Source organism: Catenovulum sp. 2E275 (assembly GCF_025515275.1).
In the GTDB taxonomy this organism is placed as follows: domain Bacteria; phylum Pseudomonadota; class Gammaproteobacteria; order Enterobacterales; family Alteromonadaceae; genus Catenovulum.
The window spans coordinates 115,344-173,014 of the sequence record NZ_JAOPFU010000003.1 but is presented as its reverse complement, the minus strand read 5'-3'; the positions used below and the strand labels follow the sequence as shown (position 1 = coordinate 173,014).

The following is a 57,671-nucleotide window of genomic DNA, read 5'->3' as shown; positions in this document are numbered from 1 at the left end:
CTTGTCCGGCTTCAACTAATCGCTTAGTTGAATATAAATTGGTATTACGAGATAAAATAGCGATTTTCATTAAAGTCCCCAACAAGGTTGTCTGATATAACAGCTCACGCTGTCATAAACTGCCGCTTTATCCTTTTATATAAGATAAGCGGTCAAAATTTCGCGTATCATTGCAGTAAATTTAAAATATACAATCTTTTTTTGAAGTTTTTTATGCACTTGGCTTTAGCCACATAAAAACACTTTAGTTTAGCTTAATTATTAAGTTATATGCCTTACGTTAATGCTTAGCTAAACCGTGCAACACTTCGGCCATAATTTCAACTGCTTGAGTTAAAATTTCATCACTTTGACAATAAGATAAACGTAAACATTGGTGTTTATGTGACCAATCATCCGGTAATGCAAAAAAGAAAGGATAACCGTCCATCACTAATACCCCTTTTTGTTTTAAGATCTGGTATAGCTCAGTTGAACTAATATTTAAATTTTCAAACCATAACCAAACAAAAAATGCACCTTGAGGTTGATGTATCCGGTACTGAATACCGCTAAATTTAGCTTGAATTTGGCTGATGAGATGATCGCGTTTTTGCTGGTAAAAAGGTTTAATATGTTGCTCACATAACAAATCTAACTGGTTATTTTGCAAAAGTTTAGTCAATAACGCAGGTCCTAAATTACCGTTTGCCAAACTCATAATGGTATTCACTTTCACCAAACTGTTGATGATATCTTCATTGGCGATAACAATCCCAGTGCGTACAGCCGGTAAACCTAATTTAGATAAACTGAATACATTAATATGGTTTTCATCCCAAGGATGCATTAACGGCTGGTAACAAATATCCGGAAATGGTGCGCCGTAAGCACAATCTATGATAAGAGGAATACGATGGTTGCGGGCTAACTCAGATAATTGAGCCAGCTCTTGATCGCTAATCATATTACCGGTTGGGTTTGTTGGTCTGGAAACACACATAGCTGCGGTTTGAGCGGTAATATTTAGCTTTTCAAAATCAATTTTATATTTAAATTCACGCTCGCCAATTAACTCAATTTGGGGTTTGCAGCCTTTAAAATAGCCTTCGCCCAGTGCTTGATCGCTATAGCCTAAATACTCCGGCACCACTGGAAATAAAAAATGCTTATGCGCATCCGGATGATGCCCCGCCAACATGTTAATTAAAATAAAAAATGCAGACTGACTGCCATTGGTTATCGCAATATTTTTGCGGCTAATTGGCCAGTCATAATTTTGATTGAAATACTCAACCAATAAATCCAACAATATTTCTGAACCTTGCGGCGACTGATAAATACCAACTAATTGGTTAAGGGCTTTTGGGTCGTCTGCTATTTGATGCAAATAATCAGCAATTAATTGTTCAAATGCCTCAATTTTAGCCGGATTACCTCCGCCTAAAAATAATAAATCGGGATTCACATTAAGCGCCTGACCTAAATCGGCCATTAAGTCAAAAATGCCTGAATCCAGCGTGAGCTGCTGGCCAAATTGCGAAAGTTTTGTCTGATTTGTCATGCTGAACCGGTAATTTTCATCTTTTATTTGGAATAACCCGACCATTTAATGTTATCATTAGCCTTTAATGCACTCGCAGTTTACAGCGGATAAATTTTCCGGCTAATGCACTTACTAATCGCATTAAATTAAACGGGTATTTCTTGCCTGTCTGTACAAGTTAAACCATAAATCAAAGCCGCACTACTAAAAAGTGGTGTTTTTGCTATTGGTTGTTTGAATTTACAGCAACTGTCTGATTTGTTTGAGTATAGTTGCAAATTAGCATCAGTGATACAAGCCTCACTGTCGCAAATGGGAGAATAAGGTGAACGCAAAAATCGCCATTATTATGGGCTCAAAAAGTGATTGGGCCACTATGAAAAACGCAGCCGATGTATTAGACAAATTAGACGTTGCGTATCATGTTGAAGTTGTTTCTGCTCACAGAACACCAGATAAATTAATGAGTTTTTCATCACAAGCTGTTGAAAACGGTTATCAGGTGATTATTGCTGGTGCTGGTGGCGCTGCGCATTTACCGGGTATGGTTGCCTCAAAAACTCGTTTACCGGTTTTAGGTGTTCCAGTACAGAGCAAAGCGTTAAGCGGCGTTGACAGCTTATATTCAATTGTTCAAATGCCAAAAGGTGTTGCGGTAGGTACTTTAGCCATTGGTGATGCTGGTGCATTTAACGCAGGTTTATATGCAGCCCAAATCTTAGCGATTCAGGATGCTGAACTGGCCACTCGTATTGATAATTTCCGCACAGAACAAACTGAAACTGTTTTAGCAAACCCGGATCCAAGAGAAGAAGTTTAAAAATGTCTGGTTATTTTAATAAAACTTTGTGGGTATTAGGTGCAGGTCAGCTTGGTAATATGCTCCAGCACGCTGGTTACCCTTTAGGTGTAGATGTAAAACCTATTGATATAGATGCAGAATCAGCACCGGTTTTAGACAAGGATGACGTAGTAACCGCTGAGCGTGAAGAGTGGCCTAAAACGCCTGTGACTAACGCGCTTTCTGCTCATAATAATTTTGCTAATCAAGACTTTTTTGCCACGATAGCAGACCGCTTTTTACAAAAAAGTTTATTGGATAAACTTGGCTTAGCTACTGCGCCTTGGCAGCTAGTAAAAGCGGATGATAGCGAAGCTCAAATTCACCAAAATCTAGGTGAAAGAGTATTACTTAAACGCCGTAAAGGTGGTTATGACGGTCGTGGTCAACACTGGTTAAAACAAGCTGAAAACAGTGAAATTCCAGCAGACTGGCATGAAAATGCCATTGCAGAACAAGCCATTAATTTTGATGAAGAAGTGTCTTTAATTGGGGTACGTGATCAACAAGGTCAATGCTATTTTTACCCATTAACACTGAACTTGCATCAAAACGGTATTTTAACCGCGTCAATTAGTCCGCTAGACAGATTAAAACCATTACAAGCCACCGCAGAAGCTATGCTCACAAAACTGATGGATGCGGTTGAATATGTTGGAGTCATGGCAATGGAATGTTTTCATGTTGAAGGCAAACTATTAATTAATGAAATTGCCCCACGAGTTCACAACAGTGGTCACTGGACTCAGGCTGGTAGTAATATCAGCCAGTTTGAAAGCCATGTGAGATGTGTAACTGGTTTACCTATGATCCAACCTAGCGTACGCAATACCAATTTTATGATTAATTTAATTGGTTGCGAGTTAGATAAAGACTGGTTGGCAGTAGAAGGTTCTGAATTATTCTGGTATCAAAAATCAGTTCGTCCAGGGCGCAAAGTCGGTCATATTAACTTTAGTAAAACGGGTGAAAAAAATATTCAGTCTGCTCTTGAGCAAATCGAGCCTTTATTACCTGAGCAATACCAAGAAACAATTGCGTGGTTAAAAGCTGAGTTACTAAGCCCTAGTGCATAATTTACTTGATAGTTAAATCGTTAAATTAAACCAAATAGCGATTAAAATTAAAAAAAACGGCGATTAACTTAAAATAAGTTCATCGCCGTTTTTATTTTTAGCTTGCTGTTTATCAATAAGCGAATTAAACGCTTAAAATAATTAAAGTATGCGCCGCTAATCTAAATCAATCGTGGCATCGCTTAAAAAGCCACTTCTTGGACCTTGATTAGATTTAAGCTTAATTTTTAATCTTAAATCATTAGGTGAATCCGCATGCGCTAAAGCCTCAGTTAAGCTAATTTGTTTAGCCTCATATAAATCAAATAAAGCCTGATCAAAAGTTTGCATGCCAAGTTCACGTGATTTTTCCATTACCTCTTTTAATCCACCTAAATCATTACGTGCAATCATATCTGAAATTAATGGCGAATTAAGCATAATCTCAATTGCCGCCGCTCGGCCTTTACCATCTTCTGTTGGCACTAATTGCTGGGCAACAATGGCTCTTAAATTGAGTGAAAGATCAAACAGCATTTTATTTTTCATGCTTTTAGGGACTAAATTTAAAATTCTGTCGATTGCCTGATTTGCATTATTAGCATGTAAAGTCGCGACACAAAGATGCCCCGTTTCGGCAAAAGATAACGCATATTCCATAATTTCAGCTGAGCGTATCTCACCAACCATAATGACATCCGGCGCTTGACGTAACGAACTTTTAAGAGCAGCATCAAATGATTCGGTATCTACCCCAACCTCTCTTTGCGTTATGATGCATTGCTCATGTTGGTGAATAAATTCAATTGGGTCTTCAATGGTTAAAATATGGCCTTTACTGTTTCGGTTTCTGTGGCCAATTAATGCCGCTAATGCGGTTGATTTACCAGTACCGGTAGCCCCTACATATAAAAATAACCCACGTTTAGCCATGATGACATCTTTTAATACTTGCGGGAGTTGTAACGCTTCCACACTCGGAATTTCAGTATTAATTTTACGAATAATCATGCCAAAATGTTCGCGTTGCACAAATGCATTACATCGAAACCGGCCTGTTGGGGTCGCTAATGCAAAGTTACATTCTTTAGTGGCTAAAAACTCAGTTTGCTGAGCTTGGGTCATTGTATCCAGCGTATACTGTTTACTTTGCTCTGAGGTTAATACTTGTTCATCAAGCGGGCGCAACTCACCATTAATTTTGGCGCTGACCGCACAGCCTTTGGTTATAAATAAGTCAGATGCATCTAACTCAATCATTTTGCTTAAATAAGCGTCAATTAACATAGCCAACCTTAAAATTGCTGATTAGTTGCTTTAGCTGCAGCAACTTGTTTAGTGATAATGCCACGGTTAACTAAATCCATTAACGCCTGATCCATAGTTTGCATGCCATGACTCATTCCGGTTTGAATAGAAGAGTACATTTGAGCTACTTTATCTTCCCGAATTAAGTTACGGATCGCCGGAGTACCAACCATAATTTCATGTGCTGCAATACGCCCGCCGCCATTTTTCTTCAACAATACCTGAGAAATTACAGCTTGTAGCGATTCAGATAACATAGAACGAACCATAGGTTTTTCGGCTGCCGGAAATACATCAACAATTCGGTCAATCGTTTTTGGCGCGGATGTAGTATGCAATGTACCAAATACTAAGTGGCCAGTTTCTGCCGCTGTCATGGCAAGGCGAATGGTTTCTAAATCACGCATTTCACCAACTAAAATCACATCGGGATCTTCACGCAGCGCTGAGCGTAAAGCATTATTAAAAGATTTGGTATCGCGGTTAACTTCTCTTTGATTGATTAACGAGCTTTTGTTTTGATGGACAAATTCGATAGGATCTTCAATGGTTAAAATATGGAAATGTTTATTTTGATTAATATAATCAACCATAGCAGCCAGTGTGGTACTTTTACCCGAACCAGTCGGCCCGGTGACTAAAACTAACCCTCTGGGCTTATCCGCTAAGTTTCTAAAAATAGGTGGTGCCTGGATATCTTCAAGCGATAAAACTTCCGAGGGAATGGTTCTAAAAACAGCCGCCGCACCACGGTTTTGAACAAAAGCATTAACCCTGAAACGGGCTAAATCTGGCACTTCAAATGAAAAGTCTGACTCTAAGTTTTCTTCGTATTCTTTACGCTGCTTATCATTCATAATGTCGTAGATAAGCTGATGAACCTGCTTATGATCAAGTGGCGGAATATTAATTTTTCTTACCTCCCCATCAACTCGTATCATGGGGGGGACATTAGCAGATAAATGTAAATCAGATGCATTGTGATCTACACAAAAAGATAGTAATTCAGTAATATCCATAAATAACTCTTTAATTTATTTGAATAAAAGATATGATTTTTCTCACATTATATATATTTGTACTATCTCAGTAATTAAAACTCAAAATAAGCTCAAATACCTCCAATTAAGATAGCAGATATAAAAAAATATTCATTGTAAATAAGCTATTTAGCTCTGGGATGATGTTGCTGATGGAGCTGCTGTAACCTTTCTTTGGCAACATGGGTATAAATTTGTGTTGTAGACAAATCACTATGCCCTAACAAACTTTGTACTACCCGTAAATCCGCACCATGGTTGACCAAATGAGTGGCAAATGCGTGCCTTAACGTATGCGGCGATAAATCAGAAGTAATATTAACCCGAATCGCATAAGCTTTTATCCTGTGCCAAAACGTTTGCCGGGTCATTTGCTGACCTCTTTTACTTAAAAATAATACCGGACTTTGTTGGCTATTAAGCTGAGGCCTTGAAAACTTTAAATAAACCTGAATAAATTCACGCGCAACTTCGCCAAGCGGCACTAACCGCTCTTTATTACCTTTACCGATAACTCTGACCAAACCGTGATTTAAGTTTATTTGTTCATATTGAAGCGAGACCAGTTCACTGACTCTCAAACCGGTTGCGTATAACAGCTCCAGCATTGCCTTATCGCGCAGCTCTAAATAATCTTCAAGATTAGGCGCGTCTAACAAAGCATCGACTTCTTGTTCAGATAATACTTTTGGTAAAGACTTACCCCGTTTAGGCGATTCAATTAATCGAGTGGGATCTTGCGCAATTAATTTTTCTAAAATTAAAAAATGATAAAACTTACGCAAACAGCTTAATTTACGCGCCACGCTGGGTTTACCTACATTTTGCGCATTTAACTGCGCTAAAAAGCCGCGAATATGATCAGGCTGAGCGGTTTCTAGTTCAAGCTGGAGTGACGCTAAATAATGTGCAAACTGGCTAAGATCAGTTTGATAGGCCGATTGCGTATTTTGACTTAGCCCTTTTTCCAGCCATAAATGCTGAATAAAATCATCAATAAGAGGAAATTGTTTGGCGACCTGATGTTTGATGCCATTTTTTTTCATGTGTTAATAACCACCGCTTAGTATCAACTTTTTGCCCTAGCCGCCACTGCCCCGAATAGCCGCCAATTCCGGTTGCCGCTACAATCCGATGACACGGAATAATAATCGGAATTGGATTATGCCTGCACGCACCACCAATTGCACGGGCACTTGAGTTTATTTTTTTCGCCAACTCACCATACGTTAAACTGTCACCATAAGGGATGGCCTGTAATTGCTGCCAAACTTTTTGCTGAAACTCAGTACCGGCTAAATTAACCGGTAAATCAAATTGAGCAATATCACCGCTAAAATAAGCGCTGATTTGAGCAGTGATTTCATTGGTTAACGAATTTGAATGACCAATTTGATAAGGCAAGCTATCGGCATATAAATCAATCTGAGTTAATGCCTGTGGCGTATTAAATACCGCAATTTTACCAATTGGTGTTGGCACTATGGCCTGAGCAGTCGGTTTCATTTATATCTCCCTGTTATCATTATTATTGCAAGCCGTATGACTATAAATTTATCCATTTAATTTTGCTTAAGTTTATCTATTTTTTGTTACAATAGTCGCAGTTTTAATCATTAGGTTATGATAATGAAAATTGGATTATTTTACGGTTCAACCACTTGCTATACAGAAATGTCGGCAGAAAAAATTCAACAATTTATTGGTGAAGACATTGTTGATATCTTCAATATTAAAGATACGCCAATTAGCGAATGTTTGCAGTATGATTTTATTATTTTTGGTATCTCAACCTGGGATTTTGGTGAGTTACAAGAAGACTGGGAATCAAACTGGGATCAAGTAGCACAGCTTAATTTAACTGACAAAACAATCGCGATTTATGGACAAGGTGATCAGGAAGATTATGGCGACTGGTTTCAAGATGCAATCGGCATGCTTCACGATGCTATAGCTCATAATCAATGCAACCGAATTGGCTTTTGGCCTAATCAAGGATACGAATTTAATGCCTCTAAAGCGCTAACCACAGATAAAAGTCAGTTTGTTGGATTAAGTTTAGATGACGAAAAACAATTTGAGCTAAGTGACGAAAGAATTCAGAGCTGGTGTTTGCAAATAATGGAAGAATACGCTGAGCTGGTTTAATCAACCAGCTCAATTACCGAAGTATTAATCAACTCGATTTTTAAGCTCAGTATAGATAGCTGAGCCAGTAAAACCATTTGATTCAGCCCAACCTAAATCATTTACTTCATCTAAAGTTGATTTAGCTACCTTACTGATAATATAAGTCCCCACATCATCTGCACTATTCTCTAAAGCAAGTTGAATGAGTGACTTATCATTACAACGCAAATCTTTATAAATACTACGTAGCTTTAAATTTCCTGAGCGTAACGCAAGCCTTAAGCCATGTTTGTCGTTGCCGATCACACTTTTACAGATTGCCACACCAATATCATTAGCATAAACAAAACTCGAATTCATCCCTGCGGCTAAAATAACGCCTGCGATTAATAACTTCTTTTTCATATCACTTCTCTTTTACTACTGCATTAAATTTTAAATTTACGGGTTGAACTTAATAACTGTGCCGATAAGTTAGCTACTTCTTGACTCGATTCAGAGGTTTGCTGTGCGGCTTGCGCATTACGCTCAGTTATTTCAACAATTGACATTAATTTTTGATTAATCTCTTCACTAACTGTACTTTGCTCATTAGCTGAATGAGATATTTCATAACTCTTTTGATTTGCTGTATTAATTGCATTTGCAATATTTAATAAAGCCGCAGAGCTTTGTTTAGCCAAATCAACAACTTCTACAGCTTGCTCTCTACTACTTTGCATAACACCTACTGCCTGTTGCGTGCCAGTTTGCAAATTCTCGATCATGTTTTGAATTTCACTAGTAGATTCTTGTGTTCTACTGGCTAGCGTTCTAACTTCATCAGCAACAACAGCAAAACCACGGCCATGTTCGCCAGCGCGAGCTGCCTCAATAGCGGCATTTAAAGCAAGTAAGTTAGTTTGCTCAGCGATACTTCTAATAACATCTAAAATACCACCAATAGCATCAGTATGATTACTAAGCTTATCAATTACAGCTGAAGCCGATTCGATTTTCTGAGCAAGTTTTTCAATAGTTTCTGCATTATAATCAGATATATTTCTAACGTTTTCGGCTTCAGATGTCACAATTTGGATTTGTTCAGAAGACTCTTGAGCTGATTTAGCAACTAATTCAGAGGCAGAGCTCATTTGCATTGTGGCTGAAGCTATTTGGTCAACTTCAATTTTTTGACGTTGAATTTCAGAAGCGCTGACACTGGTAATATTAGACATTTCTTCTGCTGCTGATGCCGTTTGAGTTGAGCTTGATGCAATTTCATTAATTACATTTCTGAGTCCTTCAACAACCTGATTACAACTTTTAGCTAACTGACCTAACTCATCTTGACTAGAATCATCTAAACGAGTGCTTAAATCTCCAATTGCAATTTTAGCCAGTGCAGAATTAATTTGCTCTAAAGGTCGAGTGATACTACGCAGCACAGCAAAAGCGATAATAAAAGCGACGAATAATGAAATAGCAATCACAACATAAGTTTTATAGTTAACAGTTGAAATACTCTGTTGAACTTCTTTTTCAGCATTACTAACAAAAGCTTCAGAGGCTTTAGATAACGCTTTTAAGCTTTCTGTAAGATTAATTAAATACTCATCAGCTTTCACTAAACTTTGTTTTGCTAATTCCTCTTGGTTTAGCTTATTTTTAGCTGCATTTAATAAACCACTTTGTCCCTTAAAAGATGTAATTATAGAGTCAGTTGCATCACTAAACTCTTCAATATAATCAACGGCTGATTCATTTTCAGATAAGTTCTGATTTAATTGATTGGCACTTTGCTGTAAATTCTTTAAATAAATATCAACGGCTGAATTATAAGTAGAAAACATAGTCATTGATTTTAAGTTTTCTACATCATACAAATAATTAATTACGACATCTAAATTTGTTTCAGCCGATTTAATAATACTGCTAGCTTCGTTATTTACACCAATATCAGCTAAATCTATTAATTGAGAATATGCAGTATCTGCAGCATCTTCAATTTCAAAAGATTGGCTCTTTAACTGTTTCTCAGCTTCAATTGATGCAGCTCTTTGATTAAAAACATTATTTATCTGCTGTTGGTATAATGAAGCCAAATCACTAATATTTTTATGTCCGTCAACCTCTAGTTGCTTTAATTTATTTAAATAAAATTCAAAGCTTTCATTCTCCTGCATTAAATTAGCTTTTATTTTATTTAAAGTGTCTAAGTCATTACTGTAATAACCAGATAAACCAAATTTACTCATAGCTAAAGTAATCCCTTGCAATTCAGTGCTTGTTTGCTGCCTAGGGTAAGCCACATGAGTAATTTCTTTTGTAGAATCAGATATTGTTGATACGCTCATTAAAGCTGATACACCGATAAAAATCAGTAGTGCAGTAATAATAGCGAAGCCAAGTATTATTTTGTTTGCGATAGTGAACTTCATATAATTTATAATTCTTTGTTGGTTAAATTACAGCTGCCTAATGAAACTTAATCACTGACGAGATTGCTTGACGCGGAAAAACATTATGTCAACATAAAGTTAACATGTAAAGAGACTTTCATAATGAGACATTATACACATATTTAAAAAAAATTATTACTATCAAAAGTACTAAGTAACTGTAATCACGTAACTAATTTATACATATATTTTGTTCCTCGAAACGACTAAGCTCAAAAGAAAATTAAAAAATTATATTTATCTTACTTGACCAACAGAATATTATCAGCTTAATATACAACTATATTTTTATACAGTGTATTTTTAACCAGTATTTCGCGCCACTCAGGAGGCATGGATATGTTAACTCAGCTATATATTAAAGATTTTGCTATTGTCAATGGATTAGATATTGAAATAGACCCGGGAATGACCACTATTACCGGTGAAACCGGCGCAGGTAAATCAATTTCAATTGATGCACTAAGTTTATGTTTAGGTAGCCGAGCAGAGACCAGCATGGTTAGGCCAAATTCCGATAAAACCGAAATTTGTGCAACCTTTAATGTCGCGAATATTCCAGAAGCAATAAACTGGTTAACCGAGCAGGATTTATTGACCCAAGATCAAACAGATTGCATGATCCGCCGAGTGATTACAGCCGAAGGCCGTTCACGCGCTTATATTAACGGAGCGCCAGTCCCTGCCCAGCTATTAAAATCTTTAGCACCGCTTTTAGTTAATATTCATGGCCAACATGCACACCAGCTTTTATTAAAACCAGAGCATCAGCTCACTTTATTAGACCAATTTGCCGAACATAAACATTTATTAGCTCAAACCACGTTAGCCTATCAGGGCTGGAATAAACTAAAAAAAGAGCTTAAAAAACTAGAGGAAGAACAGGCAAATCGCGAAGCTAGATTTCAATTACTTGAATATCAGGTGACCGAACTGGATGAATTTGCTATCAATCAAGGTGAATTTGAACAAATAGAACAAGAACATAAAAAGTTATCTAACTCAGTTGCATTAGTCACTGATAGTCAGCAGTGTTATAGCTTGCTTTATGATAATAATGAACAAACCATTATGGATATGGTGCAATTTATTGAAACTAAATTAACAGATTTATCTAAATATGATCCGGCTCTAAACAGCATTATTCAAATGCTCAACGAAGCAGGTATTCAATTAAAAGAAGCCAGCTACGAGCTTAGGGATTATATTGACAGTCAGGAGCCTGATCCTGAAAAACTACAACAACTTGAAGAAAGGTTAACGACAGCATTAGAACTTGCCCGCAAACACAAAGTTGCACCAGAAGAGTTATATTTAGAACACCAAAAACTCGCTGAAGAACTGAGTCAAATTAAACAGTCAGACGAGCAAAGTGAACAATTAAAAACCGAAGTAGTTGAAGCCGAAAAACATTATTGGCAAGCTGCTGATGCATTAAGTGAAAGCAGAAATGAAGCTGCACAAACTTTATCGGCTGCAATTACCGACAGTATGCAAACGCTGAATATGAAACAAGGGCAATTCTTAGTTAAATTAAATCAGATACAAACGCCGGCTAAAACTGGCTCAGATGAAATTGAATTTTTAGTTAGCGCAAATCCCGGCCAGCCATTACAAGCTATGCATAAAGTTGCATCAGGCGGTGAGTTATCCCGAATTAGCCTAGCACTACAGGTATTAACATCATCCAAAAGCTCAGTTCCAACCTTGATTTTTGACGAGGTAGACGTTGGCATTAGCGGTCCAACTGCCGCAATAGTTGGCCAAATGCTGAGAAAAATAGGTGAATCAACTCAAGTTATTTGTGTTACTCACTTACCACAAGTTGCAGCTTGCGGGCATCAACAAATGCAAGTGAGTAAAGAAAATGATGGTCAGTCTACAACAACTCAAATGGTAAAATTATCACAACAAGAAAGAATCTACGAACTTGCCAGATTATTAGGTGGCGATGTCATAACCTCTAATACGCTGGAAAATGCAAAAGATTTATTAGTCAGTTAACCTGCACTATTGATAGTTTTTGATATTTATCTATAGACCCTGAATATAGTAAACCTCAATTCGGTTTAATGAATATGTTTCAAACGGCCTTTTTTCGCGGGTACTGCGTTAAATTCATTTGCAATACGACCCCATGGATGGGGGGAGATAGAGCGACGTCGGAACTAAAGCCGAGACTAGCTATTGACGCGTGAATTTGCCTTGTCCGCACAAAAAAATTCTCGTTAGAAAAATGTGGAATGATAAGGTTAAATAATTCAATTAGTTAGAATACACCTTAACCCGAGTTGAGGTTAGTAAATAAAAATCATAATAAATACGGAAATAATAAAAAAGAAAACAAAAACAGATAAATATCCGTTATTTCTTTTGTTGAGCGGCTTGTCATCAAGCTGCTCAATTTGAGCCCGCTTGATTAACTTTAAATTATGTCTAAATAACCGTAAATAAGTCAGTATTAAGCGCAAAAAATGCTATGCAGCGTATCAATTATTTTGCTGACATTTGGGTCTTTTAAGTGATAAAAAATGGTCTGGGCTTCACGTCTTGTCGCCACTATACCTTGCCTTCTGAGCCAAGCTAAATTTTGCGATAAGCTGGATTGTGAAATTGAAATTTTATCATTTAGTTCAGAAACAGACATTTCTCCAGCTTGCAGTAAACATAAAATCATTAAACGATATTTATTACTTAATGCTTTTAATAATGCTTCTGCTTGATCTGCATTTCGTTCAAGTTGTTCAAATGAAAAGTGATTGTCTGTTTCTGCCATATTTAAAATTGATACTGTTAATTTGATTAATTAGTCACTTAGCCTACTGCAAGCTTTTAAACCTACTGACAAAACATAATTCAGATATTTCATCTGTCTATTTTTTGCGGTCTAAGTTTGTAATATTAACATACTTTGCAGTGAACATACCGACTATCATAGCTAAAATAAAAACCAGAATTTTAGCCGTATCTCCGGTTAAATTAACTAAGGCTGGTCCGGGGCAAATTCCAGCTAATCCCCAGCCAATTCCAAAAAAGATAGCACCCAAAATCAAATTTTTATCAACCAAAGTATTAGAAGGCAGTGAAAATGTCTCACCTAATAAAGGTTTGTTCAGTTTTTTAATATATAAAAACCAAACTGGAATAAAAACGCATAAAGCCCCTGCCATTACAAATGCTAAGCTGGGATCCCAGTTACCACTAATATCTAAAAAATGGATAACTTTTTCTGGATTTGCCATTTGCGACACAATTAAGCCAAGTCCAAAAATTAAGCCAGAGCTAAAAGCAATTATTATTTGTAACCATAATCTCATTGTTCTCTCCTATAACCATTTGATAATCAAAACAGTTAAAATCGCAGTTAGCATAAAAACACAAGTGGCGATAATTGAGCGTTGGGAAAATCGCCCGATTCCACAAATACCATGTCCACTGGTACAGCCTGAACCTAACCGACTCCCCAAACCAACAAAAAAACCAGCCAGAGCTAATACAGGCCAACTTGAAGTTATTTTCTCCGGTAATTGCGCATTAAAAAAGACAGCAATAAACGGGCTTAAAACCAGTCCTGCAATAAAAAAGATCCGCCAAAGCCGCTCATCAATGCTATTTAACTGATTTTTAAAGTTAATCAAAGCATGATAAAAAATACCGGAAATACCGGCTATTTTTCCATTAACAGATAATAGAATGACAGCAGCAATGCCTATTAATCCGCCACCAATTAAAGATTCAACTAGGGTTAATTCAGTCATTGTATTTATTACCTTTAATCTAGTGTTTAAATTAATTTAATTTTGTAATTACTGAGATGAACCGGCAATTTAAAAAATAGGTTATTATTTTTATCCGCTTGCGGTAATTCACCAGCTTTAATATTGACCTGTAATGACGGATATAAAAGTTTCGGCGCCGCTAAGGTTTTATCCCGCTCGGTTCGTAATTTAACAAAATCATCCAAACTCATCGCCGAATTTACATGAATATTTGATTGTTTACTTTCAGCGACATTTGTTTGGTATTTTAAATCCCGTCCGTTTGGCTGATAGTCATGACAAAGCCAGATTTGAGTATCATCGGGTAGAGCATGAATTTTTTTAATACTCTTAAATAATGTGTTTGAATCCCCACCGGGGAAATCACATCTTGCAGTACCGGCATCTGGCATAAATAAAGTATCACCAACAAAAATATGGTTTTCAATTAAATAACTAATCCCATCCGGTGTATGACCTGGCGTTTCAATTACATTAAAATAAAATGTACCAAGTTCCAGCTTATCACCTGCTTTGAGTAAACAATCAAACTCACTACCTGTTGTCGACAACTCATTTTGAGCCATTGAAAATATAGCTGAAAAAGTTAACTGTACTTGAGTTATGCCCGCTCCAATTGCAATTTTTGGCTGATGTTCAACTAATAACGGATGATTTTTTAAATAGAATGCAGCGCTTAAGTGATCAGCATGAGCATGAGTTTCTAATAACCACTTAACTTTTAATTGGTGCTGCTTAATATATTCAACCTGCTGCTCCGCAAACTCCGTTGATAGCTTGCCCGATGCACTATCAAAATCTAATGCAGAATCAATCACAGCGGCTTCTAAACTCATTTTGTCATAAACAAGATAACTTATTGTAGAGCTCGTTTGCTGATAAAAAGCCTCAATATGTAGCTGACTCATTTTTATTCTCCTAACAAATTACATTTGAATATTATAAATTACTAATATACGATATGTAAAGTAATTAAATTTTAAACAAAAGAGCTTGCTAAATTATGTTTGTCATTATCATTTCAGCCGTAATGATTGGTTTGAGTTTGGGCTTATTAGGTTCTGGTGGCGCGATATTAACTGTGCCCGCTTTAATCTATGGCGTTGGCATGAATGAAAAAAGTGCAATTGCCAGTGCGTTATTTATTGTTGCCAGTATTAGCTTATTCAGTTCAGTTAATAATATTATCACTCAAAAAATCGCCTGGAAAAATATTTCAGGCTTTGCCATTCCGGGACTTTTTGCCAGTTATTTAGGCGCTTTAGCAGGCAGTTATATCGCGGGTTATATCCAGTTATTTATTTTTGCTATGGTTATTTTATTTGCTGCATTTCATACACTTAAATTAAATAATCATGCAATTCAAAAACAAAGCTCGTTACCGAAAATAATCATGACTGGTTTTTTAGTCGGTTTTTTAACGGGTTTAGTTGGTGTCGGTGGTGGTTTTTTAATTGTGCCAGCTTTAATAATTCTCTTGAATTTACCCCTTCGACAAGCTGTCGCCAGTAGCTTAATTATCATTAGTTTAAATTCATTGGTTGCGTTTGGCCGCTATGCAATTACTTTTAATCGTGATGCTATCGAGTTTAATTGGCTGGTGATTATTATATTTATTTTACTCGGCACTTGCGGCAGTTATTTAGGCCAGTTTTTTGCAAATAAACTCAACCCCAAATGGCTGCAACAAGGTTTTGCTTATTTATTAATTTGTTTGTCCATTTTTACTTTTTATCAATCTATTAAACTAATTTAAACCTGAGTTCAGGTGAACTAGATAAGGAACTGATATGTTATTAACCAGCCAAGCCTATGTTGAACAAACTAAAAAACAAATCCAAGTTATATCTGTAGCTGAATTAGTTACACGCCAGTCTCAGTTTTTTGTAGTGGATATTCGAGAAGCAAACGAAGTTGCGTTAGGGAAAATACCTGGGGCGATTGCTATTTCTCGTGGGGTGCTTGAGATGAAAATAACAGCCGAGTTAGAAAAACATCAGCAAAACATCCAAAACCAATGTGAGTTATCCGCCCAACCAATTGTGCTTTATTGTCAGTCTGGTGCGCGCTCTGCATTTGCTGCTAATTCATTAACGAATATGGGGTTTAGTTGTGTTTATTCACTTGATGGTGGTATTAAAGCTTGGCAAGTACAAAATTTGCCTATGCAAAAAGTATAAAAACAAAAAAGAGAGCTTATCGCTCTCTTTTTAGATTTAGATTTGAAATCCAGCTTACATAAGTGGATCTTGGTCTGCACCTTCTTTTTCAACCACAGCCGGAATTAAATCTTCACGACTAATGCCCAGTTTTAACGCAAATACACTGGCAACAAAAATTGAAGAGTAAGTACCAATCCCGATACCAAACAATAACGCCGTCGCAAACGCATGGATTAAAGCACCGCCTTTAAAGAACAAAGCAAGCAATACTAAAACCGTAGTAAACGAAGTAATTGTTGTTCGGCTTAAAGTTTGAGTAAGTGAAATATCAATAATTTCAGCTGGCGTACCTTGTCTTAATTTAACAAAGTTCTCACGAATTCGGTCAAATACAACAATGGTATCGTTTAATGAATAACCGATTACCGCTAAAACTGCTGCTAAAACTGTTAAGTCGAACTCAATACCTAATACTGAAAACAAGCCAATGGTGATGATAACGTCATGCGCAAGTGCTAATACTGAGCCTAATGCAAATCGCCATTCAAATCGGAACGCGACATAAATTAAGATACAGATTAAAGCCACTAGCATGGCTAAACCGCCCTGCTCTTTAAGCTCTTCACCAACACTTGGACCAACAAATTCAATTCGGCGCATTTCTGCTTGACCAAGTTGATCATTAGAAATTAGCTCTAAAATTTGATGGCTTAAATCTTCAGCCTTAACATTTTCTCTTGGCGCCAGACGAATTAAAACTTCGGAACTATTACCAAAATGTTGAACAACTGCATCGGCAAATCCGTTTTGTTCTAGTTCCTGACGAATATCAGACAAATTAGCGGCTTTATCATAGCCAACTTCCAATAACGTACCGCCAGTAAAATCTAAACCAAACTTTAAACCATTGATTGAAATTGATGCAATCGAAGCAATCAGCATAAGCGCTGAAAAAACGACCGAAAACTTGCCCCACTTCATAAAAGGCACTGTATTTTTAAGTTGTAACCACATAATAATCGCCTTTTAAATTGAAAGTTTTTTAACTTTTTTACCGCCAACTGACGCATTAACAATTGCGCGAGTCACAACAATAGCAGTAAACATTGAAGTTAAAATACCAATCGCTAAAGTAACCGCAAAGCCTTTTACCGGACCAGAACCAATCGCAAATAAAATAACAGCTGCAATAAAGGTTGTGATATTCGCATCAGCAATGGTTGAAAACGCACTGTCATAGCCTTGGTGAATAGCTTGCTGAGGCCCTCTGCCATCCAGAATTTCTTCGCGGATACGCTCAAATATCAGGACGTTAGCATCAACAGCCATACCAACAGTTAATACAATCCCCGCCATCCCAGGTAAAGTTAATGTTGCGCCCGGAATTAACGACATAACACCAATAATTAACACTAGATTACAAGCCAGCGCGATATTGGCAACAATACCAAATCCACGGTAATACAAGATCATAAAGACGAGAACTAAACAAAAGCCCCATAAAATGGCTGTCATCCCTAAATCGATATTTTCCTGACCTAAACTTGGACCAACAGTACGCTCTTCAACAATTTGAATCGGCGCAATTAATGCACCGGCGCGTAATAATAAAGCCAAGTTTTGCGCTTCGGCTGCGCTGTCGATGCCGGTAATTCTGAAACTACGGGCTAAACGCGCTTGAATGGTAGCAACGTTAATAACTTCTTTAATCGCTTCAAATTCAACACTGCCATCCGGCTTTTTACGACCTGTCGGCTTATATTCAACAAATAAAGTCGCCATTGGTTTACCAATATTATCTTTGGTAAAGTGCGACATTTTATTGCCACCTTGGCTGTCTAGATCAATATTTACCTGAGGTCTTTGGTATTCGTCAAAGCTAGAGTTAGCATCGGTAATATGATTACCGGTTAATATCACACTTTCTTTTAACACCACAGGTTGACCAGTATTACGGTTATAAAAAACTTCTGAACCGGCTGGTACTCGGCCTGCTGCGGCTGAACGAGGATCGGCTTCACTGTCTACTTGTCTAAATTCAAGTGTTGCTGTAGCACCTAAAATTTCTTTAGCACGAGCAGTATCTTGAACACCCGGTAATTCAACCACAATTCGCTCAGCACCTTGGCGCATCACTAAAGGTTCTGCAACCCCTAATTGGTTAACTCGGTTACGGATAATCGTGATATTTTGCTGAAGTGCATACTCTTTTACTTCCCGAATGCGCGCTTCTGACATAATTGCTGTTACTGTATTATCTTCGTTAGCAGCAGTATCAATCGTTAATTCAGGGAATTTATCCGTTAAATAATCAAGTGCTTTTTCAGTTTCTTCTGCGTTTCTAAAGCTTACTTTTACTCCATTACCAAAGTTTTTTAAGCCACGGTAACGCAGTTTTTCGTCACGTAAACTAATGCGAAAATCTTCCAGCATTTCTTCTTGTTTTTTCTGCATTGCAACGCTCATATCCACTTCCATTAAAAAGTGAACACCACCGCGTAAATCAAGACCTAGCTTCATTGGGCTGCCACCAACCTCTTCCAGCCACTGTGGTTGAGCAGGCATTAAATTTAACGCCACAATAAAGTTAGAACCCAAAGATTGCATTGCTATATCACGTGCTTCTAGTTGAGCTTCGGTATCTTTAAAACGAACTTGGATTTGATTATTTTCAATGCTGGCTGAACGATATTCAACCTGTGCACTATCTAAGGCTGATTTAACTTGATCAAGTTGACCAATTGATACATCACCACCTCGCGTTGCAGAAATTTGCAACGCTGGATCTTCCCCATAAATATTAGGAAGCGCATACAAAAAACCTGCTGATACTACAATGAGTATCAGCAGGTATTTCCATAATGGATATTTATTTAACACTAGTTCAGACCCTTAGATTGATTTAATCGTACCTTTAGGTAAAACCGCGGTTACCGCTGATTTTTGCACAGCAACATCTACGCCTTCAGCTAAAGTCACTAAAATAAAGTCTTTATCTTCAGATACTTTAGCAACTTTACCAACTAAACCACCCTGACTTAAAATTTCGTCACCTTTACCAATTGAAGCAATTAACGCTTTATGTTCTTTCATGCGTTTTGCTTGTGGGCGATACAACATAAAATAAAAAATCAAACCAAAAACAGCTAACATAATAATCATTTGTAAACCGCCGCCTTGAGCCTGAGTTGCACCATCGGCATAAGCGTTAGCAATAAAAAAGTCCATAAAATACCCCTTAATATAATAAATTTAATTAATAATTGTTTATTCGTTTTCTAGTGGTGGAACAGGTAAGCCACGGGCACTATAAAAAGCGTCTACATATTCATCAAGCTTGCCTTGCTCGATTGCACTGCGCAAATCTTCCATTACTTTTTGATAAAATCGCAAATTATGAATGGTGTTTAATTGAGCACCTAATATTTCATTGCACTTATCTAAATGATGTAAATATGCACGAGAATAATTTTTACAAGTGTAACAGTCACAATTTTTATCAAGTGGACCAGTATCGGTTTTATGTTTAGCGTTTCTGAGCTTAACAACACCATCACTCACAAAAATATGACCATTACGGGCATTACGGGTAGGCATAACACAGTCAAACATATCAACACCACGGCGTACTGCTTCAACTATGTCTTCTGGCTTACCAACACCCATTAAGTATCTTGGTTTATCCGCTGGCATTTTGTCAGTTAAATTATTTAAGATATTGATCATATCTTCTTTTGGTTCACCAACCGATAAACCGCCAATCGCATAACCGTCAAAATCAATTTCAGTTAATCCATTTAAGCTTTCTTCACGTAAATGAGGATACATTCCACCCTGAACAATACCAAATAAAGCAGATGGATTACCTTGATGAGCCTCTTTTGAGCGTTTAGCCCAACGTAAAGATAACTCCATAGAACTGCGAGCTTGCTCTTCAGTCGCTGGATAAGGCGTACATTCGTCAAAAATCATTACTATATCTGAGCCTAAATCGCGCTGAACCTGCATCGCTTTTTCTGGTGTTAATTCAATTCGCTCTCCGTTTATTGGCGATCTGAATACAACCCCTTCTTCGCTGATTTTACGTAAATCACCTAAACTAAATACCTGAAAACCGCCTGAGTCAGTTAAAATTGGCCCTTGCCAATTCATAAAATCATGCAAATCACCATGCATTTTAATAATTTCAGTCCCCGGACGAAGCATTAAATGAAATGTATTGCCCAAACAAATTTGTGCACCAGTCTCTTTTAATTCTTCTGGTGTCACACCTTTAACTGTGCCGTATGTACCCACAGGCATAAAAGCGGGCGTTTGTACTTCACCACGGGCAAATTTAAGCGTGCCACGTCTGGCTTTGCCATCCGTTGTCAGTTTTGTAAATTTCATAAAATCTGTCATTGGTTTTACCGTTTAACTGTATTAGTGATTATTCAAAGCGTTTTTTAGTTTGAATAAACATAGAATCGCCATAACTGAAAAAGCGATATTTGTGTTCAATAGCCGCCTGATAGGCCGACTTAATAATTTGAGTGCCTGCAAAAGCAGAAACCAGCATAATTAGAGTAGATTCAGGTAAATGAAAATTAGTAAACATCGCATCCACGACTTTAAATTCGTATCCGGGATAAATAAAAATTTGAGTATCACCTGAATAAGCTGCGATTAATTCATTTTGTCCGGCAAACTGAGCTGCGCTTTCTAAGCTACGAACAGACGTTGTACCAACTGCAATGACCCTACCACCTCGTGCTTTACAAGCTTTAATGGCTTCAACAACCTGCTCAGATACTTCAATGTACTCAGCATGCATTTGATGATCTTCAACCTTATCTACCCTAACCGATTGAAAAGTACCAGCCCCAACGTGCAAAGTCACATTCGCCATTTGCACGCCTTTATCTTTTAACTGCTGTAAAATACTTTCATCAAAATGCAAACCCGCGGTTGGCGCGGCAACCGCACCCGGCACTTCACCATAAACTGTCTGGTATCTTTCTTTGTCGGTTTGTTCATCTGCACGATCAATATAAGGCGGCAAAGGCATGTGACCATAAGCTTCTAATAACTCAAGTACAGGCTGCGAGTTTAATACCTGTAATACAAATAAGTCATTTTGACGTTCCAGCATTTTAGCCTGAATTTTATCTTCTAAAATAACCTCAGTACCGGGTTTTAATGCTTTATTTGCCCTAACATGAGCTAAAATTTTATTGTCTTCTAAAATTCGCTCAACTAAAACTTCAACTTTACCACCTGATACTTTTTGGCCTAATAAACGTGCTGGAATCACTTTTGTATTGTTAAAAATCAATAGATCTTTATCTGTGACCAACTCCGGCATATCAGAAAATATTTTATGTTCGATAGATTCAGCGTTTTTTTCGGCAACCACTAATAAACGGGATGCACTTCTTTTTTCAGCCGGAAAATGGGCAATTAATTCATCGGGAAGATCAAAGTGGAAATCTGAAACCTGCATGCTCTAGCTCTATCTACATCAAAGCGCGTTAGTCTATTGCGGACCCCGCTCAATAGCAAGTTTTCAATCAAGAATAAACCTATTCTTTTTGTTTTTTAAACCCCAACTAAGCACAGAGCAAGAGCAGTTTTAACTCAGTTAATTATTCAAACTGGTTAACTAAGTCAATAAGCAGAAATTGAAATGTTTAAAAATTACATTTAAAAGTAAATTAAATGTTAAATGAGTCATATTTTAGACTTTTACGCTTTTTTTGACAAAAATATTTCAAAAAACCGTTGTAAAATTACAAAACAGGGATATAATGAACCCATCTTTGAAAGACGCGATTTATCGTTATTTTTCTTGATATCCCTTTGTTAGTGCTTGAGTGCCTTAAATGGCATCATTTTTACGCCCAGTCCCCCAACTGGGCTTTTTTTTGCCTAAAATTTACCAACTTATATTTTTATATACATATCCTATTTTTAACATCAAATAGAAACATACTTAACTCAACTCAGGATAAGAAATTAGCTAAAGACTTAAGTTTATTGGTTTTTAGTTTAAGTTCGTTTTCAACTGAGGGGTCTTAAAACAAGGCGAATTTGCGTAGTAATAGCAGGCTATCACTACGCAGTTATCGGGAAAATACCCCTAGAGAGAGTTATTTTCCAGAGTTGAGGTTACACTTATATAACCAATCATCACATTAACCTATTATCGTTAAATTAAGCTTAGTAAAAGGGCAATTTAGATAGAGTATTGCTCTGGCCAGCAAAAGCTTGACCAAAGCAATCTTAGTAAGAGTTATAAATATTTATTTCAGAGGGAAGTCTAAATAAACTAATACAGATAAATATCCAATTTATACTGCGTTGTCCATTAACCAATTTTGATATTGAGCAGACTGTAAAAAAGCTTCACTTTGTTCTAACAATGATAGATTAGCCGGCGTTAAGTTAGCATCAAAAGCAGTATTAATGGTATCTAATACCGCAACAGCTAAATCAAAATCCTTTATTAAAATATTGACTTGTAATAGGACAAAAAAGCCCTCTGGATCAGATGGTGCAGATAAAATTGTATTTCGAGCATGATGCAACGCTTGATATTTATCGCCCAAGTATGCATACAAAATAGCTAATTCACTTTGCATTTTACTATCTCTTTGTGCACTTTCAGGCAAGGTATTAATTGCTTTGATCGCATCACTGTATTGGGATAAAGATACAAAAAAAGATTCGAGCATACCTGGAAATTGCCCATTAGCCTTATAAGCCTTAATTAATTCTGGTAAGTATATCCTTGCTTGAGGTACAGGAAGAGTTGCTAATTTACGAGTAATAAAATCGAGAAGAATAGGCTTTTGCTGCAAATGTTCAGGTAAGCTTTTATAATGATTGAAAGAAGCAGCTACATTATTTTTCACCAATTCAGTAATACAAAATATTGCTGCATACTGATAAGGTAGATTTTCTGGATTAATTAAATCAACCTGAATAAATGAGTCATACTGAACTAAAAAATCTAAATTAGTAAACTGTGTAAAAAGGTTATGTAAATCATAAATCTTTAATGTATTAGGATCTAAATACATATTTAAATATGTATAACCAGATTCTCCTAAACTAATCCGATATAAGCTTAAAATTGTGTTGTCATTTAATGGTTTTGAATAAAGATAATGCCAGTTATTTGACTCTGCGTTCCCAAGGTTTTGAACTAGCGTAACGAATGAATCGAGCACTTTACTTGCACTATCTTTGTAATCTTTTTCTTCTAAATTAGGGGTTAAGTACCTAGCTTTGATGACATCATATATTTTATCTTCATCAATTTGCTGTATAAAATAATCTAGCTCACCTTTATTTAAATGCTCTTCAAGACTTAAATTAAAGTTTAAAACTCGTTGAGATTGAGTACTAACAATACTTTCAACAGGCTCATTGCTTTTAGAAGTTATTATTTCTTCTGTTTTTTCTCTTGTTGAGCTACAAGCCATTAAGACAGCTAATAATAAAAATGAAGATATAAGTTTATGTATACGTTTTAACATCCTAGCTGTTACTCCTGATTTTTTGCATAAGGCTGTAATAAACTTAACAGCGCTTTTAACTGTTTATAGCCAGGGTCTAAAGTCACATTAGTAATGCTATTAGAATAACTCATCTGATTATTAATAGATTTAATATCAGCTAAATAGTCAGCTACTTGGTCCACCTCAACTTCACTAGCTTTAACTTTAAGTATATTTTCAAATGCAATTCGGCGCCTGTCATATTCAATACTTGAAATAAACTGAATATACGGATTATCGATAATTTCAACTGAATCATCTTCACTAAAATCTATATTCTCAGGTAATTGTAAAATGACTCGGTGAGAGACATTAATCTGGTTATTTAAGTGTAAAGGCGCTTTACGAATAATTGTATCTGGCGTTGTTAAATACTCCTTTGAATAGTTAGCAGTCAACTCAAAAGCAGCATTTTTATCCTCTGTTAGCTGCCAAAAGTCAGGAACTAAGTATAATTCCTCCATTACAAGTCGATTAGAAACTAAATCATCTTCCACTTTTAAATCTGCTAAAGGAGAGAGATTAGGATAAGTTTTGGCATAATAATTTAAATACTGCTTTGCAATTTTATCTTTGCCTCTTGTTGCCAATTTATAGCGCATATATTCAGCTTCATTGCCTGTATATATAGTTTTAACGCGCCATTCGACTGGTGAAAAATAATCGGCAGCAATGATAAGCTCAGTAAGTTCAACAGTTGCGATACCTTGAACAGGTGTTGCATTCACTAAATTTTTAGATGTATCAGAAATAATCAATGCTCTTTCATAGTTAAACTGATACTTTTCTGATAATTCAGTTCCCTGATAAGTCGCTGTTGGATCTATCCAGTAGTCTTTTCCTTGATATGTTAGTCGAACAATAGCATGATCAAATGCACTATGGCTGGCAATAGATTCTTCCAAACCTCGCTTAATTTGGGTAGAAACTAGCGCTACCTGAGCATCTATTCCTATTGCTTTTAATAATTCAGTTAATAATAAAGATTTATCTTTACAATCACCATAACGATTAGCAAAAACCTCCTGCGGTGAATGCGGCTTATGAGAGTTTTCAGCTAGTTCTAAACCTAAATAACGAATATCATTTTGTACAAAATTTATTGCCTGATTAATTGCGTCTTTTAGTGGGACTTTCTTCAATGATTCAATATATCTTTGATATTCTTTGGAATCGGTTGGCTGAACTTTAAATAAATTATTGGCCCACTTTGCAACATCTTGCCATGATTGATAATCACTAAATTCAATATAGGGTATATCCCGATACCACCCTGGTACTTTATCATCTAAATGTAAAGCTTTTACATTCTCTAAATAAATTTGATAAGTTAGTTCTTTTTGAGTTGAAAGTAGCTTCAATTTATCTTGGCTAACATGCAATTTATAATTTAATGGTTTATTAATTGGGCTAACAACAAAAACACTCAATTTATCAATACCAACTCCCCACGCAAGTCGACTTTGAAAAACAAAATGTTGGTCAAATACAGGGTTAGCCCCCACAATACTATAACTATAATCAATTAAATCGCCTGCTTGTACATTTTTCAATTGAACTAAAGCATCATATTCACCAGAAAAAATATTATCAGACTGACTATCTTCAGCATTGATTACTTGAATATCTTCGGCTTTTATTTGAGTTATAACCTGACCATCCCGACTAACAGAAACATTATGAACTTTCAGCGTTTCATAAGCAGGGTTAAAACGAATTGTAATTGTTGAATAGTCATTAAGCCCTGCCGTATCACTTGGTGCATAAGCATAACGAAAATATCTTTTTTTAAGCTCTGCATTATTAGCTTTTTGCTCAACTAAATAATAATGACTCGGCTTACGCAGTTCTGATAGTGGTTTTGTTGTAATATTTTCAGGTTTAACCCAATTTGGAGTTGGAACAATCTCAACATCAGGTATTTGAGGTGTAGCAATAGCAAAGCCGCTAAAAAAAGTAATAAATAAAGTACAGAAGCGTATAAAATACAGAAGTTTCACTTAACCTTCCCTGTTAAAGTTATATTTTTTAAAAGTATACAATAAAATAACAACAAGAAAGAAATAATTAACCTTTCAAAATTAAAAAGAAATCAAATCCCTTTTTAATATAATCACTTACCAGCTTATGATAAAATGTAGGCAATCTTTCTGCTAATCCACTTATTTCATGAACTCATTTAATCAACTTAACTTATCACCATTATTGTTACAGGCTTTAGCAGATCATAATTACACAACCCCAACCCAAATTCAGGCTAGTTGTATTCCCGTTATATTAAATGGGAAAGACGTTTTAGCAGGTGCTCAAACCGGGACAGGAAAAACAGCCGCATTTGCGCTGCCAGTATTAACCCAGTTATTAAATTCAACTCAGGTTAATTCTCAAAAACCATCGGCTTTAATTTTGGTACCAACTAGAGAGTTAGCTCAACAAGTTTGTAAAAGCTTTCAAAAATATGCAGCCCATACACAACTTAACTGTATGTATGCTTATGGTGGCGTGAGTATTAATCCGCAAATAAAACAATTAAAACAAGTTGTTGATATATTAGTTGCCACCCCAGGGCGGCTAATCGATTTGTTAAAACACAAAGCGCTGATGTTAGATGAAGTTAAGTTTTTAATATTTGATGAAGCTGATCGTTTATTAGATATGGGGTTTAAAGACGAAATTCAGTTTATTCGTAAACATATTAGCAGTAAACCTCAAACTTTGTTTTTTAGTGCAACTTTTAACGACCATGTTTATAAATTAGCAAAAAAACAATTAACAGATCCTGAATATATTGAAGTAGATCAACGAAATAGTGCAGCTCAAACTGTTGAGCAAATTGTCTATGCGGTAGATAACAAACAAAAAGCCAGCTTATTGTCTTATTTAATCGGTTCAAATAACTGGCAACAAGTTTTGGTATTTACTCGTACCAAGCAAAGTGCTGATAATTTAGTTAAAGAGCTAATTTTAAGTGGTTTACAGGCGGTTGCTATTCACGGTGATAAATCACAGGCGATGCGGGAAAAAGCCTTTAGCGATTTTAAAAATAGCCAACTCAGAGTTTTAGTCGCCACTGATGTCGCCGCTAGAGGGTTGGATGTAAAATCACTAGAGTTGGTTATTAATTTTGAATTGCCACATGACAGCGAAGATTATATTCACCGAATTGGCAGAACTGGGCGTGCAGGCTTAACCGGTAAAGCCATTAGCTTAGTATCAGAAAATGAACAAGCTTTACTCAAACCAATTGAGGATTTAATTGGCAGCCGTTTAACCGCACAGTGGTATCCGGGCTTTGAACCCAATTTAGATAAATTTGATGAATCACCAAAAAAACCTAAAAAATTAACCAAAAAAGCAGCCAGAGCTGCCGCTTTAGGGTTAACTAAAAAAGCAAAAGCTTAATAAGAATTAAGCTCGGGAAAAGCTCTAAAAGCAGGTTTAGCAAAGTAATAACCTTGAAATAGATTAATCCCCATTTCTTTTAGTGTTAAATATTCAGCCTGTGTTTCAACCCCTTCAACAATGACTCGTATATTCAGTTGATTGCATAACCTTAAAGCAGATTTAACAATCACCTGGCGCTTTTTATCTTTATCAATATCACGTATTAGAGCCATATCTAATTTAACAATATCAGCTTCAACATCAGCTAATAAATTTAGCCCTGAATATCCAGCACCAAAATCATCAATTGCAACTGTAAAACCTAATTTTTTATAATACTGAACTATTTTTAAAATATGTTTATGATCTATTAGTTGTTCACTTTCAGTAAATTCAAAAATCAGTTTATTTAAGGGGAAGTTATAATCTTTTGCCGCAGCTAAAGTTGCTTTGATACATAGTTCAGGTTGGTAGACAGCATTAGGTAAAAAGTTAATGCTTAAATATTGTTCTGTCCCAAGTTTTGCAGCTTGTTGGATCGCTTTAATTCTACAAGCTTGATCAAATCGGTAGCGGTTTTTATCATTAACATGTTGAAAAACCCACCCTGCACTTTCATTATTTGCTCCCCGAACCAGAGCTTCGTAGGCAAAAACCGATTTTGAATCAGTATCAACAATCGGCTGAAAAGCCATATCAATCTCAAACCCCAAGTCAATTTCTTTTCGGCACTCTTGACAAGCCGACTCTTTAAAATTTGCTGGTTTTTGCATGTAACCTCTTATTACAACTTAAACATAAAAATAAACTTTACTTAAATAAAGTCATAGCCACTAACAGATACACGCTATAATTCTAGTATAAAAGTATATAGTCTCCACCTCACCTACTTTACTTAATAACGCCTTAATAAAGTTAACCTTTTTTGTATTTATGCAAAAGTGCTTTTGGAATATGGCAATAGTCATTGGGAAAACGACTTAATCTTTGCTGGTGTTCAGCATCACTTTTTACATAATTTGTTAGCGGTAATACTTCAACCACGATTTTATCGGCATCGGCTCTGCCAGCGATATAAGTTTTGGCGATGGTTAAATGCTGATTCAATTCACTATAAATACCGGTGCGGTACTTTAAGCCTGTATCTGCACCTTGTTTATTTAAACTATAGGGGTCGATAATTTCAAAACAATATTCAATTAATTGGGTTAAATCGACTGAGTTTGGATTAAAGTTGATTTTGACACATTCAGCATAACCGTCATATTCACTATTGGTTGTCTGGCTAGCGCCATTTGCCCGCCCTGCTTCGGTACTTTCAACACCGGGCAAATATTTTACAAATTCTTCGACTCCCCAAAGGCAGCCACCTGCAAAATAAATGGTTTCCACAGCGGGTTTATCATTAGCAGTATTAGCTAAATTCATATTGCCTGTTCCAGTTTACGAATGATTATCAAATGCAATTTTTCTGAATTCATATACAATAACGCCCCATGTTACGATTTTTTAAAATATTTAGAGCTATCTAGTTTATCGTATTAATTAGCATGAGTAACCCAATCAGTTTTATCAAAACCAGTTAGGTTAAACGGAATAAAATCAATAATCGCAGGATTAAGCACCCATCACTTTTACATTAGCAATAAAGAGACATTTTAAAATGAACCGAGCGGCACACAGTATTTTGCCTGTTTTATTATGCAGTACCTCCCCACTTTCATTTGCAGCCAGTCAGACAGCTTCCACAGAAGACGTTGAACTTATCAAAGTTGAAGCATCGGTCACTGCCAATCAAGAGCCTGTTGGCACTTTTGATTCAGCAGTATCTAATTTGGAATACGATCCACGCGTTGATTTACAGTCGCGTAATATGGCTGAGGCTCAGGCCGATGTAACTATTCGTGGGGGTATTTTTGAAAATACTGGTTTTCGTATCGGCAGCGCAACCTTGCTTGATCCACAAACTGGCCATTATGTAGCTGAAATTCCAATTGCACCACAAATGTTACGAGGCCCTTATATTTTAACCGGTGCAGATAACGCCCTTTATGGAATGAATAGCTCTGTCGGTACAGTTGCTTTTGGCTGGAAACCGGTCAAAACAGCAGGCAGCGTATCACTGGGTATCGGCAATAATAATTTTAACCTACAAAGTATTCACGCTGGCTGGTTAAACGAGTTAGAGCATAAAGACTGGCAATTAGGTTTTGAGGGTGAATATTCACGCTCAGCCAGCGACGGTTCAATTGAAAATGGCGATCATGATTTTAATCGCGCATCAGGGCGGATTCAGCTAACGAGTTCAAATTCGCAAACAGATTTATTTTTTGGCTCGCAGAATAAATTTTTTGGCTGGCCAAATATGTATACCCCGTTTGGCGTAAATGAAACTGAAGATTTAGAAACTCAGCTATTTTTACTCAACCATCAGCAAAATTATGCAACTGACAGCTCATTTGAAGTATCTGCTTATTATCGTAAACATAATGATCATTATGTTTATTCACGCGAAAACCCGTCTGCATTTGAGTCGTTTCACGAAACAGAAGTTAAATCGGTCGCGTTTTCAGGGCGACATGCACAGTCTGAATCTTTTGCTTTAAATTATGCTACCCAATTTATTGCAGACTCAATTAAATCAACGTCTTTAGAAAATAACTTCACCTCTCGAAATTATTTTAAAGCCAGTATATTACCGGAATATCAAACCACAATTGATAATAATCAGCAGCTTACGGTACGCTTAGGGGCCGCGTTTGATGATACTAACCGAGACGATTCTGAGATTTCTTTATTAGGGGATATTACCTTAACCACAACCAATGCCGATGGCAGTGCCAAAACCGTTTATTTTTCTTATGCAGAGGCTAGTCAGGTCGCTGGTTATACCGCTATTGGCGGCAGCGAATCGGGCGGATTATTTCGCAGTAATTATCAGCTTGAGCGCGAAACGACTCAAAATATTGAGTTAGGTTTAGGTTTAGATCAACATAACTGGCGCTTAAATTCAGCCATTTTTTACCGTCAGGATAATAACTTAACCGACTGGACTTATCGTTTTGAATCTACCTCAGCTCGTTTTGCCAATCCGGTTGATATCAATACAACTGGGGTTGAGCTACTGGCCACTCACTATTTTGAGCATGCTGAAATCATTGCAAGTTATACCTATCTTAAAAAAGATGAAGATTATGGTACAGCCGATATAGATGCCAGCTTTTATGCGTTAAATTATCCGGATCACCGAGTAACACTTGGCGCAATCTGGCGACCGGCAGAAACCATTGAGATTCGGATTGATAACGAGTGGCGACAACAGCAGGAAAACGCGCTACGCAGCGGCAGTGATCAAGCTTTATTTACCCATTTAGCGCTAACGGTTACCCCGAAACAAATCAATGGATTAACAGTTACGCTCGCGGCGGATAATTTATGGGATGAAGAGTTTGAAGAAGTGCCCGGCACGCCTGGACGAGGTCAGCAATATACGCTTGGTGCAACCTATCGCTGGTAATTCTTTATTATAATCAATTGATAAGTGTTATTTTGTTTTAACCGAACAGAATAACACTTAGAATGAATATAAGTATATTTTATAATACAGCCGGATCTTAAAAGCCTCCTCTATAAAACATTTGCCTCCCCGAAACTATCCGTCGATAAAATACATTATTTATAAACCAAGCATAAGCTAAGTAGACCAACTGACCCTTTCATAATTCTGAATAATTGTTTTTACGGTAACTCTCTATTATTCGAATATTCTTATTACCAAGGTAAAATGTCGTACCTTCAATCACTTGAGTATACAATGTTATTTAATCAAGTATAAAATTACAAAAAGATGTTTAATAAAATGGTATTTTTTAGTCAGCAATTACAACTGCTTTATTCTGCGCCAAGTCATCATGAACACTTTCAACCGTTTTTAGAACGTTTAATTGATGACTTTTCATTATCTGATGCCATTTTGCATATTCAAAGTCATCAAGTAGATTTTGTTGAATTAGAAACTGTATGGATTGCAGGACCGACAACCGCTGCAATAATTGAAGGTATTGAGCAAAATCTCTTAGACTTTAATTATTTTGGTCAATTTATGGCCCAACAGCCAACCGAAAAAGTGTACGGCTTTATGTTAGATCACGGAAGGCTACCGGATGATTATCAAAACTATCGTTTTGCCCCGATACATAAATGGTTTGACCAACATGAGTTTATTGATATTGCTGGCTGTATTATCCAATTAGAACAGTGCACAGTCTACTTTCATGCTCATCGCCAAACAAAAAACGGGGTATTCTCGCGTGCCGACATTGCTGCGTTAAACCAGTTAGTTCCTCATTTAAAACAAGCATTTAAATTATACTTTCAATTAAAATCGGCGGTATATTCTGAATATGATTACAGTATTCTCGATTTAATTCACCATCCTTCAATCTTGTTCCACCAACATGGCGAAGTATTATATGCCAACGAGTCGGCTAAGCAGCTTTTAAGTATTTACCAAAATATCACGCTATCGTCATCTAGGTTACAGCTTTCCTCAACTGAAGCAACAAACCAGCTAAAAACGGCAATTATGAAGGCGAGTTTGGCCCAACCCGGTACAAGTGAACGAAGCATAATTCATTTAGATTCGGAGCAATACCCGCTTACCCTTTTGGTTATGCCGGTACAACATCATCGCGGAGCCAGATTATCTGGTGCGATTGTCTATTTTTATGATAAAGAAAGTTCACCTGCCGCGAACTGCGAAAGCATTGCGCTTATATTTGGTTTAACATCAGTAGAAGTCAATATATGTGAATTATTGTTGCTTGGTATTCATCGTAATCAAATAGCGCTAGAGTTAGAGCGCTCTCCTCATACAATCAAAGATTACATCAAATCCATTTATTTAAAAACTGGCGTTAATAGCCAATCAGAGTTAGTAAGCCTTTTATTAAGCTTTCCTTATTAAGCTTTCCTTACCAACCCCTCAACGGGGGGAAGATTAATGGGCTAGGTTCAGTTACATTTTATTTACCTGTGAAAATGAGCTCGTCATTTTCTGATATAAGTGCAGTAAGGGTAAAAAATGAAAAACATTAAATACAGTGGCATTATATTTGGTTTGTTATTAACTGCTTGTGGCGGTGGTGGCAATAGTGACAATAATAGCCATAATGATAACCAACCCAACATAAATCAGCCTGAACAACCAACACCAGAAACCTCACCACCGGGCGGGATCGCATCTTCACTGATTTTTGATACGAATGCTGATGGCTTCAAAGATATTGTATTCAACCCAATGTCCAATTCAAATGAATCATTTAACTCTATGGAAATTTATTTAAATGATGGAACAGGCCAATTTGAACTCAAGCAAAATACATTTGAAATGACTCAACTTAAAGGGCAAAACTATCAAGTGTTTATGGCTACAATTAACGCGAATCAGGATGATTTTATTGACATAATTACAGTTGAAACTGATCCAGAAGAAATTGACTTTTCAATGCGGATTCATTTGTACTTGGCAAATGGCGATGGCAGTTTTAGGGATGCAACCGCCAATATTTCGAATGAAATGTATCAGAATGGTTGGGCTAATTTAAGCATTGCTGATTTTGATAATGATGGATTTGATGATTTTATAATGGGCGGTGGATCTATTACCTGCACTTTTGAAAATGCTGAAACGCCTTGCGCTGCTGGTACCATTTATTTAAATAATGGTCAGGGGCATTTTACTCCAGCTAATATCACCATAGTTGAAAGTAGTAACGGTTATACTCATCAATTTAGCTCTTTACGCTACGGCGCTTTATCAGCCGAAGATGGCTATGTTTATCAAATTTATGATCTACTCGCAGGGGATCTTAACAATAACGGGAAAGTAGATCTTATAAGCCATATTTATTCAACTAATTCGCAGGTACCATCATTTATTAACCAAAGTACGCCTGGTAATTTAAAGTTTGAAGTACATTATTCTGCTCATTTTAGAACTCAAGGTGGTGCTTTACTGGATGTTAATAGAGATGGTTTTAAAGACTGGGTAACCAGTGCTTCAATTTCAGCAAATAACCCTGATATCGCTAGTAGCACAGAAACTGTACCGCTTCATGTTCTTATTAATAATGGACAAGGTATTTTCACGTTAGATGATAGTTATTTAAGCCCTAATCAACGGGGTGTTCAACATGCCAGAGCTTGGATTGTGAGTGATTTTGACAATGATGGATTTGAAGATTTACTCATTCCGGATCATGGTAATGATTGGCGACCTTTTCCCGGTTTTGCCAATTTATTATTAATGAACAGAGCAAATGGCATGGAAGATATTACTTACAATGCTTTGAGCGATAAAAAAACCTATACCCATAATGCAGCAGTTGGTGATATCAATAATGATGGCTATGTTGATATTTTCTTTAATAATAGCTTAGCGGTTGGCGCTGGCCATGTTGAAGCAATACCTGAAACCAGATTATGGATAAATCAAGGTGGATTAGAGTTTAGCGAAAGTGAACAAGCGCTTTAATTAAAAGCCCCTACTTTAAACGATAAAAGCCGGTTTATCTTGCGATAAACCGGCTTTTTCACTTTTAAAATTCGTTATTGATTATCACGAATCATCGCAATTAAGCATCACTTAACGGGCGCATGTGCGGGAATAAAATAACGTCTTTAATCGTTGGACAATCAGCAAATAGCATCACTAAACGGTCAATACCAATACCTTCACCAGCTGTTGGCGGTAAGCCGTATTCCAGTGCGGTAATATAATCATCGTCGTAATGCATTGCTTCTTCATCACCTGCATCTTTTTCTTCAACCTGTTTACGGAAACGCGCGGCTTGATCTTCTGCATCATTTAATTCTGAGAAACCATTTGCTAGTTCACGGCCACCAACAAAAAACTCAAAGCGGTCAGTTACAAACGGGTTATCATCGTTACGGCGTGCAAGTGGTGAAACTTCCCACGGGTATTCAGTGATAAAAGTAGGTTGGATCAGTTTATGCTCAGCAACTTCTTCAAAAATTTCGCATAAATATTTGCCAGCGCCCCAAACCCCTTCTTGCTCAGGCTCTTTAATGTGTAAAGATTTGGAAATAGCACGGATCGCATCAAAGTTATTTTCTGGATCTTTAATCACGGCGGCATCTAATTCCGGCGCATATTTAATCACAGCATCCGCCATTGATAAACGTTGGAACGGCTGGCCAAAATCGTACTCAATGGTTTCTAATACTTCACCTTCATCGTTACGTTTAGTATTGGTCACAATCGTTGTGCCTAATACGTTTTGCGCAAGCGTACGTAACATATCTTCAGTTAAGTTCATTAAATCATTGTAATCAGCGTATGCCTGATAGAATTCGATCATAGTGAACTCTGGGTTATGACGTGTACTTAACCCTTCGTTACGGAAGTTACGGTTAATTTCAAATACACGATCAAATCCACCAACCACTAAACGCTTTAAATAAAGCTCAGGCGCGATACGTAAAAACATATCTATGCTTAATGCATTATGGTGAGTGACAAATGGTTTTGCCGATGCACCGCCCGGAATCACCTGTAACATTGGCGTTTCAACTTCCATAAAGCGACGCTCAGATAAATACTGGCGAATGCCACTCACTATTTTAGAGCGGATCTGGAATACATCACGGGTTTGTTGATTGATCATTAAATCAATATAACGCTGGCGGTATTTGGTTTCTTGATCAGCAAGGCCATGATATTTTTCAGGTAATGGGCGCAGTGATTTAGTTAATAATTTATATTCAACCATGTGCACATATAAATCACCTTTGCCTGATTTATGTAACGGCCCTTTAATACCGATAATGTCACCGATATCTAATACACCATAACGTTCTTTTAAATCTTCCTGAACTGTCTTTTTATCGGCATAAGCTTGAATACGGCCTGTCATGTCCTGAATAACCATAAAAGGACCACGTTTTGCCATAATACGGCCGGCAATAGAAACCTGATTATCTTCAGCTTCTAATGTTGGTTTATCTTTTTCACCAAACTCTGCTTGTAAATCGGCGGCATAATGCTCTGGTTGAAAATCGTTCGGGTGCGCATTGGCCGGACATTTTTCACGAATATTCGCCAGCTTAGCTTTACGCTCAGCAATTAATTTATTGTGTTCCTGGGCGATTTCGTTTTGATTTAATTCGTTTTGTTCAGACATAATTTTTCCAGTAAATGACTAATGCTGTTAACTTACTCGGTTTCAGCTTAATACTCTGTATTTGCTTATCTTAGAGCCCTGCTTTTAAAGCAGCCTCAATGTAAGGATCTAAATCACCATCTAATACAGCCTGAGTATTACGGTTTTCAACCCCGGTTCTTAAATCTTTAATCCGCGAATCATCCAATACATAAGAGCGGATTTGACTACCCCAACCTATATCAGACTTACCGTCTTCCATAGCTTGTTTTTCGGCATTTTGTTTTTGCAATTCCAGTTCATACAGTTTTGCTTTTAGCTGTTTCATCGCCTGATCTTTATTTTTGTGTTGAGAACGATCATTCTGGCACTGAACCACAGTATTGGTTGGAATATGGGTAATACGCACGGCTGAATCGGTTCGGTTAACGTGCTGACCGCCCGCACCAGAAGCCCGATATGTATCAATCCGTAAATCTGCCGGATTAATATCAATTTCAATATCATCATCCACTTCTGGATACACAAATGCAGATGCAAAAGAAGTATGACGGCGGTTACCTGAATCAAACGGTGATTTACGAACTAATCTGTGTACGCCAGTTTCGGTTCTTAACCAACCAAACGCATAATCACCGGCAATGCGAATGGTTGCCGATTTAACCCCAGCAACTTCACCATCTGAGACTTCAATTAATTCAGCTTTAAAATCGTGTGCTTCAGCCCAGCGTAAGTACATTCTCAGCAACATGCTGCACCAGTCTTGCGCTTCGGTTCCGCCTGAGCCAGATTGTAAATCGATATAACAGTCCGCAGAATCATGCGGCCCGCTGAACATACGGCGAAATTCTAATTCGCCAATTTTCTTTTCTAGTTCAGCCAGCTCAGCTAAAGCTTCATCAAAGGTGTCTTGGTCTTCAGCTTCTACCGCTAATTCAATCAGGCCGTCTACGTCCTCGACGCCCTGTTCAAGATCGTCAATCGTTTTAACAACCATTTCAAGTGATGAGCGCTCTTTACCTAGCGCCTGAGCTTTTTCTGGCTCATTCCAGACATCCGGCGATTCTAGCTCGCGTGAAACTTCTTCTAACCGTTCTGACTTTTGTTCATAGTCAAAGATACCCCCTAAGCGTTTGAGTACGCTCAGCAATATCTTTTAATTTATTTTGTATCGGGTTTAATTCAAACATCCAAATTCAACTTAACTCATATTAAAATTCAGGAATAAAAATAAGCGCGAAATTGTACCCAAATTTACACCGCTTTGGTATAGCTAACAGATTAAAAAAGCAAGCTAAAACGCTTCATCGGCATCAATAAAAATAAAACCTTCGTTTACCAAAGCTAATAATAAATTTAACGCATCCGGGTTATTGGTTAATTCAATTAATTCTGCTGCGCTATATTCTTCTTGAGTTGCAATTAACTGTGCAATTGGCATTTGCGCCGAATTTAACTCAACTGACTCACCATTAATAAATAACTGAGTATCAATAAAAATACAGCGAAGTCCGCCTAATCTAAACCAGTTAATGGCTTGTGCCTGAGCTTGTTCTAATAGCTCAATTAAATCTTCTGGTTCATAAGCAGGTTCGATTGGCTGAATATTTAAGTCATGTTTAGCTTGGCTCAGATATCGCCCCAAAAATAGCTCCAACTTTGACTTATCACTAACCGTTGATAAAATCAACTCTTTAATTTGAGCAATTTCACCGGTATTTATTTGGCTAATATTGTCACGTAACGTTAAATTTGGATCGGCATATCTTTGTTTAAAACATTCTTCTTGCAACGCAAAATCGGCAAAAGCAGAAAGTAAGTCTTGTTGATTCGGCGCTCTAAAACCAATCGAATAATTAAGTGACGGTTCAATTGCATAACCTTCGTGCGGGCAACCCGGCGGAATATATAATAAATCGCCCGGTTCTAAAATGTCGTCAATACAAGCGTCAAATCCAGTAATTTGCAGTAAATCAGGATGCGGTACTTTTTCAGTTAACTTTTGTTGCGCGCCAACTTTCCAATGACGTTTTCCTTGTCCTTGTAAAATAAATACATCGTATTGATCAACATGCGCGCCAACCCCACCGCCAGGCATAGAAAAGCTCACCATTAAATCATCAATCCGCCAGTTTGGAATAAATCGAAACGGACTCATTAACGCAGCCGCTTCCGTTGACCAGTGATCAACCGCTTGTACCAATAGTGTCCAATCTGTTTCTGGTAAATGGCTATAATCTTCAAACGGCCCATGTTCCACTTGCCATTTATTAGCCTGTTTACAAATTAAACGCGATTCAACTTCTTCTTCCATAGCTAAACCGGCAAGCTCATCTGCATCCAGTGGATCAATAAAGTTTTTAAATGCCCCTTTAATTAACACCGGCTTTTTTTGCCAGTAGGTATTTAAAAACTCAGCTTCAGAAAAGTTAAACAATTGATAAGTCATATTTTTAGTCTTTAATTAAAAATCCAACGATTTTTCTAACAAAAGGTGTGACCAGCAGTATAGTCGGAAAAGCGACACAAAATGCAAAAGCCCATGCTTTTAACCAAATTAATAATACGCCGTTGATCCAACCTAAATTAAAAAGCGTGATAACAAATGACATAATGCACGACATTGTTAACGCCATAACAAAAGCAAATACTTTAACTTGGTGTTGTTTATTTATCATATAACCTCATTGATAAACCAAAAATCAGCAACCCTGCTCTTTACAGTAAAAACGCAAAAGGCAGCTAAAAATAGCTGCCTTATTATTAACGTTAAAATTTAAGTAAATGCTTAAATTTCGTCAACAAATGCTTGAGCACGACCAATATAGCTTGCTGGTGTCATTTGTTTTAAACGGACTTTTTCATCAGCCGGAATTTCAAGGTTATCAATAAAATCAGCCATGATTTGTTTATTAACGCGCTTACCACGAGTTAACTCTTTTAACTTTTCGTATGGCTTTTCAATTGCATAACGGCGCATCACAGTTTGAATTGGCTCAGCTAATAATTCCCAGTTTTGATCAAGTTCAGTTAATAAACTTTGCTCGTTTACTTCTAACTTGCTGATACCTTTTAAGGTTGCCTGATACGCAATAATTGAATGTGCAGCACCTACCCCTAAATTACGTAAAACAGTTGAGTCTGTTAAATCACGCTGCCAGCGAGACACTGGTAATTTTTGAGCTAAGTGAGTGAAAATTGCATTTGCTAAACCTAAGTTACCTTCTGAGTTTTCAAAATCAATCGGGTTAACTTTATGTGGCATAGTTGAAGAGCCAATTTCACCAGCTACTGTTTTTTGCTTAAAGTGACCTAAAGCAATGTAAGCCCAAATATCACGGTCAAAGTCTAAAATAATGGTATTCGCACGCGCAACCGCATCAAATAACTCAGCAATATAATCATGCGGTTCAATTTGCGTTGTATAAGGGTTCCAAGTTAAACCTAGGCTAGTCACATAGCTTTCGCTAATTTCATTCCAGTCAAGTTCAGGGTAAGCCGATAAGTGAGCATTATAGTTACCTACAGCGCCATTAAATTTACCTAAAATCTCAACCGCTGCAATTTGATCACGCTGGCGTTTTAAACGCATATATACGTTTGCCATCTCTTTACCCATAGTGGTTGGAGACGCAGGCTGACCATGCGTACGCGCCATCATAGCAACATCACGGTAGTCTTTGGCTAAACGCTTTAACTCAGCCAAAATTTTATCAATATAAGGTAAAATAACTGTATCACGAGCTTCGTTTAACATTAAACCGTGTGATAAGTTATTAATATCTTCAGAAGTACAAGCAAAGTGGAAAAACTCAGTCACTGCATGCAATTCAGCATTGTTAGCAATTTTTTCTTTTAAGAAATATTCAACTGCTTTTACGTCGTGGTTAGTGGTGCGCTCAATTTCTTTCACTCGCGCAGCATCCGCTTCACTAAACTCATCAACAATCTTATTTAATACTAGATTCGCTTCTTCTGAAAATGCCGGAACTTCTTGAATGCCTGCAATTTGAGCCATTTTTTGTAACCAGCGAACCTCAACTGTTACACGGTATTTAGTTAAACCAAATTCACTGAAAATTGGACGCAATTCAACAGTTTTGCTGCCGTAGCGGCCGTCAACCGGTGAAATTGCAGTTAAGCTGGATAACTCCATTGAAATCTCCTGTTAAGATAAAGCGTATTGTTTAAGGGCTTGCTCGGCATAATGTACCCATTGTTGCCTGCGAAAAACAATATTTCTGCGCTGACCACCAGATTGCCGCCACAATACAGCCGAACGAACGGCCGCTAATAATAAAGCTCGCACTTTATTTTGTACCGAGTTTTGTTTTAGTAAATCTGGATTGCCTAAAACTTTAATCGGTGAACCAAGTGGACTAATGACTTGTTTATAAGCCTGGGCAAAGCCTTCTAACACTAATTCATGAGTAAGCTCAAAATGAGCACGTTTTTGTTCAATTAAACTGATTTGTTTAGATAACTGCTGCAAACTACCCTTGCGTTTGTTTAATCGTCTTTCAAGCGTTAACGCACTTAAAACATAACGGGTTAATTCGGCATCTTTAACATGCGAATTATTACCCAGTTGTTCACGGATAATTTTAAAGCCGGTTAATAATTTATCTGCACCGCCATAAACGGCTTCGGCATTTTCCGGGCTGGTATTAAGCACGCTCTCAAGCATAGTTGCTAATTCCGGCTCGTTCAACGCGCCGCGACGGGCAATTGTTTGCACCATATAACAGGCCTGACAAACACCTGCTAACGCTAAAGTTTGCTGAAAAGTTACTTGCGCCATTAATACTCTTTTTTATTTAATTAATTGATCAATGATAGCGCCACCTAAACAGGTTTCACCTGAGTAAAACACCGCAGATTGGCCCGGTGTAACTGCAGCAACCGGCTCATTAAACATGACCTGATAATTTTCATCATCGATTTGAGTGATTGTGCAGCTAACATCCGTCTGGCGGTAGCGGGTTTTCACTGTACACGAGTATTCACCCTGTGGACCTTTGCGATCAACCCAATGCGCCTGATTCACTATCATGCCATTAGAAAACAATCTTGGATGTTTATTGCCTTGTGCAACCACTAATACATTGCGTTGTAAATCTTTATCTACTGTATACCAAGGCGCTTCACCGGCATCTTTTAATCCGCCAATGCCTAAGCCTTTGCGTTGACCTAAAGTGTGGTACATTAATCCTTCGTGACGGCCAATTATTTCGCCTTCAGTAGTTTCAATATCACCCGGTTGTGCCGGTAAATATTGTTGTAAAAAGTCTTTAAATTTACGCTCACCAATAAAACAAATGCCAGTTGAGTCTTTTTTATCTGCGGTCACCAAACCTTGCTCTTCGGCAATTCGGCGTACTTCTGGTTTTTCTAATTCGCCTACCGGGAATAATGTTTGCGCAATATGTTCGCTCGCCAAAGTATATAAAAAATAACTCTGGTCTTTATTGTTATCCAAACCACGTAACATTTGCCATTGGCCTTCTACCAAAGCTCGGCGAACATAATGGCCAGTCGCAATATAATCGGCACCTAATGCGTCGGCGGCAAACTCTAAAAAGGCTTTAAATTTAATTTCTTTGTTACACATAATGTCAGGGTTTGGTGTGCGCCCTGCTCTATATTCAGCCAAAAAGTATTCAAATACATTATCCCAATACTCGGCGGCAAAATTTACTGTGTGTAATTCTATGCCTAATTTATCGGCAACGGCTTGTGCATCAGCTAAATCTTGTGCGGCTGCGCAATATTCATCTGTGTCGTCTTCTTCCCAGTTTTTCATAAATAACCCTTCAACCTGATATCCCTGTTGAAGTAATAAATAAGCTGAAACTGAAGAGTCGACACCGCCAGACATACCAACAATGACTTTTTTATCACTGTTATTAGACATATTTATTTAAACCTGCTGCTAAAAATGGGGGCTTATTCTAGCATTGTTTCTTTGCGCTATAAATAACTTTGCACACCTGAAAGTGGGATCCGTTTACCAGCAAGGTAATCATCCAGACAAATTTTAACCAACGGGCTGCGCATTTGCGATAATTTTTGATCTATTTGCTCAAGTGTAAACCAATGTGCGGCGGTAATATCACTGTCTTGAGGCTGTGTTTTTGGCAGTTCATTTTGCTCAAGTTCAATTAAATAACAAAACCTTAAATACTGAATATTTTTATGTTTAACTTCGCTTTGGTAAATCCCAACTAAAGCTTGTGGTTCTAACTTTAATCCGGTTTCTTCATATAATTCACGTTTAGCCGCGTCGAGCAAACTTTCATTTTGTTCTAAATGTCCGGCAGGCTGATTATAAACTTGTCGGCCATCTTCGGTTTCTTCTACTAATAAAAAATGATGGTTGCATTTAACAATACAAGCGACTGTTGTATTTGGTTTAAACATGAAGCGTCCTTTTATTATCGTTTATTGATTTTTTGTATTTTCGATTTTTATCGGTTTTATTTATATGCCATTTAGTTATCTAGCTCAATTGACTCAGCGTTAATTTCACGCCACTGGCCGGGCTGTAAATTATTTAATTTAATATTGGCAATTTGGCAGCGAATTAATCTTAATGTTGGTAATCCAACGTGCGCTGTCATTCGTCTGACTTGGCGGTTTTTACCTTCAAATAAAGTGAGTTCAAGCCAGCTTGTCGGAATTGACTGGCGCTGACGAATTGGCGGATTACGCGGCCATAAACCGGCGGGTTGCTCTATTAGCTTAACGTTTGCAGGTTTAGTCATCCCATCTTTTAGCTCAACACCTTGCTCAAGCGCCTGAATTTGTGCAGTGCTCACCTCGCCTTCAACTTGTACCCAATACGTTTTACCTTGCTTTTTATCTGGGTTTGCAAGCAGGTGCTGAAGTTGACCATTATTGGTTAAAATGAGTAATCCTTCAGAATCTTTATCTAACCGGCCTGCGGCATAAACGTTTTTTATATCAATAAAATCTTTTAATGTTTGCCGGTTTTGCTCGTCAGTAAACTGAGTTAATACATTAAAAGGTTTATTAAATACAATAACCAAGGTTGGTGTTTGTGATTGGTTTTGTGGTTTATGCGTAGTTAAATCACGCAGTCCTTTTTTGGGTTTGTTGCTTATTTGTTGCTTTGTTTTTTGAGCGCTGAATTTACTTTTATTAGTAGTCGTTTTGTTTTTAGCTACTTTTTTATTGTGGCTGGTATTTTTCGCAGACAACGAAAAAGGTCTGTTTTTATTTGGGCTAACCTGATTTGTCACTTTTATCTAATCACTGTGTTTATTTTCACAGTGACAGCTTAACGTAAAATAAATTTATATATAAGCATAAATCGGCAAATATATGATTTGATAAATAATCACCATAATTAAGCCTAATTAATTTGCGCTTGTAGTTATGATTTTCCTTGATAGAATCAGGCTAGAATTAAACTTTAACCTTGCATTAAGACAAGCGATTAACCTGCCTGTAGATTGTTTAAACAATTTTTAGCTAAGCGTTAGCAAAATTTTTTTGTTTTTTGCTAAGCTGGTTGGATTAACTCGTTTTAAGCTCATGTTTGAGCAAAATGCCATTAAAAGGAAACGTCAATGACAAGCAAAACGCCTAAAATTATCTACACAATTACAGATGAAGCACCGGCTCTGGCAACTTATTCGTTTTTGCCAATTGTTCAAGCTTTTGCTAAACAAGCTGATATTGAAGTAGAAACCCGCGACATTTCATTAGCTGGCCGTATTTTGGCTCATTTTCCTGAGTATTTATCAGATGCACAAAAACAATCTGACGACTTAGCAGAATTAGGTGAATTAGCTAAAAAACCTGAAGCCAACATTATTAAATTACCGAATATCAGTGCTTCTATTCCTCAGTTAGTTGCGGCGATTAAAGAATTACAAGCTAAAGGTTTTGCATTACCGGATTATCCTGCTGAGCCAAAAACTGATGAAGAAAAAGCGATAAAAGCCACTTATGCAAAAGTATTAGGTTCTGCAGTTAACCCTGTTTTACGTGAAGGTAACTCAGATCGCCGTGCACCTACGGCAGTTAAAAACTATGCGAAGAAAAATCCACACCGTATGGGTGAATGGTCAAAAGATTCAAAAGCGCATGTCGCTTCAATGACTGAAGGTGATTTTTACGGCAGCGAAAAATCCGTTACTTTAGATTCAGCTTGTCAATTTAAAATTGAATTTACGGCTGAAGACGGCTCTACCACCTTATTAAAAGATTTTGCGCCACTCCAAGCGGGTGAAGTCATTGACTCATCAGTGATGAGCGCTAAAGCACTTCGTGCATTTTTAGCTGAGCAAATTCAAGATGCAAAAGCAAAAGGCGTATTATTTTCATTACACATGAAAGCAACCATGATGAAAGTATCTGACCCAATTATTTTTGGTCAGTGTGTTTCTGTTTTTTATCAGGATGTTTTAGAAAAACATGCCGCTACATTCGCTGAGCTAGGTGTTGATTTAAATAACGGTATTGGTGATGTGTTTGCAAAAATCGAAAAACTTGAGCCAGCAAAACAAGCTGAAATCAATGCTGATTTTGCCAAGTTATATGACAATGCACCATCGCTAGCTATGGTTAACTCTGATAAAGGTATCACCAATTTACACGTACCAAGCGATGTCATTATTGATGCTTCTATGCCAGCTATGATCCGTGGCGGCGGTAAAATGTGGAACAGCGCAGGCGAAGAACAAGACGCTAAAGCGGTTATTCCAGATCGCTGTTATGCCGGTGTTTATGATGAAACCGTTAAATTCTGTATCGAAAATGGCGCATTTGATCCAGCAACTATGGGTACAGTCCCTAACGTTGGTTTAATGGCTCAAAAAGCTGAAGAATATGGTTCGCACGATAAAACATTCCAAGCAACAGGCAAAGGCTCAATCAAAGTTGTAGCGGACAACGGCACTGTTTTAATGGAACAAACTGTTGATACGGATGATATTTTCCGTATGTCGCAAGCTAAAGATGCCCCTATTCAAGACTGGGTTAAATTAGCAGTTACCCGCTCACGTTTATCTAACACACCTGTTATTTTCTGGTTAGATGAAAACCGTGCGCACGACGCTCAAATGATTAAAAAGGTAAAAGCATATTTACCTGAGCATGATACCGATGGTTTAGATATTCAGATTTTAGCGCCGGTTGAAGCGACTAAAGCAACTTTAAAACGCGTTAAAGCGGGTTTAGATACCATTTCAGCAACGGGTAACGTATTACGTGATTACTTAACTGACTTGTTCCCAATTTTAGAATTAGGCACTAGTGCAAAAATGTTATCTATTGTGCCACTGATGAACGGTGGTGGTTTATTTGAAACTGGCGCGGGTGGTAGTGCACCTAAACACGTAGAACAATTAGTGAATCAAAACTATTTACGTTGGGATTCATTAGGTGAGTTTTTAGCGCTAGCGGCCTCTTTTGAGCATTTATCAAATACAATGGATAATGCTAAAGCCAGCGTTTTAGCCAATGCGTTAGATAAAGCAACTGGTTTATTGTTAGACAATAATAAGTCGCCGTCTCGTAAATTAGGTGGCATCGACAACCGTGGTAGTCATTTTTATATTGCACTTTATTGGGCACAAGCATTAGCAGCTCAAACAGAAGATGCTGATTTGGCAGCCGCTTTTGCCCCAGTCGCTAAAGCATTAGCAGACAACGAAGCTAAGATTGTTGAAGAGTTAGTTTCGGTTCAAGGTAATGCTGTTGAGATTGGTGGTTACTACAAGCCAAATGACGATCAAGCTGGTGAGGTTATGCGCCCGAGTACAACCTTAAATCAGGCCATTTCAGCATTATAAAAATAATATTCACAAGAATTTAAAAGTAATAGATTTAAAGGAGGCGCCGCCTCCTTTTTTTTATTTATTGATTAAATTTAATCCTATTCATATTTTAACTCTCCACAACGGTAAAGCCAATCAAAGCTATTGAGTAAATTTTGCAAAATACGCTAGGGTCTGTTGATCTTTTGAATACAATTTTGCAGCAGTTTTGTTTGGTATTTATCCAAGGCATAGCGATTGACGTGTAGTAAGCTACATAAATGAGCTATAACGCAGAAGAAATGCCAAACAAACGCTGCCTTTAGGTTCGTCCTAAATGCTTTTTACTCTTTGTTGTAGCATTTTGACTTAATCCATTAGGCCTTCAATGCTGCGCCTCAATTAAAAAGCATTTAGTTAGAACAAAATTTGTACATCAAACGTCAACAGACCCTAGCTAATATGGTTATGCACTATTTTGTTTTATTTAGTCTGCTACTGCACCAATTTCTCCTATTGCACCAATATAAACATTTTGTAGAACAAATTATTTGACCTTTTAGTCGTAATAACCTTGTTTATTAAAGCTGGCATATAACCTGCTAATGATTAGCTGCGTATTTTGCGGAGTAAATTAATGACAATCGACATTCTTTGGGTTTTATTTTGTGCTGTTCTAGTTTTAATTATGCAAGGCGGTTTTTTATTTTTAGAATCAGGTTTAACTCGAAAAAAGAACGCGATTAATGTCGCATTAAAAAATGCAGCTGACTTTGCATTAACCTTTCTTATGTGGTGGTTCATTAGCTATGGCATTATGTTTGGGACAAGCTATCAAGGGTTAATTGGAACTAGTCAATTTGGCTTTGAAGTCAGTACTGAATATCCGTATGAAGCTAGTTTTTTTATATTTCAGGCTATGTTCTGTGCAACGGCTGCAACTATTGTATCTGGTGCCATTGCAGAACGAACTAAATATGTCGCTTACAAATTGATCACTTTGTTAATTGTTGGGGTTATTTATCCTGTCTTTGGCCACTGGGCTTGGGCAGGTTTTAATCAGAGCCAAACAGGATATTTAGCTCAAGCCGGTTTTATCGATTTTGCTGGTTCAACTGTTGTTCACAGTGTTGGTGGTTGGGTCGCGTTGGCTGCAATCATTATTATTGGTCCCAGAATCGGTCGGTTTAGCTCTGAGCAAAGTTTTGCTATTCCATTTAGTAATTTACCGGCTGCAATGCTGGGCATTGTATTATTTATTGTCGGCTGGGTAGGCTTTAATGCAGGCAGCACATTAGCTTTTTCGTCTAATATTCCAATGATCATAATTAATACCTTACTTGCAGCTTGTGCTGGAGGTCTCGGTGCATATCTAATTACCTTGTTTTGGACAAGCTCTCACCTTGAAAAAAGCGTTGTGCTGTTAAACGGAATTTTATCAGGCCTAGTTGCAATTACAGCATCGTGCCACGCGGTTAATCAATTACAAGCCATTATTATTGGTATTGGTGGTAGTTTATTTATGATCTTAGGGGTTAACTTATTAGCCAAACTAAAATTAGATGATGCAATTTCTGCCATTCCAGTACATTTATTTGCAGGTATATGGGGTACTTTAGCTGTCGCTTTATTTGGTGATTTGTCTTTGTTAAATACCGGTTTAAGCCGTACTGAACAGTTTTTGGTACAACTTGAAGGGATTATAAGTTGTGCACTTTGGTCGTTTAGCCTGAGTTATTTAGTTCTTTATATTATCAATCATTTTTACCCACTCAGAGTAAGTAAAATAGACGAACATAACGGTTTAAATATTGCTGAACACAATGCTCGTAATGATTTACATGATTTTTTGGTTAACCTTAAAAAGCAAGAATCTAATTTAGCACACCGTATTCCTGTAGAACCTTTCACTGAAGTTGGTTTAATCGCTGAAAAATATAATCAAATGATGGATGTAATTGAACAAAACTCAGCTAAAACACAAAGTATAGTCAGAGATATACAGGCTGGTGTTGTTACACTCGACGCAGCCCAACACATAGTGAGCATGAATCCTGCAGCCGAAGCTATTTTTAGTATTAATGAAAGTGAAGCCTTAGGCCGTAGAATTTCAGATATCTTTACAATTGACCACGTTTCAGAGTTCAATAGTGGAAATGAATTACCTTTTATTGGTGATTTTAATCAATTATTTATCAAACCATCTCATCTAAGATTTGAAGGCCAACCATATCAGCAACTTAAAACAAAATTTTTAGATATTGTCATTACTCAAAGCAGTCATTCAATTATTGAGCATACATGTTTAATTAATGATATGACTGAATATAAAGCTATAGAAGCGGCTTTGCATGCAGAAAAAGAGCAAATGCATGCCACTTTGGACTCTATCGGTGATGGGGTAATTACCACAACAGCTAGTGGTAATATAGTATATATGAACCCCATAGCAGAGTCTTTGATTGGTTGGCCATTAGCCAAAGCAAAAAAACGTAAAATTTATCAAGTTATGGCGGTTGTTGACTCACCAGAGCAAAGACCAAACGATGCCATAATACGTTCTGTGATTGAAAATAAACAAACTCATGTAACGAATAAACCCAGATTGCTTTATTGTCGAGACGGTAGTGTAAGAGCGATTAGACATACTATAGCCCCCATGTTTGATCAAAATAATAATGTAAACGGCACCGTTGTTGTGTTCCAAGATGTTACTCAATCTCAAATCATTCAGCGCCAGTTAAATCATCAAGCAAAGCATGATGGTTTAACTGGATTGATCAATCGAACAGAGTTTGATCGCTGTTTAGCTGAGTTAGTAGAAGATAGTATTCATACCAAACAGAGCCATATCCTTTTATATATAGATTTAGATAGGTTTAAAATCGTCAACGATTTATGCGGCCATCAAGCTGGAGATGAGCTATTACGACAAGTAGCTCATTACATGAAACAAAAAATTAGAAGTAGTGATATTTTAGCTCGGTTAGGAGGAGATGAGTTTGCTGCTATTTTATATCACTGCGATATAGAAAAAGGTCAGAAAGTAGCTGAAAACATTCGAGATAAAATAGAATCTTATCGATTTAACTGGGAAGGAAAAGAATTTACAGTAACGACTAGTATCGGGGTTATTCCTATCGATCAATACTCCAATAGTGTTAATGATATTATCCAATTAGCAGATGCTGCTTGTTATGCATCAAAAGACTTAGGACGTAATAACGTATACTTATATCAACCAGATGATAAAGAGATCAATGCAAGAAAGAGCCAAGTCAAATGGGTCAGTAGAATTAACCAAGCATTAGAGCAGGATAAATTTAAACTCTATTTTCAGCAAATAGCTCCAGTAAACAGCCTTGAAAAAAGCCTTAAGTTTGAAGTTTTACTTAGAATGCATTTAGATGATGAGATTTATATGCCTGGTGCTTTTATTCCTACTGCTGAGCGATATAATTTAATGCACTCAATTGATCAATGGGTCATTAAAAACTCATTTAAGTGGCTATCTGAAAATAAAGGGAAATTACCTAAACAACTTACCTGTTCTATAAACTTATCCGGTGAATCTATTAATAAACCAGAATTAAAAAATTTCATTATGGCTATGTTAGATAAATATAGTATCGACGGAGGGCATATTGTTTTTGAAATCACAGAAACTATAGCAATTTCCAATTTACATAAAGCATCTGATGTGATGGAGCAATTACGTAAAGTAGGTATCCGTTTTGCACTGGATGATTTTGGTAGTGGTTTATCATCTTTTGGATATCTTAAAAGTTTACCTATCGATTATTTAAAAATTGATGGCTCTTTTGTTAAAGATATCAACAATAATACTTTTGATCAGGCCATGGTTGATGCCATTAATAAAATAGGCCATACAATGGGTTTAAAAACCATAGTAGAGTACGTTTCTAATGCCCAGGTCAAGTCAACTTTAGAGTCAATTAAAGTTGATTATCTACAAGGTTATTACATTCACAAACCTAGTCCTATCGATAATTTACTCAAAGATTTTGGGCTGGTAAGGTTGGTTAGTTAGCGTGTTGCTTCCCAGCCAATAATTGCAGACTTTTTAGGTAAGCCCCACATATATCCCCCTAAGTGGCCACTGGTTTGGATCACTCTGTGGCAAGGGATTAAAAAAGCAACTGGGTTTTGTCCAATTGCGCTACCCACTGCTCTGGCTGCTTTGGGTTTACCAATACGTTCCGCAATATCACGATAAGTCGATAAAGTCGCTGTCGGTATTTTAAGCAGACTTTCCCACACTTTTAGCTGAAAAGGGGTTGCAGCCAAATGCAGTTTTATTTGCTTTAAATCAGCTGAACTTTGGTTAAAAACAGTGGCAACCGCTTGATGTGCTTCGGTTTGAATAAATTTAAATTGAGCATTTTCAAAACGCTTATGTAAATCAGCCAGTGCTGCTGCTTTGTTTTGATTAAACTGAATATGGCAAATGCCTTTAACAGTAGAAGCAATTAACATTTGCCCAAATGGGCTGAACCAAAATGAATAAAAGATCGTTAAATTAGCGCCGCCACTTTTAAATTCAGCCGGAGTCATTGCCTCAATGTTGATAAATAATTCATGCAAGCGACTCGGACTGGATAAGCCGGTTTCAAATGCAGTATCCAAAACAGACTGGTTTTGTTTTAACAGTAACCTTGCATAATCCAAGCTAATGTATTGAATAAACTTTTTGGGGCTAACGCCAGCCCATGTTTTAAACATACGCTGAAAATGATACGGGCTTAAATTAACCGCGCTCGCAATGGTTTCCAAAGATGGCTGCTGTTTAAAATTAGCCTGAATATACTCAATTGCTTGTTCAATTCGATAATAATCTACCGACTCAGGCGACGCTAAATCTGCATTATGGTTAGTCTTTATCATCATTTATCGCTAATAAAATGGTATTGGATGAGTCAATCATACTTAATTTAAATTAGGAAACAGATCCGTTTCTTGCGCAGTTTGGGTTACTTACGGTTCAAACAAAATGGAGATACGATTGAGAAAGGTTGAAAAATAGTGCGCAGGCCTAATTATAGCTCAGGTCTGCGCGGTATTGTTTTAAAACAATATTAAAGAAAAGGAAACTAGCGGAATTTAAGTTCTGACACTTTGTTATATAAACGCATGAATATGTTTTCAATTGTGCTGCTGGCTGCAAATGGCAGTTTATCCATTACCCCTTTATTAATTTTATATTTAATTTGAAAGACTTGAGTATCGGCAACCTGCTCAAAAATATAATCATCACTGGTTTTTAATTCATCGACCAAACCAAGTGATAATGCTTGAGATCCCATCCAATGTTCACCGGTTGCCACTTTTTCTACATTCAATTCGTTTCTAAACTCACTGATATGAGCGACAAATAAATGATGAATTTCTTCCAGTTCAGATTTAAATTTTTCACGGGCTTTATCTGTGTTTTCACCGAACATAGTTAAAGTTCGTTTAAATTCGCCAGCGGTAATTTGTTCAAATTCAATATTATTGTTCTTTAAAACTTTATTAAAGTTAGGCAGTTGAGCAATCACACCTATTGAACCCACAATCGCAAAAGGCGCACTAATAATTTTATCGGCGACACAAGCCATCATATAACCGCCACTTGCTGCCACTTTATCAATAGCAATCGTTAACGGGATTTGTTTTGCCTTAATTCGTGCTAGTTGTGATGCTGCTAATCCATAACCATGGACAACACCGCCGCCACTTTCCAGCTTAATTAAAACCTCATCCGCAGGGGTCGCTACCGCTAAAACAGCTGAAATTTCTTCACGCAGTCCGTCAACTTCATGTGCATCTACGCTACCTTTAAAGTCAATGACAAAAACACGTTTTTGAGCTTGGTTTGTTGATTCATCACTTTTTTGTTTAGCTGCCGCTTTGGCTTTTTGTTTTTCTTCTTTGGCTTTTGATTTAGCCTGCGCTTTATCTTGCTTTTCCTTTAATTTAAGCGCTTCTTTATCAAGTAATTCGTTTTCTAAAGCCGATTTAGTTTGATTAAAACGCTCTGTTAGATTCGTTACTTCTAATTCGCCTTTTTTACCAGACTTACCTTTTTTAGCACTGGCAGCTAAAGCCAAAATAATAACAAATGCAATTATAAAGGTGATGGTTTTTGCTAAAAACAAACCATATTCGTATAAAAATTCCATTCCGGTTCTCTTTTAAAATAAATCACAATTGATACAGCTTACCACAACTCAATATTCAGGGTTAAGTGCTAATCAAGCCACTTAATATAAATAGCAAGCGTTTGAGTTAAGTTATTTATATTTAGTTGTATTTTAAGGTTTAAATTAATCACTATCAGGTTCAAAAATAGAGTTGGTTATTTTTTAGCTTTATTTTTTTATTGTTTAATAACAACAACTTAAAAATATAAACTTTTACAATCAACAAGGATATCCACAAACTTAGTGGATAAACCAAATAAAACCAAATGCAAACAGCATTAATGCTGTATTTTCACTCAGCCTGAGTTAAATTTAGGTTTATTTTTAAACAGTTCAAAAAGCAAACTAAATAAGTTGTTCAACCTATACCTAAACTTAAAATAAAACGAGCAAAGCACTGTTTATCCAAACAGAAAAAAGACGTTTAAAATAGAGGAAATAAGTGGCTGATCAAATTTTGATCTAATTTTATTTAATTTAAAATCATAAACTTAAAACTTACCCACCTACTCATTCACATACTTATCTACAGTTTTTGTGGATTATTCAATTAAACGCATAAAACGACCAATTTAGTTTAAAATTGGATGATAAATTAAACTAAAAATGCGTCCATCTTAAAACTTACTCACAGGATAAAACTAATATGATGATAAAAAGTGAACAAAAATACTGTTTTTCAGTTTGATTCAGCCGAGTTAATAACAGGAAAGTCATTAAGTTGATAATTCACAGCATTAGTTAAATAAAATAAGTTTAAGGTTGATAACCCTTATTCATATTTTAACAGGCGAAACAAGGGTTATTCACAAGGTGTGGATAACCAAATCCACACTGTTTTATATTGATTAACTAAAACATTAAAATAAACTTATTTTTATTCACTCACAGCTAAAAGTGACACCTAAAATAATTTGTAACGCACTTTAATCCGCTATAAAAACAAAAACCGAACAAAAAACAACCAGAAAAATAAACATTAAAAATCATCAACTTAACCATTACCCACTGGCTATTCAACAGACTTATCTACAGATTTTGTGGAATACTGGCATAAATCGGTAAAAACTGATTATTACCTGAGATTATCCGCTTAATTAAGCCTTGTTTTAGGTTTGAATTCAGTTAATTTAAACTGAATATCTAAAGCTTATTCACAATTCACAACAAACGGCTTTTTCGGTAAAATAACCCTAACTGAACAATCCGAATGAGTTATAGTGACAAGCCAAAATCAGCATCATAAAACAGTGCAATTTGAGTTAAACGTATATGCGCCCTGCAATAGTAAAATTACCGGATTAGATACGCATCCAACGGCTATTATAAAAGATGGATTTTTAGGGTTGGGGGTTTGTTTTAATCCATTAAGCAGCCAGTTTTTTAGTCCGATTGATGGCGAAATCGTTTATTTTCCAAAAACCTGTCACCAACTTAGGCTGAAACATAGCTCTGGGTTGTTAATTCATATTGAGTTTGGCATAAATACCCCCATCTTAATGGCTCAGAGTTTTGTTCAATTTAAAAACGCCGGACAAAAAGTAACGCAGGGTGAGTTGTTATTTGAATATAATTTACCTTTATTAAATAACCGGCTTGAATCATTGCAATCTTTTATCGGGGTTGCCAATTTAACTCAAAATTTTGAGCTTATTCCTTATTATCATTCTGTCAAGGCAACAGAAGATATTGTTTTTACGATAAAAAAATAGGTTTATTTATGATTACCTTATACGGTATTAAAAATTGTGATACGGTCAAAAAAGCCAGAAAATGGTTAGAGCAACACAATATAAACTATCGCTTTCATGATTTTCGTGAAGATGGATTACAACAATCACAAGTTGAAGATTGGATTAGTAAACTAGACTGGGAAACGGTATTAAATAAACGCAGTACCAGTTTTCGTCAACTCAGTGATGAGCAAAAAAACAATTTAAATGCTGATACGGTAGCGGGTTTGTTGACTGAAAATCCAACGTTAATAAAACGCCCTTTGGTCGAAAATGGCACAGCGTTATTTGTTGGATTTAACGATAAACAATGGCAAAGCATTTTTGCTGAATAAGTCTGAAAGTGAGTTTGATATGAGTGAAGTAATTAATTTATTAAAAGATTTAATTCAGCGTCAATCTGTTACCCCAGAAGATGCAGGCTGTCAGGATTTAATGGCTCAGCGATTAGCTGATGCAGGCTTTAATATTGAATCAATGGTGTTTGAAGACACAACCAATATGTGGGCTAGAAAAGGCTCACAAGATCCGGTTTTTTGTTTTGCCGGACACACAGATGTTGTCCCGACTGGCCCTGTTGGTGCTTGGAAAACACCACCTTTTGTGCCAACTGAATTAGACGGTTATTTACACGGCCGTGGGGCAGCAGATATGAAAGGCAGCTTAGCCGCCATGCTAGTTGCGACTGAACGGTTTGTAAAAAAACACCCTGATCATAAAGGCTCTATTGCGTTTTTAATTACCAGTGATGAAGAAGGTCCATTTATTAATGGTACAACCCGGGTGATTGATACCCTCGAAGCACGCAACGAAAAAATTACTTGGGCATTAGTCGGTGAACCAAGTAGCACTGAAAAAGTCGGTGATGTGATTAAAAATGGCCGCCGTGGTAGTTTAAGTGGAGATTTGGTCGTTAAAGGCATTCAAGGGCATGTCGCCTACCCTCATTTAGCAAAAAACCCAGTTCATTTAGCGGCACCAGCATTAACTGAATTAAGCCAGATTGAATGGGATAAAGGTAATGAATTTTTCCCGCCAACCAGTTTTCAAATTTCAAATATTAATGCCGGAACAGGGGCAACGAATGTTGTGCCGGGCGAATTAACCGTGTTATTTAACTTTAGATATTCAACCGAAGTGACTGCACAAGAATTGGTAAAAAAAGTTCATGCAATCTTAGATAAACACGGTTTAGATTATGATTTGGACTGGACTTACAATGGATTACCGTTTTTAACTGACAGCGGTTATTTAGTTGAAGCGGCGAATAAAGCAGTTGAAAAAGTGGCAGGCTATAAACCGGCTTTATTAACTACGGGCGGTACATCTGACGGTCGCTTTATTGCACCTACGGGCGCTCAAGTGGTTGAGTTAGGTCCGGTCAATGCGACTATTCATAAAGTAGATGAGTGCGTAAAAATAGCCGATATTGAGCAATTAACTGATATGTACGAGATTATGCTCGAAGCGTTATTAACCGATGAATAAACTCAAGCTATGTTCACATTTAACAACGAGCAATTAACTGGTAAATCTCAATCGCATTTGATTGAGCTTTACCCAAATCATTTAGTGCATATTGCAGCGACTAAAGCCGTTAAAAATCTGCAACAGGCCAGTCAGCAAGCAGGGTTTGATTTACGGCTGGCTAGTAGTTTTCGCTCGTTTGAACGCCAAAAAACAATCTGGAATAATAAAGCCTCTGGTTTATCGGTTTGTTTAGATAAATCAGAAAAACCACTGGATATTAAGACGCTATCTGGGTTTGAGCTGGCCGACAGCATTTGTTTTTATAGTGCAATTCCGGGTGCAAGTCGCCATCACTGGGGTTGTGACTTTGATGTATATGATTTTAAGGCTTATGCAAACCCTAACGATCTTAAATTAACTCAGGCTGAGTATCAAAAAGGCGGTGAAAATTATCAGATGTATTTATGGCTGGTTGATAATGCTGAAAAATTTGATTTTATCTTTCCGTTTACTCAAGCTAAAAATGGAGTTGCGGCTGAGCCTTGGCACATTAGTTATCAACCGTTAAGTAAACTGGCGCAACAAAGTTTTTCGGCTGATTATTTTGCTTCGTTACTCAAACAAAACGATATTTTATTAGCTGATGTTATACTTAAAGCCTTTGATTATTTTTATCCCAAATACATAGGACAATATCATGTCTAGCTTAACCATTGTTTTAATTATTATTGTTGTTTTGGCGTTTATTATTGGCCCCATTTTTATGTTAGATGGCAAAGGCAATTTTAATATTCCAAAAGGATTTAAAAACAAACAAGGGTACGATCAGGAAGAAGATGACTGGCCAACAGAATCAAAAAGCAACGAGCAAACATCACAAACAGATAACGACAATAAACCACCTAAGCTTTAATTCTTTAATGCTTTAAATATTGAATCAGCAATAGCTATAAAGGCTGTTAGGTGGTTTAACATTTTCGCGATAGGTTTAATCGTCTTGGCGATCAGAAATAATTTCCCCTGTCATTGGGTTTATTTTTAATTCTCGCTCTTGGTTATCTTTATACACTTCAACTTCCCAAACACCATTATCTAATGAAATTTCAGTAATATTTTTATAACCATTGGCTTCGATTATCTTGATAATTTCAACCAAAGTTTTAGCACCATCTGGTAAGCGCTCTTTAGCCTGAACCTGAAATGCAAAAGCAGCCAATAACATAACAATGGTAAATAACATAAGTGGTATTGTTTTTGTATTCATAGTTTATTCGTCCTTTTAAATACGGGTTTCAGTTGATTTATCGAGCAATGAAATTAAGCAAGTGTCTCTACAACACACATTCCTTTTAACTCAAAGACTATGTTTGTTTCAATTAAATATTGATGATAATGATGGTTTCCAGTTAATTTTGTGTGCTGGTAAGCAAAATTAACTGGCTTTATTGTTAGGCTGGCGCTTAGGCCTAAAGTAATCCGTATTCTGATAATAACTAAGCTGATTATTTTCATCGCTCCAGCCCGGAATTCCAAGTAGTGGTAGCGGCGATAAACTGCGATTATTAACTAGGGTATGATTGTGTTTAATATCAGCTGCTAATAAACCATCTAAAAGCTGATATTGTTTAGCCAAGCTTTGCTTAAAAAATGCCTCATCAACTCTAATAAAATAGGCTTTTGCGGTTAAACCAACAAACGGATTTAAACTCATTTCGTACATCGCATGACCAAAGATAAATGGCCTGATTTTTTTAAACCAACTTGCCCTTTGCTGCCAGAATATATCAACCCAGAGATGTGCTTGTAGCGCCAATTTTTGAGCATCATCCTGATAAGCAATTACAACTCCACACTCGTCAAATAAAGTAATGGCGTCACGTTGTTTGGTTCTCTGTTTGGCACCAAATTGTGCAATATCCGCCATGTGCAAATGGTTAAGCAAAGTTTTAGTTTGTGGGAATAAATGCCAGATACAGGCATTAAATAAATCATGCCAGTTAGCAACACGAGTCGGTATGGTTTTTTGTTCAAATATAAGGCTTTCGTAGCTTAATCCCTGCCAGTCAAAATCTTCTGTTTGCGCAATAAATTGATATGGTGCTAAATATTGATTATCTGAAAACTCTGGTTTAAATAAGCCTTGCTGAATTTGTTTACAGTTTGGAAAAATATTAAATTCAGCCAAATTTAAACACGCTGACAGATCACTAAAAATGGGGTTTTGATTAAATAAATTAGCATCCCAGATTTGGTCTGCCTGATATTTACGTTTCATAACTTGAAATATAGATAAACTTAAAATACAGATAAAAAATAAAGCAGAATCACTGCTAATTCTGCTTTATTGAGTATGTTGTGTTAGATTATTAAAACTAAACTCTTTTACGGCTACGTTTAGATTTTTCTGCTGGACGAGCTTGTCTAAGCTCTGATTTTCTAATCGCTTTACGGATCCGGTTCGCTTTAATATTTTTAATTTTATTATTTGCATCCACCGCTTTAACCATGCTGACAGGTTTTAACTGCACCAATTTACGCAAATAATTAATGTCTTTAATTTCAAGCTCAGCCCAACCACCTTGCGGCAGATTACGAGGCAATTGAATTTCGCCATAACGAATTCGGGATAAGCGGCTGACTTGCACACCTTGAGACTCCCACATCCGGCGAACTTCACGGTTGCGACCTTCAGATAAAGTGACATGATACCAACGGTTAATTCCTTCACCACCATGAAATTTCACTTTGGTAAAATTAGCCGGACCATCGTCTAGCTCTATGCCCATTCGTAATTTTTGAATAATCGCATCATTAACTTCACCAAATACCCGCACAGCATATTCGCGCTCAATTTCGTGAGTTGGATGCATTAAACGGTTAGCCAGTTCGCCATCGGTTGTAAATAACATTAAACCGGTTGTATTAATATCTAGCCGGCCTACAGACACCCAACGTCCGTTTTTTAATGGCGGCAAGCGATCAAATACGGTTTTACGGCCTTGTGGATCATTTCGGGTTGAAACTTCACTTAACGGTTTATGATAAATTAGCACTCGGCATGGAATGTCATCGACTGCTTTTATTTTGACAA

General features: G+C 36.9%; 52 protein-coding genes (2 of these 52 cut by a window edge). 17 read left to right on the top strand and 35 right to left on the bottom strand.

Annotated features, from left to right (window positions below; translation table 11 throughout):
* Together rimK and N7931_RS03000 are read right to left on the bottom strand one after the other, a co-directional pair.
* Positions 1-70 carry the start of a 30S ribosomal protein S6--L-glutamate ligase gene (gene rimK, locus N7931_RS03005; protein ID WP_262791825.1) on the bottom strand. 836 nt of this gene lie to the left of the window's left edge, so 70 of the gene's 906 nt are visible here — the first part of the coding sequence; its start codon is at positions 68-70; its stop codon lies off the left edge, out of view.
* Between the two features lie 210 nt (positions 71-280).
* Positions 281-1,543, bottom strand: coding sequence for a valine--pyruvate transaminase (locus N7931_RS03000; RefSeq protein WP_262791824.1), 1,263 nt, complete (start codon positions 1,541-1,543; stop codon positions 281-283).
* A gap of 307 nt (positions 1,544-1,850) precedes the next feature.
* On the opposite strand from N7931_RS03000, the gene purE reads away from it, so the two are divergent.
* Positions 1,851-2,345 (top strand): 5-(carboxyamino)imidazole ribonucleotide mutase, encoded by a 495-nt coding sequence (purE, locus tag N7931_RS02995; protein ID WP_262791822.1) that lies wholly within the window; start codon positions 1,851-1,853, stop codon positions 2,343-2,345.
* A 2-nt stretch (positions 2,346-2,347) separates the two neighbouring features.
* Positions 2,348-3,442, top strand: coding sequence for a 5-(carboxyamino)imidazole ribonucleotide synthase (gene purK / locus N7931_RS02990; RefSeq protein ID WP_262791821.1), 1,095 nt, complete (start codon positions 2,348-2,350; stop codon positions 3,440-3,442).
* A 156-nt stretch (positions 3,443-3,598) separates the two neighbouring features.
* Here purK and N7931_RS02985 read toward each other — a convergent pair whose 3' ends face one another.
* The 4 genes from N7931_RS02985 to N7931_RS02970 form a co-directional block, all read right to left on the bottom strand.
* Positions 3,599-4,708: a PilT/PilU family type 4a pilus ATPase gene (locus N7931_RS02985; protein WP_262791820.1), complete on the bottom strand. Its 1,110-nt coding sequence runs from the start codon at positions 4,706-4,708 to the stop codon at positions 3,599-3,601.
* An 8-nt stretch (positions 4,709-4,716) separates the two neighbouring features.
* Positions 4,717-5,748, bottom strand: coding sequence for a type IV pilus twitching motility protein PilT (locus tag N7931_RS02980; protein ID WP_262791819.1), 1,032 nt, complete (start codon positions 5,746-5,748; stop codon positions 4,717-4,719).
* A gap of 146 nt (positions 5,749-5,894) precedes the next feature.
* Positions 5,895-6,815, bottom strand: coding sequence for a site-specific tyrosine recombinase XerD (gene xerD, locus N7931_RS02975; RefSeq protein ID WP_262791817.1), 921 nt, complete (start codon positions 6,813-6,815; stop codon positions 5,895-5,897).
* A complete protein-coding gene (locus tag N7931_RS02970) occupies positions 6,763-7,275 on the bottom strand; it encodes a methylated-DNA--[protein]-cysteine S-methyltransferase (protein WP_262791816.1) in 513 nt (170 codons plus the stop codon). Before N7931_RS02970 ends, xerD begins: the two co-directional genes overlap by 53 nt.
* Positions 7,276-7,398: 123 nt before the next feature.
* On the opposite strand from N7931_RS02970, the gene fldB reads away from it, so the two are divergent.
* Positions 7,399-7,917, top strand: coding sequence for a flavodoxin FldB (gene fldB, locus N7931_RS02965; RefSeq protein ID WP_262791815.1), 519 nt, complete (start codon positions 7,399-7,401; stop codon positions 7,915-7,917).
* Positions 7,918-7,941: 24 nt separating this feature from the next.
* On the opposite strand, the gene N7931_RS02960 is transcribed toward fldB, so the two are convergent.
* Positions 7,942-8,304: a DUF3718 domain-containing protein gene (locus N7931_RS02960; protein ID WP_262791814.1), complete on the bottom strand. Its 363-nt coding sequence runs from the start codon at positions 8,302-8,304 to the stop codon at positions 7,942-7,944.
* Between the two features lie 23 nt (positions 8,305-8,327).
* Positions 8,328-10,235 carry a methyl-accepting chemotaxis protein gene (locus N7931_RS02955; protein ID WP_262791813.1) on the bottom strand — a complete coding sequence of 636 codons (1,908 nt, stop codon included), beginning with the start codon at positions 10,233-10,235 and terminating at the stop codon, positions 8,328-8,330.
* Positions 10,236-10,679: 444 nt separating this feature from the next.
* On the opposite strand from N7931_RS02955, the gene recN reads away from it, so the two are divergent.
* Entirely contained in the window at positions 10,680-12,344 is a 1,665-nt protein-coding gene (recN, locus tag N7931_RS02950) for a DNA repair protein RecN (RefSeq protein ID WP_262791812.1), read from the top strand.
* Between the two features lie 457 nt (positions 12,345-12,801).
* Here the strand turns inward: recN and N7931_RS02945 are convergent, their stop codons facing one another.
* The 4 genes from N7931_RS02945 to N7931_RS02930 all read right to left on the bottom strand — a co-directional run bounded on the left by N7931_RS02945 (position 12,802) and on the right by N7931_RS02930 (position 15,027).
* The gene (locus N7931_RS02945; RefSeq protein WP_262791811.1) at positions 12,802-13,116 is read right to left on the bottom strand and encodes an ArsR/SmtB family transcription factor; all 315 of its coding nucleotides are present in this window, start codon (positions 13,114-13,116) and stop codon (positions 12,802-12,804) included.
* Positions 13,117-13,213: 97 nt separating this feature from the next.
* Entirely contained in the window at positions 13,214-13,657 is a 444-nt protein-coding gene (locus tag N7931_RS02940) for a YeeE/YedE family protein (protein WP_262791810.1), read from the bottom strand.
* 9 nt (positions 13,658-13,666) lie between these two features.
* Complete coding sequence (locus N7931_RS02935; protein WP_262791808.1) at positions 13,667-14,098, bottom strand: YeeE/YedE family protein; 432 nt, start codon at positions 14,096-14,098, stop codon at positions 13,667-13,669.
* Between the two features lie 26 nt (positions 14,099-14,124).
* Positions 14,125-15,027, bottom strand: a complete 903-nt coding sequence (locus N7931_RS02930; protein ID WP_262791806.1) for an MBL fold metallo-hydrolase — start codon at positions 15,025-15,027, stop codon at positions 14,125-14,127.
* Positions 15,028-15,122: 95 nt separating this feature from the next.
* On the opposite strand from N7931_RS02930, the gene N7931_RS02925 reads away from it, so the two are divergent.
* On the top strand, positions 15,123-15,875 hold the full coding sequence (locus N7931_RS02925; protein WP_262791805.1) for a sulfite exporter TauE/SafE family protein: 753 nt from the start codon (positions 15,123-15,125) through the stop codon (positions 15,873-15,875).
* Positions 15,876-15,909: 34 nt separating this feature from the next.
* The gene (locus tag N7931_RS02920; protein ID WP_262791804.1) at positions 15,910-16,299 is read left to right on the top strand and encodes a rhodanese-like domain-containing protein; all 390 of its coding nucleotides are present in this window, start codon (positions 15,910-15,912) and stop codon (positions 16,297-16,299) included.
* A gap of 54 nt (positions 16,300-16,353) precedes the next feature.
* On the opposite strand, the gene secF is transcribed toward N7931_RS02920, so the two are convergent.
* The 7 genes from secF to N7931_RS02885 all read right to left on the bottom strand — a co-directional run bounded on the left by secF (position 16,354) and on the right by N7931_RS02885 (position 25,822).
* Positions 16,354-17,295, bottom strand: a complete 942-nt coding sequence (gene secF / locus N7931_RS02915) for a protein translocase subunit SecF (RefSeq protein WP_410369328.1) — start codon at positions 17,293-17,295, stop codon at positions 16,354-16,356.
* 12 nt (positions 17,296-17,307) lie between these two features.
* Positions 17,308-19,161: a protein translocase subunit SecD gene (gene secD, locus N7931_RS02910; RefSeq protein WP_262791802.1), complete on the bottom strand. Its 1,854-nt coding sequence runs from the start codon at positions 19,159-19,161 to the stop codon at positions 17,308-17,310.
* A 12-nt stretch (positions 19,162-19,173) separates the two neighbouring features.
* Entirely contained in the window at positions 19,174-19,509 is a 336-nt protein-coding gene (gene yajC / locus N7931_RS02905; RefSeq protein WP_262791800.1) for a preprotein translocase subunit YajC, read from the bottom strand.
* Between the two features lie 39 nt (positions 19,510-19,548).
* Positions 19,549-20,670 (bottom strand): tRNA guanosine(34) transglycosylase Tgt, encoded by a 1,122-nt coding sequence (gene tgt / locus N7931_RS02900; RefSeq protein WP_262791932.1) that lies wholly within the window; start codon positions 20,668-20,670, stop codon positions 19,549-19,551.
* 40 nt (positions 20,671-20,710) lie between these two features.
* On the bottom strand, positions 20,711-21,763 hold the full coding sequence (queA, locus tag N7931_RS02895) for a tRNA preQ1(34) S-adenosylmethionine ribosyltransferase-isomerase QueA (RefSeq protein WP_262791798.1): 1,053 nt from the start codon (positions 21,761-21,763) through the stop codon (positions 20,711-20,713).
* A gap of 847 nt (positions 21,764-22,610) precedes the next feature.
* The gene (locus tag N7931_RS02890; RefSeq protein ID WP_262791797.1) at positions 22,611-23,801 is read right to left on the bottom strand and encodes a tetratricopeptide repeat protein; all 1,191 of its coding nucleotides are present in this window, start codon (positions 23,799-23,801) and stop codon (positions 22,611-22,613) included.
* An 8-nt stretch (positions 23,802-23,809) separates the two neighbouring features.
* Positions 23,810-25,822 (bottom strand): DUF3857 domain-containing transglutaminase family protein, encoded by a 2,013-nt coding sequence (locus N7931_RS02885; protein ID WP_262791795.1) that lies wholly within the window; start codon positions 25,820-25,822, stop codon positions 23,810-23,812.
* Between the two features lie 169 nt (positions 25,823-25,991).
* Between N7931_RS02885 and N7931_RS02880 the strand changes: the two genes are divergently transcribed.
* Positions 25,992-27,224 carry a DEAD/DEAH box helicase gene (locus tag N7931_RS02880; protein WP_262791794.1) on the top strand — a complete coding sequence of 411 codons (1,233 nt, stop codon included), beginning with the start codon at positions 25,992-25,994 and terminating at the stop codon, positions 27,222-27,224.
* Here N7931_RS02880 and N7931_RS02875 read toward each other — a convergent pair.
* Together N7931_RS02875 and N7931_RS02870 are read right to left on the bottom strand one after the other, a co-directional pair.
* The gene (locus N7931_RS02875; RefSeq protein ID WP_262791793.1) at positions 27,221-27,979 is read right to left on the bottom strand and encodes an EAL domain-containing protein; all 759 of its coding nucleotides are present in this window, start codon (positions 27,977-27,979) and stop codon (positions 27,221-27,223) included. The genes N7931_RS02880 and N7931_RS02875 overlap by 4 nt on opposite strands.
* Positions 27,980-28,121: 142 nt before the next feature.
* Positions 28,122-28,634: a peptide-methionine (S)-S-oxide reductase gene (locus N7931_RS02870; RefSeq protein WP_262791792.1), complete on the bottom strand. Its 513-nt coding sequence runs from the start codon at positions 28,632-28,634 to the stop codon at positions 28,122-28,124.
* Positions 28,635-28,869: 235 nt separating this feature from the next.
* On the opposite strand from N7931_RS02870, the gene N7931_RS02865 reads away from it, so the two are divergent.
* The 3 genes from N7931_RS02865 to N7931_RS02855 all read left to right on the top strand — a co-directional run bounded on the left by N7931_RS02865 (position 28,870) and on the right by N7931_RS02855 (position 33,741).
* Positions 28,870-30,723 carry a TonB-dependent receptor plug domain-containing protein gene (locus N7931_RS02865; RefSeq protein WP_262791791.1) on the top strand — a complete coding sequence of 618 codons (1,854 nt, stop codon included), beginning with the start codon at positions 28,870-28,872 and terminating at the stop codon, positions 30,721-30,723.
* Between the two features lie 330 nt (positions 30,724-31,053).
* Positions 31,054-32,172: a helix-turn-helix transcriptional regulator gene (locus tag N7931_RS02860; RefSeq protein WP_262791790.1), complete on the top strand. Its 1,119-nt coding sequence runs from the start codon at positions 31,054-31,056 to the stop codon at positions 32,170-32,172.
* A 117-nt stretch (positions 32,173-32,289) separates the two neighbouring features.
* On the top strand, positions 32,290-33,741 hold the full coding sequence (locus N7931_RS02855; RefSeq protein ID WP_262791788.1) for an FG-GAP repeat domain-containing protein: 1,452 nt from the start codon (positions 32,290-32,292) through the stop codon (positions 33,739-33,741).
* 100 nt (positions 33,742-33,841) lie between these two features.
* Here the strand turns inward: N7931_RS02855 and lysS are convergent, their stop codons facing one another.
* The 9 genes from lysS to N7931_RS02810 all read right to left on the bottom strand — a co-directional run bounded on the left by lysS (position 33,842) and on the right by N7931_RS02810 (position 42,651).
* On the bottom strand, positions 33,842-35,410 hold the full coding sequence (gene lysS, locus N7931_RS02850) for a lysine--tRNA ligase (RefSeq protein ID WP_262791786.1): 1,569 nt from the start codon (positions 35,408-35,410) through the stop codon (positions 33,842-33,844).
* A 70-nt stretch (positions 35,411-35,480) separates the two neighbouring features.
* Positions 35,481-36,579 (bottom strand): peptide chain release factor 2 gene (gene prfB / locus N7931_RS02845; RefSeq protein ID WP_262791785.1). Its coding sequence is split into 2 segments (ribosomal slippage): positions 35,481-36,503 and positions 36,505-36,579, totalling 1,098 coding nucleotides; the frame shifts between segments, so codons are not numbered across the junction.
* A 104-nt stretch (positions 36,580-36,683) separates the two neighbouring features.
* Positions 36,684-37,838 (bottom strand): cupin domain-containing protein, encoded by a 1,155-nt coding sequence (locus tag N7931_RS02840; protein ID WP_262791784.1) that lies wholly within the window; start codon positions 37,836-37,838, stop codon positions 36,684-36,686.
* 4 nt (positions 37,839-37,842) lie between these two features.
* The gene (locus tag N7931_RS02835; RefSeq protein WP_262791783.1) at positions 37,843-38,067 is read right to left on the bottom strand and encodes a DUF2798 domain-containing protein; all 225 of its coding nucleotides are present in this window, start codon (positions 38,065-38,067) and stop codon (positions 37,843-37,845) included.
* A gap of 110 nt (positions 38,068-38,177) precedes the next feature.
* On the bottom strand, positions 38,178-39,545 hold the full coding sequence (gene purB, locus N7931_RS02830; RefSeq protein ID WP_262791781.1) for an adenylosuccinate lyase: 1,368 nt from the start codon (positions 39,543-39,545) through the stop codon (positions 38,178-38,180).
* Positions 39,546-39,557: 12 nt separating this feature from the next.
* Positions 39,558-40,190, bottom strand: coding sequence for a high frequency lysogenization protein HflD (gene hflD / locus N7931_RS02825; protein WP_262791780.1), 633 nt, complete (start codon positions 40,188-40,190; stop codon positions 39,558-39,560).
* Positions 40,191-40,202: 12 nt separating this feature from the next.
* Positions 40,203-41,303 carry a tRNA 2-thiouridine(34) synthase MnmA gene (gene mnmA / locus N7931_RS02820; protein WP_262791779.1) on the bottom strand — a complete coding sequence of 367 codons (1,101 nt, stop codon included), beginning with the start codon at positions 41,301-41,303 and terminating at the stop codon, positions 40,203-40,205.
* 56 nt (positions 41,304-41,359) lie between these two features.
* Positions 41,360-41,809, bottom strand: coding sequence for an NUDIX hydrolase (locus N7931_RS02815; protein ID WP_262791777.1), 450 nt, complete (start codon positions 41,807-41,809; stop codon positions 41,360-41,362).
* 71 nt (positions 41,810-41,880) lie between these two features.
* On the bottom strand, positions 41,881-42,651 hold the full coding sequence (locus N7931_RS02810; RefSeq protein WP_410369327.1) for an rRNA large subunit pseudouridine synthase E: 771 nt from the start codon (positions 42,649-42,651) through the stop codon (positions 41,881-41,883).
* Between the two features lie 330 nt (positions 42,652-42,981).
* Here N7931_RS02810 and N7931_RS02805 point away from each other — a divergent pair, with 330 nt between their 5' ends.
* Together N7931_RS02805 and amt are read left to right on the top strand one after the other, a co-directional pair.
* Entirely contained in the window at positions 42,982-45,210 is a 2,229-nt protein-coding gene (locus N7931_RS02805) for an NADP-dependent isocitrate dehydrogenase (RefSeq protein WP_262791776.1), read from the top strand.
* Positions 45,211-45,811: 601 nt separating this feature from the next.
* A complete protein-coding gene (gene amt / locus N7931_RS02800) occupies positions 45,812-49,225 on the top strand; it encodes an ammonium transporter (RefSeq protein WP_262791775.1) in 3,414 nt (1,137 codons plus the stop codon).
* Here amt and N7931_RS02795 read toward each other — a convergent pair.
* Together N7931_RS02795 and sohB are read right to left on the bottom strand one after the other, a co-directional pair.
* Positions 49,222-50,082 carry a bifunctional transcriptional activator/DNA repair enzyme AdaA gene (locus tag N7931_RS02795; protein WP_262791774.1) on the bottom strand — a complete coding sequence of 287 codons (861 nt, stop codon included), beginning with the start codon at positions 50,080-50,082 and terminating at the stop codon, positions 49,222-49,224. The genes amt and N7931_RS02795 overlap by 4 nt on opposite strands.
* Before the next feature lie 203 nt (positions 50,083-50,285).
* Positions 50,286-51,356 carry a protease SohB gene (gene sohB, locus N7931_RS02790; RefSeq protein ID WP_262791773.1) on the bottom strand — a complete coding sequence of 357 codons (1,071 nt, stop codon included), beginning with the start codon at positions 51,354-51,356 and terminating at the stop codon, positions 50,286-50,288.
* Positions 51,357-52,597: 1,241 nt separating this feature from the next.
* Between sohB and N7931_RS02785 the strand changes: the two genes are divergently transcribed.
* The 5 genes from N7931_RS02785 to N7931_RS02765 are packed head-to-tail and all read left to right on the top strand — an operon-like array spanning position 52,598 to position 55,493.
* On the top strand, positions 52,598-53,089 hold the full coding sequence (locus tag N7931_RS02785) for a PTS glucose transporter subunit IIA (RefSeq protein ID WP_262791772.1): 492 nt from the start codon (positions 52,598-52,600) through the stop codon (positions 53,087-53,089).
* 8 nt (positions 53,090-53,097) lie between these two features.
* Complete coding sequence (locus tag N7931_RS02780; protein WP_262791770.1) at positions 53,098-53,445, top strand: ArsC family reductase; 348 nt, start codon at positions 53,098-53,100, stop codon at positions 53,443-53,445.
* 19 nt (positions 53,446-53,464) lie between these two features.
* Positions 53,465-54,598 carry a succinyl-diaminopimelate desuccinylase gene (gene dapE, locus N7931_RS02775; RefSeq protein WP_262791930.1) on the top strand — a complete coding sequence of 378 codons (1,134 nt, stop codon included), beginning with the start codon at positions 53,465-53,467 and terminating at the stop codon, positions 54,596-54,598.
* 9 nt (positions 54,599-54,607) lie between these two features.
* Positions 54,608-55,285: a M15 family metallopeptidase gene (locus N7931_RS02770; protein ID WP_262791768.1), complete on the top strand. Its 678-nt coding sequence runs from the start codon at positions 54,608-54,610 to the stop codon at positions 55,283-55,285.
* Positions 55,278-55,493, top strand: a complete 216-nt coding sequence (locus N7931_RS02765) for a DUF2897 family protein (RefSeq protein ID WP_262791767.1) — start codon at positions 55,278-55,280, stop codon at positions 55,491-55,493. Before N7931_RS02770 ends, N7931_RS02765 begins: the two co-directional genes overlap by 8 nt.
* Before the next feature lie 75 nt (positions 55,494-55,568).
* Here N7931_RS02765 and N7931_RS02760 read toward each other — a convergent pair whose 3' ends face one another.
* The 3 genes from N7931_RS02760 to rluB all read right to left on the bottom strand — a co-directional run.
* On the bottom strand, positions 55,569-55,844 hold the full coding sequence (locus tag N7931_RS02760; RefSeq protein ID WP_262791766.1) for a PepSY domain-containing protein: 276 nt from the start codon (positions 55,842-55,844) through the stop codon (positions 55,569-55,571).
* A gap of 168 nt (positions 55,845-56,012) precedes the next feature.
* Positions 56,013-56,855 (bottom strand): DUF3025 domain-containing protein, encoded by an 843-nt coding sequence (locus tag N7931_RS02755; RefSeq protein ID WP_262791765.1) that lies wholly within the window; start codon positions 56,853-56,855, stop codon positions 56,013-56,015.
* 97 nt (positions 56,856-56,952) lie between these two features.
* On the bottom strand, positions 56,953-57,671 hold the 3' portion of the coding sequence (gene rluB, locus N7931_RS02750) for a 23S rRNA pseudouridine(2605) synthase RluB (RefSeq protein WP_262791763.1). 160 nt of this gene lie beyond the right edge of the window; the window shows 719 of its 879 coding nt (coding positions 161-879); its start codon lies beyond the right edge, outside the window; the stop codon is at positions 56,953-56,955.

Coding starts and splice junctions, on each gene's coding strand:
- N7931_RS03000 (WP_262791824.1), bottom strand. CDS start 1,543: ATGACAAATCAGACAAAACTTTCGCAATTTGGCCAGCAGCTCACGCTG.
- purK (WP_262791821.1), top strand. CDS start 2,348: ATGTCTGGTTATTTTAATAAAACTTTGTGGGTATTAGGTGCAGGTCAG.
- N7931_RS02985 (WP_262791820.1), bottom strand. CDS start 4,708: ATGTTAATTGACGCTTATTTAAGCAAAATGATTGAGTTAGATGCATCT.
- N7931_RS02980 (WP_262791819.1), bottom strand. CDS start 5,748: ATGGATATTACTGAATTACTATCTTTTTGTGTAGATCACAATGCATCT.
- xerD (WP_262791817.1), bottom strand. CDS start 6,815: ATGAAAAAAAATGGCATCAAACATCAGGTCGCCAAACAATTTCCTCTT.
- N7931_RS02970 (WP_262791816.1), bottom strand. CDS start 7,275: ATGAAACCGACTGCTCAGGCCATAGTGCCAACACCAATTGGTAAAATT.
- fldB (WP_262791815.1), top strand. CDS start 7,399: ATGAAAATTGGATTATTTTACGGTTCAACCACTTGCTATACAGAAATG.
- N7931_RS02960 (WP_262791814.1), bottom strand. CDS start 8,304: ATGAAAAAGAAGTTATTAATCGCAGGCGTTATTTTAGCCGCAGGGATG.
- N7931_RS02955 (WP_262791813.1), bottom strand. CDS start 10,235: ATGAGCGTATCAACAATATCTGATTCTACAAAAGAAATTACTCATGTG.
- recN (WP_262791812.1), top strand. CDS start 10,680: ATGTTAACTCAGCTATATATTAAAGATTTTGCTATTGTCAATGGATTA.
- N7931_RS02945 (WP_262791811.1), bottom strand. CDS start 13,116: ATGGCAGAAACAGACAATCACTTTTCATTTGAACAACTTGAACGAAAT.
- N7931_RS02940 (WP_262791810.1), bottom strand. CDS start 13,657: ATGAGATTATGGTTACAAATAATAATTGCTTTTAGCTCTGGCTTAATT.
- N7931_RS02935 (WP_262791808.1), bottom strand. CDS start 14,098: ATGACTGAATTAACCCTAGTTGAATCTTTAATTGGTGGCGGATTAATA.
- N7931_RS02930 (WP_262791806.1), bottom strand. CDS start 15,027: ATGAGTCAGCTACATATTGAGGCTTTTTATCAGCAAACGAGCTCTACA.
- N7931_RS02925 (WP_262791805.1), top strand. CDS start 15,123: ATGTTTGTCATTATCATTTCAGCCGTAATGATTGGTTTGAGTTTGGGC.
- N7931_RS02920 (WP_262791804.1), top strand. CDS start 15,910: ATGTTATTAACCAGCCAAGCCTATGTTGAACAAACTAAAAAACAAATC.
- secF (WP_410369328.1), bottom strand. CDS start 17,295: ATGTGGTTACAACTTAAAAATACAGTGCCTTTTATGAAGTGGGGCAAG.
- yajC (WP_262791800.1), bottom strand. CDS start 19,509: ATGGACTTTTTTATTGCTAACGCTTATGCCGATGGTGCAACTCAGGCT.
- tgt (WP_262791932.1), bottom strand. CDS start 20,670: ATGAAATTTACAAAACTGACAACGGATGGCAAAGCCAGACGTGGCACG.
- queA (WP_262791798.1), bottom strand. CDS start 21,763: ATGCAGGTTTCAGATTTCCACTTTGATCTTCCCGATGAATTAATTGCC.
- N7931_RS02890 (WP_262791797.1), bottom strand. CDS start 23,801: ATGTTAAAACGTATACATAAACTTATATCTTCATTTTTATTATTAGCT.
- N7931_RS02880 (WP_262791794.1), top strand. CDS start 25,992: ATGAACTCATTTAATCAACTTAACTTATCACCATTATTGTTACAGGCT.
- N7931_RS02875 (WP_262791793.1), bottom strand. CDS start 27,979: ATGCAAAAACCAGCAAATTTTAAAGAGTCGGCTTGTCAAGAGTGCCGA.
- N7931_RS02870 (WP_262791792.1), bottom strand. CDS start 28,634: ATGAATTTAGCTAATACTGCTAATGATAAACCCGCTGTGGAAACCATT.
- N7931_RS02865 (WP_262791791.1), top strand. CDS start 28,870: ATGAACCGAGCGGCACACAGTATTTTGCCTGTTTTATTATGCAGTACC.
- N7931_RS02860 (WP_262791790.1), top strand. CDS start 31,054: ATGTTTAATAAAATGGTATTTTTTAGTCAGCAATTACAACTGCTTTAT.
- N7931_RS02855 (WP_262791788.1), top strand. CDS start 32,290: ATGAAAAACATTAAATACAGTGGCATTATATTTGGTTTGTTATTAACT.
- lysS (WP_262791786.1), bottom strand. CDS start 35,410: ATGTCTGAACAAAACGAATTAAATCAAAACGAAATCGCCCAGGAACAC.
- N7931_RS02840 (WP_262791784.1), bottom strand. CDS start 37,838: ATGACTTATCAATTGTTTAACTTTTCTGAAGCTGAGTTTTTAAATACC.
- N7931_RS02835 (WP_262791783.1), bottom strand. CDS start 38,067: ATGATAAATAAACAACACCAAGTTAAAGTATTTGCTTTTGTTATGGCG.
- purB (WP_262791781.1), bottom strand. CDS start 39,545: ATGGAGTTATCCAGCTTAACTGCAATTTCACCGGTTGACGGCCGCTAC.
- hflD (WP_262791780.1), bottom strand. CDS start 40,190: ATGGCGCAAGTAACTTTTCAGCAAACTTTAGCGTTAGCAGGTGTTTGT.
- mnmA (WP_262791779.1), bottom strand. CDS start 41,303: ATGTCTAATAACAGTGATAAAAAAGTCATTGTTGGTATGTCTGGCGGT.
- N7931_RS02815 (WP_262791777.1), bottom strand. CDS start 41,809: ATGTTTAAACCAAATACAACAGTCGCTTGTATTGTTAAATGCAACCAT.
- N7931_RS02805 (WP_262791776.1), top strand. CDS start 42,982: ATGACAAGCAAAACGCCTAAAATTATCTACACAATTACAGATGAAGCA.
- amt (WP_262791775.1), top strand. CDS start 45,812: ATGACAATCGACATTCTTTGGGTTTTATTTTGTGCTGTTCTAGTTTTA.
- N7931_RS02795 (WP_262791774.1), bottom strand. CDS start 50,082: ATGATGATAAAGACTAACCATAATGCAGATTTAGCGTCGCCTGAGTCG.
- sohB (WP_262791773.1), bottom strand. CDS start 51,356: ATGGAATTTTTATACGAATATGGTTTGTTTTTAGCAAAAACCATCACC.
- N7931_RS02780 (WP_262791770.1), top strand. CDS start 53,098: ATGATTACCTTATACGGTATTAAAAATTGTGATACGGTCAAAAAAGCC.
- dapE (WP_262791930.1), top strand. CDS start 53,465: ATGAGTGAAGTAATTAATTTATTAAAAGATTTAATTCAGCGTCAATCT.
- N7931_RS02770 (WP_262791768.1), top strand. CDS start 54,608: ATGTTCACATTTAACAACGAGCAATTAACTGGTAAATCTCAATCGCAT.
- N7931_RS02765 (WP_262791767.1), top strand. CDS start 55,278: ATGTCTAGCTTAACCATTGTTTTAATTATTATTGTTGTTTTGGCGTTT.
- N7931_RS02760 (WP_262791766.1), bottom strand. CDS start 55,844: ATGAATACAAAAACAATACCACTTATGTTATTTACCATTGTTATGTTA.
- N7931_RS02755 (WP_262791765.1), bottom strand. CDS start 56,855: ATGAAACGTAAATATCAGGCAGACCAAATCTGGGATGCTAATTTATTT.